This window comes from Herbiconiux daphne (assembly GCF_024979295.1).
Lineage (GTDB): Bacteria > Actinomycetota > Actinomycetes > Actinomycetales > Microbacteriaceae > Herbiconiux > Herbiconiux daphnes.
On the sequence record NZ_JANLCJ010000013.1, the window covers coordinates 1 to 57671 of the forward strand.

Below are 57671 nucleotides of genomic sequence, written 5' to 3' on the forward strand. Positions count from 1 at the left end.
GACTCTCTGCGCCGATGGTACTGCAAGGGGGACCTTGTGGGAGAGTAGGACACCGCCGGACTTACTTCAGAAAGGGCCACCTCCGGGTGGCCCTTTCGCTTTAACACCCCATATCTGAACAGCGACCGACCCAGCAGGAGGATCTACCGTGACCGAACCCGAAGACGACAAAGAACGTCCGCGGCGTGCGCACGCCTCCCGTCCTGCGCGGTCGGACTCCGGCAAGCGGCCCTTCGAGCCGCGCCGTGACAACAGTTCGCGCCCCGACCGCGGTGCGCGCCCGGAACGGGGCGGCCGGCCCGAGAGGGGCAGTCGGCCGGCATCCGGTGACCGTCCCTCACGCGGCGGCCCGAACGAACGCCGGCTGTGGACCAAAGACGGCAAGCCCGCGCGCAACGACAAGGCCGCGTCGGCCTATGAGCGCCCGCCCCTCACCGAGGAGGAGCTGCGGGCCCGTGAACTGCGTGCCGTGCGCACGCGCCACGACGACCCCCTCATTCCCGAGGAGGTCGTGCCGCGCGATCTCGACAAGGTCGCCCGCAACGAGCTGAAGACCCTGAACAAGGAGAACGCCGACGAGGTGGCCCGTCACCTCGTGATGGCGGCTCGGCTGATCGACGACGATCCCGAGCTGGCGCACCAGCACGCCATCTCGGCCTCGCGCCGGGCCGGCCGCATCGGCGTGGTGCGGGAGACACTCGCGATCACGGCCTACCGCACCGGAGACTTCGCCCTCGCACTGCGCGAGCTGCGCACCTTCCGCCGCATCTCGGGGTCGAACGAACAGCTCGCGCTCATGATCGACAGCGAGCGCGGCCTCGGCCGCCCCGATCGCGCCCTCGAGACCGGCCGTTCGGTGGAGCGCTCCACACTCTCCGTGCCGTCACAGGTCGAGGTGGCGATCGCGATGTCGGGTGCCCGACTCGACCTCGGCCAGCCGGATGCCGCGCTCACCGAACTCGAGATCCCGCAACTGAACCCCGACGTGGCCTTCTCCTACAGTCCCGACCTGTTCCACGCCTATGCGGAGGTGCTCACCGAGCTCGGGCTGCACGACGAGGCCGCCGAATGGCGTCGCCGTGCCGATCGCGCCGAGCTCGCCCTGAACGGTGACGACGACACCATCGAGGTGTTCGAGGAAGACGACGATGAGTCTGTTCCGTCCGAAGACGACTGAGACCGTGCTTCCGCTCGACGGCGTCGACGCCGTGCTCGCCGACCTCGACGGTGTGGTGTATCAGGGGCCGAACCCGATTCCGCACGCGGTCGAGGCACTGTCACGCGTGGCAGCCGAGGGTCTGCGCACCGGCTACATCACGAACAACGCCTCCCGCACCGATGCCCAGGTGGCGGAGCACCTCACCGGCTTCGGGCTCACGGTGGCTCCGGCGGATGTCGTGACGTCGCCGCAGGCCGCCATGCGCGTGATGGCGACGCTGGTCGACCCGGGCAGTCTGATTCTCGTGGTGGGCGGGGTCGGACTCGTGACCGAGGTCGAGCGAGCCGGCTTCGTGGTGACCCGGGCGGCCGCCGACAAGCCGGCCGCGGTGGTGCAGGGTTTCGCGCCCGAGGTGGGCTGGTTGCAGCTCGCCGAGGCGAGCTTCGCGCTGCACGACCCCGCCGTGCACTGGGTGGCGACGAACACGGACTGGACCATTCCGGTGGCCGGCGGCATCGCCCCGGGCAACGGCACGCTCGTCTCGGCGGTGCACACGGCCGTCGGCCGCCTGCCGGTGGTCGCGGGCAAGCCGGAGAAGCCGATCTTCGAGGTGGCGACGGAGCGGTTCGGGGCGCGGCATCCGGTGTTCATCGGCGACCGGCTCGACACCGACACCATGGGCGCCAAGCGTGCGGGCATCACGGCGATCCACGTGCTGACGGGCATCGATCGGGCGAAGCAGCTGCTCGCGGCTCCGAAAGGCTCGCGACCCGACTTCATCTTGCGCGACCTGCGACAGTTGTTCGAGCCCTACCCGGTCACGACGACGTCGAAGGACGGCTCGGAGACGAGCGTCGGCACATCCGTCGTTCGCATGAAGGGCCACGTGGTGCGGGTGGTGAAGGCCGGCGACTCGCCGACCGACCTCGTGCGTGCCGGCAGCGCGGCGATCTGGAACTCGGGGCTGTCGATCCACGCGCTCGACGTCGATCCGGCGCTGTACAGCTGATGCCGTCGGTGGCCCGGGGTACGCTGGACGGGTGAACACCGACGACGTCGACAACGATGCCGCTCTGGTTCCCCGGCTCCGCGTGATCGAAGAACAGCCCCTGGACCAGCGCGCGAACGCCTACGCCCAGGTGCACGACGAACTGAAGGCCCGCCTCGAGGGCGGAGACACGTCGCCGTCGGATGGGTAGTGCTCGTCTGGATGCGGTGGTCGCCGCCCGCGGACTCGCCCGTTCGCGCACGCACGCCGCTCGCCTGATCGCGAATGGCTATGTGCGGGTCGACGGCACCCCCGTGGTGAAGGCGTCGTTCGCGGTGGGCGACGAACAGTCGGTGACCGTCGACGGCGTCGATCGTTACGTCAGCCGAGGCGCGAACAAGCTCATCGCCGCCCTCGACGCGTTCGCCGACGTGAAGATCGACGGAGCCCTGGCACTCGACGCCGGCGCGTCGACCGGCGGGTTCACCCAGGTGCTGCTCGAACGCGGGGCCGAGCGGGTGATCGCGGCCGACGTGGGCCACGACCAGCTCGACCCGATCATCGCCCGCGACCCGCGCGTGATCAACGTCGAGGGGTTCAATCTGCGCAACGCGTCTCCCGAGACCCTCGCCGGGGTGTCGGGCGTGAACCAGCCGGTCGACCTCGTGGTGGCCGACCTGTCGTTCATCTCGCTCGGTCTCGTGCTCGCGCCGCTGCAGTCGGTGGCCCGGCCTGACGCCGACTTCGTGCTGCTAGTGAAGCCGCAGTTCGAGGTGGGGCGCACGGGTGTGAAAGAGGGCATCGTGCGGAACCCCGCGCTCCGTGCCGACGCCGTGAGCAACGTGCTCTGGGCGGGGTTCGACCGCGGGTTGTCCACAGCCGGGCTGATTCCCTCCCCGATCGCCGGCACATCGGGCAATCTGGAGTACCTGGTCTGGTTCAGCCGGGATGTCGGATCGCATCCGACAGAATGGTTGGAACGGGTCACCGAGATGACAGGAGCGTGATGCGTGGCTGCTGAGCGATACATGCTGGTCGTTCTGCACACGGGGCGTCGCGATTCGGTCGTGGCTGCCCAGAGTGTGTGCGAACAGCTGCGGGCCTCGGGCGTCGTTCCGGTGATCGCGCCGCTCGACGACAACGACAACCCCGAGGCGCTGGCCGATCTGGGGGAGTTCGTGCTGCTCGGCGACGGCGTGATGGTGATCGACCTCGAGCTCGTGATCGTGCTCGGCGGCGACGGCACCATCCTGCGGGCGGCTGAACTGACCCGTGGCAGCACGGTGCCGCTGCTCGGCGTCAATCTCGGGCACGTCGGCTTTCTGGCCGAGAGTGAGCGCGAAGACCTCACCGAGACGGTGAACCGCGCCCTCGCGCGCGACTACCTGGTCGAGGAGCGCATGACGCTCTCGGTGCGGGTTAAGATCGACTCCGAGGTGGTCTACGAGACCTGGGCGCTCAACGAGGCGACCGTCGAGAAGGCGAGCCGGGAGCGGATGCTCGAGGTGGTGGTCGAGGTCGACGGCCGGCCGCTGTCGAGCTTCGGCTGTGACGGCGTGGTGATGTCGACGCCGACCGGCTCGACCGCCTATTCGTTCTCGGCCGGCGGCCCCGTGGTGTGGCCGAGTCTCGACGCCCTGCTGATGGTGCCGCTGAGCCCCCACGCGCTGTTCGCCCGACCTCTCGTGGTGGGGCCGGACTCGGCGCTCGCGGTCGAGGTGCTCGACCGCACGCCCGGCGGCGCGGTGCTCTGGGCCGACGGGCGGCGCATGTTCGACCTGCCGAAGGGTGCCCGGGTGGTGGTGCGGCGCTCGCCCATTCCGGTGCGGCTCGCCCGGCTGCACATGGCGCCGTTCACCGACCGACTGGTGCGCAAGTTCAACCTGCCCGTGAACGGGTGGCGGGGGCCGATGGATCGTGATTGAAGAACTGTCGATCAAAGACCTCGGCGTGATCGGTGAGGCCGTGCTGCCGCTCGGCGCCGGATTCACCGCGGTCACGGGCGAGACCGGTGCCGGCAAGACGATGGTGGTGTCGGCACTCGGGCTGCTGTTCGGTGAACGCGCCGACACCGGGTCGGTGCGGTCGGGAGCCGCTCAGGCCTGGATCGAAGGCCGCATCCTGGTGGATCGCGACGGACCGGTGGCCGAGCGCGTGCGCGAAGTCGGCGGCGATCTCGACGACCAGGGCGCCGGCCGCGACGGTGAGATGATCCTGTCACGCTCGGTCTCGGCCGAGGGTCGCAGCCGGGCCGTCGTGGGTGGCCGGTCGGCGCCGATCAGCGTGCTCTCGGAGCTCGGCAGCGCACTGGTCGTGGTGCACGGCCAGTCCGACCAGTTGCGGCTGAAGAGCCAGAGCGCCCAACGGGGCGCGCTCGACAGCTTCGCAGGCGCCGAACTCGCCGGGCGGCTCGGCGCCTATCGCCACCTCTACGAGTCGTGGCAGGCCCACACCTCCGAGATCGAGGCGCTCGTCACCGAACGGGCGGCGCGCATCCGTGAGGCCGAGCAGTTGCGGGCCGCGATCGACGAGATCTCGGCGGTGGCCCCGGTGGAGGGCGAAGACGCCGAACTCGCCGACCTCGCCGGCCGCCTGACGAACCTCGAAGACCTGCGTCTGGCCACGGCCGAGGCGCGTGAGAACGTGTCGAGCGAATCAGGCGACGGGCCCGACACGGTGGGCCTGATCGACTCCGCGCGACGCAGTCTCGAGCGCGTGGCGCACTACGACGCCGCGCTGACCCCCATCGTCGAGGCGCTCGCCAACGCCAGCTTCATCGTCTCCGACATCTCGACCCAGCTCGCGAGTTACGGCGCCACGCTCGAGACCGACGAGGTGGGAGAGCTCGACCGCGTGCAGGAGCGCCGCGCCGAGCTCACCTCGCTGGCCCGCAAGTACGGGCCCGAGCTCTCCGACGTGATCGCGTTCGCCGCCGAGGCCGAGCCGCGCCTGCTCGAGCTCGACAGCGACTCCGACCGCATCGAGCAGCTGTCGGCGCTCGTCGACGACGAGTTCGCCGAGCTCAGCCGCATCGCCGACGAACTGAGCGCGCTGCGCCGTGCGGCGGGGGAGACGCTGTCGACCGCCGTCACCGACGAGCTCGGCGCGCTCGCGATGCCGAACGCGCGCTTCGTGGTGGAGGTGCAGCCCCGCGACGACCTCTCGCCGACCGGGCGCGACCAGGTGCAGTTCCTGCTGCGACCGCACGAGGGCAGCGAGCCGCGGCCGCTCAACAAGGGTGCGTCGGGCGGTGAGCTCTCACGCGTGATGCTCGCGATCGAGGTCGTGCTCGCGGCGGCCGACCCGGTGCCCACCTTCGTGTTCGACGAGGTCGATGCGGGTGTCGGCGGCGCGTCGGCGATCGAGATCGGCCGCCGCCTGGCGGTGCTCGCGCGCACCTCGCAGGTGATCGTGGTCACCCACCTCGCGCAGGTGGCGGCATTCGCGACCAACCATCTGCGGGTCGAGAAAGACCTCGACGGGCCGGTGACCGCGAGCAACGTGGTGCAGCTCGCCGGCGACGAGCGTCTGGCCGAAATGGCGCGACTGCTCTCGGGGCTTCCCGACAGCGAGTCGGGGCTGGCGCACGCCGCCGAGCTGCTCGAGACGGCCCACACGCTCGCGGTGTCGTGAGCGCGCGCAGGCTCCCGTGCGACACGACCCGCTCAGACCACTGTTAGGATGGAACTCCGTGGACGATGCTCATGACGCGGAACGTACAGATCACTCAACCGGCGACTCGAAGCTGACGAAGCACATTTTCGTCACCGGGGGTGTGGTCTCCTCTCTCGGCAAAGGCCTCACCGCTGCAAGCCTCGGCAATCTGCTGACCGCACGCGGACTCCGCGTCGTGATGCAGAAACTCGACCCCTATCTCAACGTCGATCCGGGAACGATGAACCCGTTCCAGCACGGCGAGGTCTTCGTGACCGACGACGGCGCCGAGACCGACCTCGACATCGGTCACTACGAGCGCTTTCTCGACATCAATCTGAACCAGGCCGCGAACGTGACCACGGGCCAGATCTACTCGACCGTGATCGCCAAGGAGCGTCGCGGCGAGTACCTCGGCGACACCGTGCAGGTCATTCCGCACATCACCGACGAGATCAAGCGCCGTATGCGCCTGCAGGCCCACGACGCCTCTCGCCCCGACGTGATCATCACCGAGATCGGCGGCACGGTAGGCGACATCGAGTCGCAGCCGTTCATCGAGTCGGCCCGCCAGGTGCGCCACGAGCTGGGGCGCAAGAACGTGTTCTTCGTGCACGTCTCGCTCGTGCCGTTCATGAACGCCTCGGGCGAGCAGAAGACCAAGCCCACCCAGCACTCGGTGGCCGCCCTGCGCTCGATCGGCATCCAGCCCGACGCCCTCGTGCTGCGCAGCGACCGGCCCGTCTCCGAGGGCAACAAGCGCAAGATCGCGCTGATGTGCGACGTCGACGAAGCCGCCGTCGTGAACGCGATCGACGTGCCCTCGATCTACGACATCCCCACCATGCTGCACGAGCAGGGGCTCGACGCCTACATCATCGACCACCTCGGTCTCGAGACCGACGCCGTCGACTGGTCGGGCTGGCAGCCGCTGCTCGACGCCGTGCACGAGCCCAAGCACGAGGTGACGATCGGCCTGGTCGGCAAGTACATCGACCTGCCCGACGCCTACCTGTCGGTGACCGAGGCGCTGCGCGCCGGCGGGTTCGCCCACCGCGCGAAGGTGAAGATCAAGTGGATCCCCTCCGACAACTGCGACACACCCGACGGCGCCGCGCGTGAGCTCTCCGACGTCGACGGCATCTGCATCCCCGGCGGGTTCGGGGTGCGCGGCATCGAGGGAAAGCTCGGCGCCCTGCGCTTCGCCCGCGAGAACGGCATCCCGGCGCTCGGCCTGTGCCTCGGCCTGCAGTGCATGGTGATCGAATACGCCCGCAACGTGGTGGGGCTGCCCGGTGCGTCGTCGAGCGAGTTCGACCCCGACACCGAGTTCCCCGTGATCGCGACGATGGCCGAGCAGGTCGACATCATCGCCGGCGGCGACCTCGGCGGAACGATGCGCCTCGGCCTCTACGAAGCCGAGCTCGCCCCCGGCTCGATCGTCGAAGAGGTCTACGGCGCGTCGTCGGCCTCCGAGCGTCACCGTCACCGCTACGAGGTGAACAACAAGTACCGCGACCAGATCTCCGACGCCGGTCTGTGGTTCTCGGGCCTGTCGCCCGACGGCCACCTGGTGGAGTACGTCGAGCTGCCGCGCGACGTGCACCCGTACTACGTGGCGACCCAGGCGCATCCGGAGCTGCGGTCGCGCCCCAGCCGGCCGCATCCGTTGTTCGCCGGCCTCGTCGGGGCGTCGCTCGAGCGCCAAGAGGCCTCGCGCCTGTTCGCGGTGCAAGACGCGGATGCCTGAGCCCGAGGCCGCGGCCGCAGGTGCCGCCGACGCCGAGGCGCCGCTCGCCGACGAGATCGCCCGCGTGCCCGTGACGTCGAGCGACGTCGTCTTCGACGGCTACATCTGGGACGTGCGCCGCGAGGCCTTCGAGTACGGCGGCGAGACGCTGCGCCGCGACTTCGTCGATCACCCGGGCGCGGTCGCGATCTTCGCACTCGACGACGACGACCGGATGCTGCTGATCAAGCAGTACCGGCATCCGGTGCGGCGACGCGAGTGGGAACCGCCCGCCGGTCTGCTCGACGTCGAGGAGGAGTCGCCGCTCGAGGCCGCCCGGCGCGAGCTCGCCGAGGAGGTCGACCTCGAGGCCGACGACTGGCACGTGCTCACCGACTACGTCACCACGCCCGGCGGCAACAACGAGGCCATCCGCATCTTCATCGCTCGCGGACTGCACGCGACCGCGAGCGCCTTCGACCGGGTGGGCGAGGAGGCCGACATGGAACTGCGCTGGGTGGCGCTCGACGACGCCCTCGACGCCGTGCTCGCGAGCCGGGTGCAGAACCCGTCGCTCGTCATCGGCACGTTCGCGGCGCACGTCTCGCGCCAGCGCGGCTGGTCGACACTGCGCCCGGCAAATGACGCGTGGCCGGCGCATCCGCGGTTCCGCGACTCGGCGACCCACTAGGCCGGCCGGAGCGGGTGGCATGGCGGAGCCCATGGCGAAGGCGGTCGATTCGTTCCTGCGCCACATCACGGTCGAGCGTGGCCTCTCGCGCAACACCGTCGCCGCCTATCGGCGCGACCTCGACCGCTACACCGCCTGGCTCGGAGAGGCCGGAGTGCACGACTTCGCCTCGGTGACCGAGGCCGACATCAGCGCCTTCGCCCAGGCGGCGCGCTCCGCCGACGGGCAGGCCGAGCTGAGCGCGTCGTCGGTGGCCCGCCTGCTCTCGTCGGTGCGGAGCCTGCACCGCTACCTCACCGACGAAGGACTGGTGGCGACGGATGCCTCGCGGGAGGTCAAACCGCCGAAGCTCGGCCTGCGGCTGCCCAAGGCCATCTCGATCGAGCAGATGGACCATCTGCTCACCGCCACCGCGGGCGACGATCCCGTGGCGCTGCGCGACCGCGCCCTGCTCGAACTGCTCTACGCCACGGGCGCCCGCATCTCGGAGGTGGTCGACCTCAACGTCGACGACGTGCAGGACGGCGACATCGTGCGCGTGACGGGCAAGGGCAGCAAGCAGAGGATCGTGCCCGTGGGCCGGTTCGCCCGCGAGGCGCTCGACGCCTACCTGGTGCGGGTGAGGCCGCTGTTCTCGGCGCGGGGGAGAGCCACGCCGGCGCTGTTCCTCGGCATCCGGGGCCAGCGACTCAGCCGGCAGGCGGCGTGGCTCGTCATCCAGTCGGCGGCGAAGCGCGCCGAGCTCGAGACCCACATCTCGCCCCACACCTTCCGGCACTCGTTCGCGACCCATCTGCTGCAGGGCGGCGCCGACGTGCGCGTGGTGCAGGACCTGCTCGGGCACTCCTCCGTCACCACGACGCAGCTCTACACGCACGTCACCGCCGACACCCTGATCGACATGTATCAGACGGCGCATCCGCGCGCCCGCTGATGCCCGAGGGTCTGGCCCGATAGAATCATTCAAGTCCGCCGGGATGGCGGGCAGGAACGAGGAGAGACTTCGGTGCCGACCAGGAACGCGAGAACGGCGAAGAAGACCCAGGCCGACGAACTGTCGGGTCTCGACCTGCCGAAGATCGGCCCCACGGGAAGACCGCTGACCGACTTCCCGGTTCCCGCGCCCCTCAAGTCGCACGGGCCCGCCCGCATCATCGCCCTCTGCAACCAGAAGGGCGGCGTCGGCAAGACCACGACGAGCGTCAACGTGGGGGCGGCGCTCGCCGAATACGGGCGCAAGGTGCTCGCCATCGACTTCGACCCCCAGGGCGCGCTCTCGGCCGGTCTCGGCGTGCTCACGCACGACGCCCCCACCATCTACGACCTGCTGCTCGGCACCGTCAAAGACCCCGCCGAGGCCATCCAGCGCACGAGCGTCGAGGGCCTCGACGTGATCCCGGCGAACATCGACCTCTCGGCCGCCGAGGTGCACCTCGTGAGCGAGGTCGCCCGCGAGTCGATCCTGGCCCGGGTGCTGCGCAAGGTGAGCGACCAGTACGACGTCATCCTCATCGACTGCCAGCCGTCGCTCGGCCTGCTCACCGTGAACGCCCTCACCGCCGCCCACGGCGTGCTGATCCCGCTCGAGTGCGAGTACTTCGCCCTGCGCGGCGTGGCCCTGCTGGTCGAGACGATCGACAAGATCCGCGACCGGCTGAACCCCGCCATCGTGCTCGACGGCATCCTGGCCACCATGTACGACCCGCGCACGCTGCACTCGCGCGAGGTGCTCGAGCGCGTCGTCGAGACCTTCGGCGACAAGGTGTTCGAGACCGTGATCGGCCGCACGGTGAAGTTCCCGGATGCGACGGTGTCGGGCAAGCCGATCACCCAGTTCGCGCCCGAGCACTCGTCGGCCAAGGCCTACAAGCAGCTGGCCAGAGAACTGGTCGCCCGTGGCGCGATCGCCTGAGCAGGCTCTCGCCACGGAGTCGGGCGCGCCCGCCGCGCCCGGATTCTCGCTGACCCTCAGCAACTTCGAGGGGCCGTTCGACCTGCTGCTCACCCTGATCTCGAAGCACGAGCTCGACATCACCGACATCTCGCTGAGCCGGGTGACCGACGAGTTCATCGGCTACCTCAAGAACCTCGACTCGGCCGAGGAGCTCGACCGGGCATCCGAATTCCTCGTGGTGGCGGCGACCCTGCTCGACCTCAAGATCGTGGGTCTGCTGCCCCAGGGCGAGCTCGTCGACGCCGAAGACGTGGCGCTGCTCGAGGCGCGCGACCTGCTGTTCGCGCGGCTGCTGCAGTACCGCGCCTTCAAGGAGGTGTCGGCCTGGCTGGCCGCCCGGTTCGACGAGGAGTCGACCCGGCGCCCTCGGGCCGTGCGGCTCGAAGAGAAGTTCCGGCGGCAGACGCCCGAGCTCGTGTGGACCCTCTCGGCCGACGACTTCGCCGCGCTCGCCGCGCTGGCGCTCACGCCCCGGGAGCTGCCCGTCGTGGGGCTCGAGCACCTGCACGCGCCGCTCGTGAGCATCCGTGAGCAGGCCGCGCACGTGGTGGCGGTGCTGCGCTCGGCGGCCGCGGCCGGCACCACCGTGACCTTTCGCGGGCTCATCGCCGGAATCGACGAGAAGGGCGTGGTGATCGCCCGGTTCCTCGCCGTGCTCGAGCTCTACCGCCACGCCTCGATCTCGTTCGAACAGCTCGAACCGCTCGGCGAGCTCACCCTCGCGTGGGCGGCCGACACCTGGAACGAAGACAACCTCGCCAATCTGGGAGCGGACTATGACAACTGACGTGCAGACCGACGACGAGCTGGAGCGCGACCAGGTCGAGCGCGGCGAGCGACCGGATGACGCCCCGCACGCTCCGGCGACGCTCGACGTCGACCGTGCCCTCGAGGCCATCTTCATGGTGGCCGACGAGCCGCAGAGCCTCGTGGCGCTGGCCACCGCGCTGTCGCGCCCCGTCGCCGTGGTGCGGCAGGGCATCGAGCGCCTCGTCGAGGACTACGACGGCATCGCGCCCGGTTCCGTGCGCCGCGGGTTCGAGCTGCGCGAGGTGGCGGGTGGCTGGCGCCTCTACGTGCGCGGCGAGTGGGACGGCCTGGTGCGCGACTTCGTGCTCACCCAGAACCCGTCGCGACTGTCGCAGGCGGCGCTCGAGACCCTCTCGGTGATCGCCTACAAGCAGCCGATCAGCCGCGGAGCGGTCGCGTCGATCCGGGCGGTCAACGTCGACTCCGTCGTGCGCACCCTGCTCAGCCGTGGGTTGATCACCGAGGTGTCGACCCAGGCCGAGACGGGCGCCATCCTCTACGGCACGACCGACATGCTGCTCACCCAACTCGGCATCAACTCCCTCGAAGAACTGCCGAAGATCTCGCCGCTGCTCGCCGACGGCAGCGAGGGCTTCGACGAGATCGGATCGACACGATGACCCCGTTCGAGATTCCGCCGTGGGACGACAGCGACAGCGACACCGGCAAGGCGGCCCTGCCCCAGGGTGTGCGGCTGCAGAAGGTCATGGCCGCCGCGGGCGTCGCGTCGCGTCGCGTGTCGGAGCAGCTCATCGAGGCCGGCCGGGTCGAGGTGAACGGCGAGATCGTCATCGAGCTCGGCCGACGCGTCGACCCCGAGACCGACCTCGTCGCGGTCGACGGTGTGGCCGTGCAACTCGACCCCGCGAAGCGCTACGTCATGCTCAACAAGCCCACCGGCATCTACAGCTCGCTCGCCGACGAGCGGGGCCGGCCCGACCTGCGGCGCTACACCGACACCTTCGAGGAGCGGCTGTTCAACGTCGGGCGACTCGATGCCGAGACGAGCGGGCTGCTCATTCTCACCAACGACGGCGACCTCGCGCACGTGCTCGCGCATCCGTCGTTCGGTGTGCTGAAGACCTACATTGCCAAGGTCGAGGGCCGCATGACGCCGCAGACCGTGGCGCGGCTCACCGCGGGGGTCGATCTCGAAGACGGCCCCATCGCGGCCGACAAGACCCGCCTGCTCGACGTCGAGCGGGAGCACTCGATCGTCGAGGTCACCCTGCATTCGGGGCGCAACCGCATCGTGCGGCGCATGCTCGAGGAGGTGGGGCATCCCGTGGTCGACCTCGTGCGGCGCTCGTTCGGGCCGCTCAACCTCGGCACCCTCAAGTCGGGCACGATGCGCGAGTTGACTAAGGTGGAACTCGGCCAGCTGCTGACCCTGTCGCGAGAGGCGACGGCGACCGCGAGCGACGAGAGTGCCGAGGACATCGAGGAGTAGACGTGGTCGAATCTCGATTGACCGGCCCCGTGCGGGTCGTCGGCGTCGGTCTGCTGGGCACGAGCATCGCCCTGGGGCTGCGCGCTCGCGGGGTCGACGTCATCCTGTCGGATGCGTCGCCCACGAACGTGAGCATCGCCATCGACTACGGCGCCGGGCGCTCGGCCACCGACGGCGACGACCCGCAACTCGTGGTGGTGTGCGTGCCGCCCGACGTGACCGCGTCGGTGATCGTGCGGGAGCTGTCGGCCTACCCCCGCTCCGTGGTGACGGATGTCGCGAGCGTGAAGAAGCCCATCCTCGACGCCGTGATCGCGGCCGGAGGCGACATCACCCGCTACGTCGGGTCGCATCCGCTCGCCGGCCGCGAGAAGGGCGGCCCGATGGCCGGCCGCGCCGACCTCTTTCTCGGGCGGCCGTGGGTGGTGGCCGGGCACGAGGCGATCTCGTATCAGACGGCCTCGGCGGTCGACGACCTCATCCTCGACCTCGGCGCCACGCTCGTCGAGATGACCGCCGACGAGCACGACTCGAGCGTGGCCCTGGTGTCGCACGCGCCGCAGGTGATCTCGACGCTGATGGCGCGACGACTCGTGTCGGCGCCCGAGGCGGCCGTCGCGCTCGCGGGCGGGGGGCTCCGCGACGTGACCCGCATCGCCGCGAGCGACCCCGCGCTCTGGGTGCAGATCCTCGGCGCCAACGCCACGCCGACCGCGGAGGTGCTGCGCGGGGTGCGCGACGACCTCGACGACGTGATCGCGGCCCTCGAGGCGGCCGCGGCGCCGGCTGCGGCAACCGCTGCGGCAACGGATGCCGCCGGCCCCAGCACCGCTCCCGCGACATCCTGGCGGCTCACGCTCGCGCACACCCTCGACGGCGGCAACGCCGGCGTGGCCCGCATTCCGGGCAAGCACGGTCAGGACAAGCGCTACGCCCAGCTCGTGGTGATGGTCGACGACGCCCCCGGCGAGCTCGCCCGCCTGCTCACCGAGATGGGGGAGGAGGGCGTCAACCTCGAAGACCTGAGGCTCGAGCACTCGCCGGGCGCCCAGATCGGGCTCGCCGAGATCGCGGTGCTGCCCGAAGCCGTGGAGAAACTGACGGTCGCCCTGGCGGCCCGTGGATGGAGGATCGCCGGATGACTGCGGCAGGAAGCACGACCGACACCGACGCCCGGATCACCGGCGGAGCCCCGGGCCCGGTGGTGGTCGCGATCGACGGTCCGGCCGGCAGCGGCAAGTCGAGTGTGAGCCGGGCGGTCGCGCAAGCGCTCGGTTACGCCTACCTCGACACCGGAGCGTCGTATCGGGCTCTGTCGTGGGACCTGTTGATGCGGGGCATCGACGCCTCGGTCGCGGCATCCGTCATCGCCGAGCTGGGCGCGTTCGAGTTCCGCATCGGCATCGATCCCGACGACTACTACGTGCGGGTGGGTTCGGCCGACGTGACCGAGGCCATTCGCGAGCCCCGGGTGACCAGTGTGGTCAGCCTGGTGGCGCGCATCCCCGAGGTGCGGGCGTGGCTCAACGACCGGTTCCGGGCGATCATGGCGTCGACCCCGTTCGACGGCATCGTGGTGGAGGGCCGTGACATCACGACGGTCGTGGCACCGGATGCCCCCGTGCGCATCCTGCTCACCGCCTCGGAAGAGGCTAGAATGGCGAGGCGTTCCAAGGAACTGACCAGCGAATCGGCGGCCGCCGTCGGCGAGGCCCTCCGGTCTCGTGACAAGGCGGACTCCCGTGTGGTCGACTTCATGAACGCCGCAGACGGTGTCACCACCGTCGACTCCACGGATCTCGACTTCGCGCAGACCGTCGCCGCGGTCGTGGAGGTCGTGCACTCACAGACAGCGAGGAACTCGCATGGCCGATAGCCAGACACCACCTTCCCCCGGCGACGCCGACGAGTTCGACGCCCCGGCCGACGACCTCGCCGAGCGGCTCGCGAACGTCGACGAGGAGTTCGCCGACCAGCGGGCCTCGACCCTGCGTGCCGGGCTCGACGACTACGAGCTCGACGACGGAGACCTCGACCTGCTCGAGCTCAGCGACGACTACCCCGACGGGGTCTTCTACCTGCCGGCACTGCCCGTGCTCGCCATCGTGGGTCGGCCGAACGTCGGCAAGTCGGCGCTCGTCAACCGCATCCTGGGCCGCCGCGAAGCGGTCGTCGAAGACGTGCCCGGCGTCACCCGCGACCGCGTGGCCTACAAGGCCGAATGGAACGGGCGCCGGTTCACCCTCGTCGACACCGGCGGCTGGGAGCCGGATGCCTCGGGCATCAACGCGGCCGTCGCCGCCCAGGCCGAGGTCGCGATCGACCTGGCCGACGTGGTGCTGTTCGTGGTGGACTCGAACGTCGGCGCCACGGCGACCGACGAGCACGTCGTGAAGCTGCTGCGCAAAGCCAACCGCCCGGTGTTCCTGGCCGCCAACAAGGTCGACGACACCCGGCAGGAGCCGCAGGCGTCGGCGCTGTGGTCGCTCGGGCTCGGCGAGCCCTACCCGGTCTCGGCGCTGCACGGCCGCGGCGTCGCCGACCTGCTCGACATCATCATGCAGAAGATGCCCGAGGTGTCGAACGTGGCCAAGCAGGAGGTGGGTGGCCCCCGCCGGGTCGCCATCCTCGGCCGGCCGAACGTGGGCAAGAGCTCGCTGCTCAACAAGGCGGCGGGCGAGGAACGGGTGGTCGTCAACGAGCTCGCCGGCACCACGCGTGACCCGGTCGACGAGCAGATCGAGCTGGGCGGCAAGGTGTGGACCTTCGTCGACACCGCCGGCATCCGCAAGCGCGTGCACCTCTCGCAGGGCGCCGACTTCTATGCGTCGCTGCGCACCTCGGCTGCGCTCGAGAAGGCCGAGGTGGCGGTGGTCGTGCTCGACGTGACCGAGCCGATCTCGACGCAAGACCTGCGCATCATCGACCTCGTGCTCGAGTCGGGCCGCGCACTCGTGCTCGCGTTCAACAAGTGGGACCTGCTCGACGACGACCGGCGGCGCTACCTCGAGCGCGAGATCGAGCAAGATCTCGCGCACGTGACCTGGGCGCCGCGGGTGAACATCTCGGCCCGCACCGGTCGGCACCTCGAGAAGCTCGTTCCGGCGCTGGAGCTCGCGCTCGAGTCGTGGGACACCCGCATTCCGACCGGCAAGTTCAACGCGTTCCTCGCCGAGCTCACGGCGGCGCATCCGCACCCCGTGCGCGGCGGGAAGCAGCCGCGCGTGCTGTTCGGAACCCAGGCCGCGTCACGCCCGCCGACTTTCGTGCTGTTCACGACCGGGTTCCTCGACCCCGGCTACCGACGTTACGTGCAGCGTCGCCTGCGCGAGATCTACGGATTCGAGGGGTCGCCGATCGTGGTGAACATGCGCGTGCGCGAGAAGCGCAAGCGCACCTAGCACTCCGCGCGCCCGCCTCGTGCTCGCGCCCTCCCGTTGAATTGCGCCGAAGTGCCCCTCGAGCTCGCTCGAGTGGGCACTTCGGCGCAATTCAACGAGGACAGGAGCGGGTCAGGGGAGCAGGGCGGCTCGGTGGATGAGGCCGGCGGCGCCGATGAGGGGGCCCTCGTCGGAGAGCGCGGAGGGCACGATCGCGACGCCCGGGATGGTGTCGAGGGGTGCGACATCCGTCACCGTCTCGCGGATGAGGTCGAACAGGTCGGGCGTGACGCGCGAGAAACCGCCGCCGATGGCCACCGCCTCGAGGTCGACGAGTGCGCAGACCGAGGCGATGCCCTCGCCGATCGCGCGGGCGCAACGGCGCACGGCCGCGATCGCGACCGGGTCGCCGTCGCGGTAGCTCGCGGCGAGCTGCTCGCCGGTCTGGCCGGCCCAGCCCTGCTGCTGTGCCCATTCGACGATGCGCGGGCCTGCCGCGATGCCCTCGAGGGTGACGGAGAGGTCTTTGCCCTCGGCCTCGTGGGTGTGCAACTGGATCTGGCCGACGTGACCGGCGTTGCCGGTGCGGCCGCCGACCAGCCGGCCCTCGACCAGGAGTCCGCCGCCGATGCCGGTCGAGACCACCATGCCCATGGCCGTGCGGTAGCCCTGCAACGATCCCGCCCAGTGCTCGGCGAGCAGGATGCACAGGCCGTCGAGGCGAAGCACCGTCTCGACCCCCGACCGCTCGCGCACGAGATCGGCCAGCGGGAAGTCGCGCCAGGCGGCGAGGTTGAGCGGCGAGACCGTGCCGCGCTCGATCGAGATCGGGCCCGCGCTGCCGACACCGGCGCCCACGAGGGGAGCACCGTCCGGCGCCGAGGCGAGGGTTTCGTCGATCACCCGGCGCACGGCATCCGCTATGCCCTCCGCGGTGTTCGACGCGCCCGTGGCCGCCCGGTGACGGGTGCCGGGAACGACCCGGGCCTCGTCGTCGACCAGCGCCGCCTCGACCTTCGTGCCGCCGACGTCGACGGCGAGTGCGAGAGGGCGGAACGACGATTCGGAGTGGTTCTTCGGCACCGTCCTATTTCACACCATCGGCGGTTGCACGGCGGAACACCAGGCGGGCGAGATGGCCATGATCTGCGCGGTGCGGGCGTCGGCATCCGTGTCGTCGCTGCCGGCCCACTCCTCGAACACGCCGACCGATCCGCCGGCGATGTAGGCGGCCGCGGTCGCCGGGTCGACGTCGGCCGCGCGCCCGTGCCGCTGGCAGATCGAGATGGCGAGCGAGGCGCGCCGCAGCAGCCGCTGGAAGAGTTCGCTGCGGAATCCGGCGTCGACCCGGGTGCCGAACATCATGCGGTAGGCGGGGCGGTTGTCGCGGATGTGCTCGAGGGCCCGGCGCATCGACGCGTTGTAGGCGTCGAGCACGGCCTCGATCGACGAGTCGTCGAACGTCGCCGGATCTTCGGCCACCGCGTTGAGGTCGTCGAGCATGCGCGCGAAGGCGTCGGCGGCGAAGGCGTAGATGTCGGCGTAGTGACCATAGAAGGTGGTGCGGTGGACACCCGCTGTGCGGCAGAGCTCGGAGATGCTGATCTCGGTCAGATCGTGGCTGCGGAGCAGGCCGAACAGGGCTGTGGTCAGGGCTTCGTGCGTTCTGGCCGCTCGGGGTTCGGCCAGGTTGACGGACGCGCCCTGACGTCGGGACGGTGCTGCGGGTAAGGCGGCTGACTGGGGCATGCTCAATTATGCAATGACGACGTTCTGAACCTCCCGAGTTTGGGATAGAAAGTCCCAAACCTTGATCAAAAACTAGGGCAGCGAATGTCGCGGGCCCTCGCGTCAGCGGGCACCCGTTCGAGGCGCTATTATGGACAAGTTGTCCGGAGCCGCTTCGGCGGGGCTCGGATGACATGCCACGGGCTGTGGCGCAGCTTGGTAGCGCACTTGACTGGGGGTCAAGGGGTCGCAGGTTCAAATCCTGTCAGCCCGACGGAAACGAGAAGAGGGTCGCCCATCCGGGCGGCCCTCTTCTCGTTTCGGACGGAGTGATGGGAACGCGGAATTGCCTAGAGTCTGCGAACACTCGGTCGCTCATGGCAATCGAATTGTGAATTTGTAACACGGTGGAAATGCAAGCATTGTGAATTTGTAACATCCGCTCGTCATGCTGAGGCCATGAGGCGCGAGACGGTGGAACGGGTGATCCGGCGGATCGGCATGCCGGTGCTCGCCGTGGCGATCGCCCTGGCTGTCGGGGCCGTTCTCGTGAGCGCCCTCGGGCAATCGCCGATCGACGCCGCCAGCACGGTGATCAGCGCCGGCTTCAGCTGCGATCCCGCGTACTGCAACCTCGGCGGCACGCTCGCCTTCGCATCCCCCATCATCTTCTGCGCGCTCGGCGCAGTCGTGTCGTTGCGGTCGGGGCTGTTCAGCATCGGCCAGGAGGGGCAGTACGCCCTCGGCGGCCTCGCGGCCGCCGTGGTGGGCGCGCTCACGCTGCCCGCTGGCGTGCATCCGCTGGTCTGCCTCGCCGCCGCGGCCGTCGTGGGTGCACTCTGGGGCGTCATACCGGCGCTGCTCAAGGCGTTCCTGGGCGTGAACGAGCTGATCATCACGATCGTGCTGAACGCCATCGCCGGCCTTCTGGTGGATTTCCTGGTGAACTACCCGCTCCGGGCCGAAGCCTCGACGGTGGGTTACACGCGCCCCATCGCTGACACCGCCAAACTGCCGCTCTTCGACACCTCCACCAAGGTCGGGCTCGCCTTCGTGCTCGCGGTGATCGCCTGCGGGCTGGTGTGGTTCTACCTCAGCCGCACCACCGCCGGCTACGAACAGCGGATGAGCGGGGAAGCGCGATTGTTCGCACGGTACTCCGGCATGTCGAGCACCCGCAGCCTGCTGCGCGCCGGGCTCATCGGCGGAGCTCTGGCCGGAATCGGCGGCGGCGTGCAAGTGCTCGGCACGAACTACCGGGTGATCGAGGGCTTCTCTGACGGCACCGGCTTCACCGGCCTCACCGCGGCGATCCTCGGTGGCACGACCGCGATCGGCGCCGGGATCGTGGGCGTCTTCTATGCCGGCGTCACCGTGGGCGCCGTGAACGGCCTCCAGATCGTGCTCGGCGTTCCCCGTGAGATCGGTTCAACCGTGTTGGCCCTCATGATCGTCTTCGTCGCCGCTCAGGCGCCGCTGCTCACGCGCTTCGAACGTGCGCTCGCGCGGCGCAGAGCGAACCGCCTCATCGACGAGGGTGACACCATCCTGCCGCCGGATGATCCGCGCGCAGCCGAACCGGTGACGGCGGACCGCCCATGAACGCCTTCGTCGACTTCCTCAACAGCGGCATCCGCCTCACGACACCGATCCTGTTCGCGGCGATCGCCTCGATGATCAGCGCCCGCGCCGGAGTGCTCAACCTGGCGATCGAGTCAAAGGTGCTCGCGGGCGCCTTTGTGGGAATCCTGGTGGCCGCCGGTGCCCAGAACACGACCGTGGGCGTGGTCGCGGCCGCCGGCGCCGGGGCGGTGATCGGCTTGCTGTTGGCCTTCGCCGACCGGCTCGGGGTCGACCTGGTCGTGCTCGCGATCGGGCTCAACATCCTGGTGCTGCAGCTGACCGTCTACCTGATGCGCTCCTACCTCGGTGGAGTGGGCACTTTCTCACCCGATCTCGACCCCATCCCGCCGATCGTCTTCCCCGGGTTGTCGGAGCTGCCCGTCGTGGGCCCGCTGCTGGCCCGCCTGAACTGGATCGTGTACCTCGGTTTCGTGCTCGTTGTGCTGGTCGCTCTCTTCTTCCGCACTCGGAGCGGCCGGCATCTGATCGCCGTCGGCGAGGCGCCGATCGCCGCGGCATCAGCCGGCCTCCCGGTGGCCCGAACCCGGCTCTGGGCGCTGGTCGCGGCCGGTGCCATCGCGGGCATCGGCGGCGCCTACCTCTCCGTGGGTGACCTTGGATTGTTCACCCGCAACATGAGCGGCGACCGCGGCTGGATCGGCATCACCGCTGCCCTGCTCGCGCTGAACCGCCCGGCCTTCATCCTGCCGGCGGCCGGTGTGTTCGGGTTCGCCAGCGCGGCCTCCATCCGCCTCCAGCAGATCGACGTGCCGGCCAACCTGACCCAGTTCATCCCACAGGGCGCGGCCTTCGTGGCGTTGGTGCTCGTGGGCATCCGATCCACATCCCGCGACGACCTCACCAGGCTGTGGCGCAACAGCAGTCGACTCAGACTCCGGAAGCGGCTGCGCAACCCGCCGCCGGACCCCGCCCGTGCGTCCAGCGCGCCATCCGGCGCGGGCTCCCAGACCCCGGACGAGCACGACCGTACCACCCACCACTGAAACCGCACGGCAACCCGCACTGAAGACCCGCACCGCAACCGCACCGCAACCCGCACCCCCACATCCCATCCTCACGATCCCACAAGGAGACTCATGTCCCGATCACGAAAAGTCCTGGTCGCCGCCGCCGCTGCGGCCTGTCTGGCCCTCGTCGCCGGCTGCTCGAGCACCGGTTCGGCGAGCAGCACGAGCGCGACCGACGCCGACGCCTTCACCTACGCCCTCATCACCCCGGGCGCCGCCGGAGACGGCGGCTTCATCGACTCCGCGATCGCCGGCACCGAACTCGCCGAGAGCGAACTGGGCGTCACCGGCCGAGTGGTCGAGGCCGAGTCCGTGTCGCAGCAGGAGGGCGTCATCCGCTCGACCGTCGCGACGCATCCTGGCATCATCGTGGCGCCCGGTCTCGACCCCGACTCGCTGCTCGCGGTGGCGAACGAGAACCCCGACCAGCTGTTCGGGGTGCCGAGCGACATCTTCGTCGACGAACTGCCCGAGAACGTGCAGGCCTTCGCCATCAACGTGCACGAGTCCAGCTACCTGGGCGGCTACGTGGCCGGGAGCCTGAGCGAGACCAAGAAGGTCGGCGCCGTGCTCGGCATCGACAATCCCGGTCTCAACCAGTTCTTCTACGGCTACAAGCAGGGCGTTCTCGCGGCGTGCCCGGACTGCACGGTGACGCCGAGCTACCTGAACGGTGAGTTCTCCGACCCGTCGGTGGGTCAGGAGGCGGCGCTCGCGCTCTACCAGGACGGCAACGACATCGTCTTCGCCGTGGCCGGGTTGAGCGGGCAGGGCGTGTTCACCGCGGCCACGCAGGAGGGGAAGTACGCGATCGGCGTCGACTCCGACCAGGACAGCGACGCACCCGGCACCGTGATCGTCTCAGTGATGAAGCGGGTCGACCAGACCACCTACAACCTGATCGAGGCCGCCAAGAACGGCGAGTTCGAGTCGGGCTTCGTGTCGGCCGGACTCGCCGACGGGGTGTCCGGGCTGTCCTGGGACGACGGCTCGACCGTGTTCGCCGACGAGGGACCCGAGGCGCTCGCGTCGAAGGTGCCGGCCCTCAAGACCGAGGTCGACGACCTCAAGCAGCAGATCATCGACGGCTCGATCGAGGTCTGCGACGCGCTCAACGATCCCAGCAGCGACGCCTGCGCGGCCGTGGGACTGGAAGGCTAGCAGCCGATGTCCATCGTCTCGAGCGAGGCGCCGCGCCTCGAGCTTCGCGGACTGAGGAAGTATTTCCCGGCCTCCGGTGTGCTCGCGGTCGCCGACGTCTCGCTCGAGGTGGCGGTGGGTGAGGTCGTGGCCCTGATCGGTGAGAACGGCACCGGCAAGACCACGTTGATGAACCTGCTGTTCGGTGTGCACCACGCGGATGCCGGAGAGATCCTGATCGACGGACGCCCGGTGGTCATCCGTGACCAGCAGGACGCCATCGCGAACGGCCTCGGCATGGTGCATCAGCACTTCGAGCTGGTGCCGAGCTTCACCGTCGCCCAGAACGTGCTGCTCGGCCGGGAGCCACGCAAGCGCGGACTCTTCGACAACGCCGAGGCCGAACGGCGGGTCGCTCGCCTGGCGGAGGAGACGGGGCTCGCAATCGATCCCAGTCGCCGCGTTGCCGACCTGCCGATCGGCACACAGCAGCGGGTGGAGATCCTGAAGGCGCTCGCCGCCGACGCTCGACTGCTCATCCTCGACGAGCCGACCGCCGTGCTCACGCCCTCGGAGGCCGACGAACTGGTGGCGATGGTGCGTGCCCTCGCCGCCACGGGCCGGTCGGTCGTGTTCATCTCGCACAAGTTGCCCGAGGTGCAGGCCGTCGCCGACCGCATCGTCGTGATGCGCAAAGGCCGCGTGGTCGGTGACCTGCGGCGCGGGAACGCCAGTGACGCCGAGCTGGCCCTCCTGATGGTGGGCCGGGAGGTGCTGCTGGTCGCCGACCGCAACGAGGGCGCCGCAGGCCGACCGCTGCTCGAGGTGTCCGGCGCGGTGGCGCCTCCGACGGACGAGGGGGGAAGCGGCCTCCGCGATGTGGGCTTCACCCTTCGCTCGCACGAGGTGCTCGGCATCGCCGGAGTGAGCGGGAACGGTCAGGACGAGCTGATCGAGGCGATCGCCGGCCTACGACCCCTGGATGCCGGCCAGGTCTCGCTCGAGGGCGTCGGTCTGACCGGCTCCTCACCCGCTCGGGTGAGGAGCGCCGGTATCGCCCACATTGCCGCCGACCGGATGCACGTGGGGCTCAACCTCGACGCGTCGCTCGAGGAGAACGCCGCCTCCACTGCCTACCGCAGCCGGCGCTTCAGCCGCTGGGGTGTCGTGCGCAAAGGTCTACGTCGCCGCTTCGCAGAGCGCCTGATCGCGGACTACGAGGTGCGCGGCGCGTCTCCCACGCGCACCGTCGGGTCGCTGTCGGGTGGCAACTTGCAGAAGATCGTGATCGGGCGCGAGCTCTCCGGTTCTCCGAAGGTCGTGCTCGCCAATCAGCCCACGCGCGGGCTCGACGTGGGCTCGATCGAGTTCGTGCACCGTGCGCTGTCGGCGGCGCGCCGCGACGGCTGCGGGGTGCTCCTGGTGTCGGCCGAACTCGACGAGATCCTCGCCCTCTCCGATCGGATCGCCGTGATGTACAACGGAGAGCTGATCGGGCCCTACGACCGGTTCGAGGTGGACCGCGAACGACTCGGCCAGATCATGGCCCGCGGAAAGGAACTGTGATGACCGAATGGATCGTGGCCGACCACGTCGTCGTCAACGACGGGTCGGGCACCGTGCTCGAGCCCGGAGCTGTCGAGGTCGAGAACGGGCTGATCGTCTCGGTGGCCCAGGTGACCGGCACGCGCCCGGCCGGCGCATCCGTCACCGACCTCGGGTCCGTCGTGCTCCTGCCGGGCCTCGTCAACGCGCACGCGCACACCCCGATGTCATTGATGCGCGGGGTCGCCGAGGGTCACTCTCTGCTCTCGATGGAGGGCTTCCTCGCGGTGCTGCGAAGCCGTGAACAGTACCTCACGCCGGAGCTCGTGCCTGCTTCGGTCGCCGTATCGTGCGCCGACATGATCCGGCACGGCATCACCTCGTTCGCCGACCAGTACTTCTTCGCTGACGAGATCGCGCCCACCGTCATCGAGTCCGGCCTGCGCTCGCGCATCGGCTGGGGCATCGTGGAACTCGGCGACGACTCCGTGAGGGCCAGGGAGCTGGCGGCGGCGGCGAGTTTCGCCGAGAGCATGGCGGGCAACGACCGGGTGCGCGGCTGGGTCGGGCCGCACGCCTATTTCGTCGACAACCAGCCCGAGGCGATGAAGGCGGAGCTCGCCCTCGCCACCCGTCTCGGCGCCGGACTGCACGTTCATTTCTCCACCTCGAGCGAGGAGGACGACTACTGCCTCGAGCACTTCGGGCGCCCGGCTCTCGAGGTGATGAGCGAGATGGGGATGCTCGACGTTCCAAGCATCCTGGCCCATTGCAACACCGTGCCCGTCGAGCAGCTACCTCTGCTCGCGGGAACCCGGGCGGCTATGACGGTGATCCCGTCGGTCGCCATGATGAGCGGCGCCCCGGCCGCACCCGTGCGGGCCGCTCTCGACGCCGGAGTCACCGTGGCGCTCGGCACCGACAACGTCTGCAACAACACCAATTCCGACCTCTTCGAGGAGATGCGGACGCTCGGCAAGCTCGCGGCCTTCGACTCGCACGTGCCCGACCAGGTGACCGCGGCTGAGATCCTCGCCATCGCCACCACCGGAGGCCAGCGCGCGATCGACGGCGGTGAGCTCGACGGGATGCTGGTCGCCGGGGCGGTGGCAGATCTCATCGCCGTGCCCGTGCGCGACATCTCCCGGGGCCCGGTCGGCGCGCAGTCGCTCGAGAGCGCCCTGGTCTACTGCACATCCGGCGCATCCGTGACCCACTCGATGGTTGACGGGAACTGGCTGATGCGCGATTCGACGGTGCTGACACTCGATGTCGGCGGGTCGCTGGCCCGCCAGCAGGCCGACTACGACACCCTGATCGCGAGGATGCACGCCGGCACCGCAATCGCCGGCGCGGGAAAGGACCAGTGATGGACGCCAAGGAGAGGCGCACGCTCATCGAGGAGCGCGTCATCCGCAGCGGCGAGGTGTCGTTCGGCGAGCTCGCGGAGGTTTTCGGGGTGAGCGAGATGACGATCCGACGGGACATCGAGGTGCTCCAGACCGATGGCGTGCTACGCCGGGTCTCGGGCGGAGCGATCTCGCTCGGCGGCACGGCCTTCGAGCCGAGCTATGACCTGCGCGCCGGTCAGGCCGTGGACAGCAAGGCGCACATCGCCGAAGAGGTGGTGAGCCTGCTCCGGCGCGGTGAAACCGTGGTGCTCGACAGCGGCAGCACGGTGGCTTCGGTCGCGCGGGCCATCCGGGGGCGCGGACTCGGCCTGACGGTGATCACGCCGAGCATCACCGTGGCGACCACCCTCGCCGATGAGCCGGACACGCAGGTGATCCTCACCGGTGGCACCGTGCGGCCGGGTGAACTGAGCCTGATCGGAGCGGATGCTGAGCGAACCTTCGCCCGCTACAACTGCGACACCTTCGTGATCGGCGTGGCCGGCGTCGACGCCGAGCGCGGACTCACCGAGTACCACCCGCAGGAGGCCAGCGTGAAGCAGGCAGCGATGGATGCCTCGACTCGCGTGATCGTCGGCGTCGACGCCGCGAAGCTCGGCCGCGTGCACCTCGTGAACATCGCCCCGCTGGCGTCGGTCACGGCGATCGTGACCGACGGCCCCGAAGACCACCCGACGATCGTCGCCGCGCGAGCCGGCGGGGTCGAGGTCGTCGTCGTTCCCCCTCCGGCCGTTCAGACGGCCGGTTCGTTCCAGGTACCAGGAGAAATCGCATGACACGCTTCGCAACCATCTTCCCCGGCGTCGACAAGCCGCTGATCGCGATGGCCCACCTTCCGGCCCTGCCCGGCACGCCGCTCTACGACGCGGCGGCCGGCGTGCAGGGCATGGTCGACCAGGTGCACTCCGACGTCGCGCTGCTCGTCGAAGCCGGGTTCGACGCCGTGATGTTCTGCAACGAGAACGACCGCCCCTACGAGCTGCGCGGCGGGCCGGAGTCGGCCGCGGTGATGGCCCGGGTGGTCACCGAGTGCCGGCCCGACGGCATCCCGTTCGGCGTCGACTTCCTCTGGGACCCACGGATCGCCCTGGCGGTGGCGGTCGCCACCGGGGCGAGCTTCCTGCGCGAAGTCACCGGGGGAGTGTGGGAGTCCGACATGGGGCTGTGGAACACGGATTCGGCCGCCCTGCTGCGGGAGCGACGACGCCTCGAGTCCGACGTCGCCATACTCGTGAACATCGCCCCCGAGTTCGCCTCGCCGATCGGAACCCGCTCCTTTCCGCAGATCGCGCACTCCACCGTGGTCTCGAGCCTCGCCGATGCCATCCTGGTCTCCGGTCCGATGGCCGGTGCAGGCCCGTCGGTCGACGTGCTGCGCTCGGTGCGGGAGGCCGTCGACCCCGCCGTGCCCGTCATCCTCAACACCGGCGCCCGTGCCGAGACGATCGCGGGCATGCTCGAGCTGGCCGACGGCTGCATCGTGGGCTCCTCGCTGAAGGTGGACGGCTACACCTGGAACCCGGTCGACCCCGACCGTGCCCGTCGTTTCGTCGACGCGGCGAAGGGCTGACGTGACCGGGGTCACCATCGGGCTCGACCTCGGCACCACGAGCGTGAAAGGTGTTCTCCTGCACCCGGACGAGGGGATCCTCGCCTCAGCAGGACGGACGAACCGGCTGTCGTCGCCGCATGCCGGCTGGGCGGAGGCCTCGCCCAGCCAGTGGCGCGAGAACGCCCTGTCGATCATCGCCGAGCTGGCCGCCGTGGCGGCCCGGTCGGCTCACACGGTGACAGCCGTCGGGACGTCGGGAATGGTCCCCGCGGTGGTCGCCATCGGGGGCAACGGCGAGCCGACGCGGCCGGCGATCCTGCAGAACGACTCGCGGGCGCACCACGAAGTGGCGGAGATGGCGCGACTGCTGGAGACGAAGCATCCGCTCGAGCGCACCGGATCGCCGGTGACGCAGCAGTCGGTCGGCCCGACAGCCCTGTGGCTCGAGCGACACGAGCCCGAGGTGTGGCACCGCACGAGCCTGATCGTGGGTTCGTACGACTGGCTGCTGATGGCACTGGGGGCCGAGGCGCACGTGGAGCGCAACTGGGCGATCGAGTCGGGACTGTTCGATCTCGCCGCGGCGGAGTTCGAGCCCGCGATCACGGCCGGTCATCTCCAGGGCCGGCTGGCACCGGCAGTCTCCTCCGGCACCGTCGTCGGCACGATGAGTTCCGCGCTCGCCGCGGCGTGCGGACTGACCGGCGAGGTGTCGCTCGTTGTCGGCGGGGCGGACCACGTGCTCTCCGCCGTCGGCGCCGGTCTCGCGACCGGGGGCGATTGGCTGGTGAAGCTGGGCGGCGCGGGAGACATCCTCGCGGTGTCCGGAACACCCGTGGTCGACGAGCGCTTCTATCTCGACGCTCATCCGGTGCCTGGGCTCTGGCTGCCCAACGGCTGCATGGCCACCAGCGGCAGTCTGGTGCGGTGGATGCAGGATGTGCTGCAGGAAGACGACCTCGCGGCGCTCGACGCGCGGGCCGCGTCGCGCCCTGCGGCCGAGGTGCTCTGCCTGCCGTACTTCCTCGGCGAGAAGTCGCCGCTGAACGACCCGGAACTGCGCGGTGTCTTCGCGGGCCTCCACCTCGGCACCGACCGGTACGACCTCTACCGCGCGGTTCTCGAAGGGGTGGCCTTCGGCTTCCGCCACAACGCCGAGGCACTTCGTTCGGCGGGGGTGCCGCTGGATGCCGCGACGGTATCCGACGGTGGGGCGAATTCGATGCTGTGGAAGCGCATCCATGCGAGCGTGCTCGCGACGCCCCTCCGCACGCTGCGGCACCATCCCGGAGCATCCCTCGGAGCGGCAGTGGCCGCGGCGATCGGCGTCGGAGATCTGCCTGGCTGGCAGGCGATGGCGCGGTTCGTGCTGCCCGGCGTCACCGTCGACCCGGAGCCCCAGCTCGTCGACCGCTACGACGAGGCCTACGCTCTCTGGCGCCAGCTCGGCGATTCGACTGGCGCTGTCATGCACGCGCTGTCCCGGCGCCGCTGACAACGCGCTCACCGGCACCGAGTTCGGCGGCACCGACATCGGGCCCGCGCGGCGGGGTTAGTGTTGTGAAGGTGATGCGTCCAACCATCGCAACGGTCGGAGAGCTGCGTGCCTCGGGGCACCAGCAGAAGACGCTGCGCACAGAGATCCGCGACAACCTGCTCGACGCCCTCCGTGAGGGGCGCGACCCCTGGCCGGGGCTGCACGGCTTCGAGACCACCGTCATCCCGCAACTCGAACGCGCGCTCATCGCCGGGCACGACATCGTGCTGCTCGGGGAGCGCGGGCAGGGCAAGACCCGCCTGCTGCGCACGATGAGCGGCCTGCTCGACGAGTGGTCGCCGGTGCTCGGCGGCTCCGAGCTCGGTGAGCACCCCTACGAGCCGATCACCTCGGTGAGCAAGCGGCGCGCGGCCGAACTCGGCGACTACCTGCCGGTGGAGTGGCGGCATCGCGACGAGCGTTACTTCGAGAAGCTCGCCACGCCCGACACGAGCGTGGCCGACCTCATCGGCGACGTCGACCCGATGAAGGTGGCCGAGGGGCGCAGCCTGGGTGACCCGGAGACGATCCACTTCGGGCTGATCCCGCGCAGCCATCGGGGCATCGTGGCCATCAACGAGTTGCCCGACCTCGCCGAGCGCATCCAGGTGGCCATGCTCAACGTGATGGAGGAGCGCGACATCCAGATCCGCGGCTACGTGCTGCGACTGCCACTCGACGTGCTCGTGATGGCGAGCGCCAACCCCGAGGACTACACCAACCGCGGCCGCATCATCACACCGCTGAAAGACCGCTTCGGCGCCGAGATCCGCACCCACTACCCGACCGAGCTGGTCGACGAGGTGGCCGTCATCCGGCAGGAGGCCGAACTCGTCTCCCACGTTCCCGACTACCTGATCGAGATTCTCGCCCGCTTCACCCGGGCGCTGCGCGAATCGAGCGCGGTCGACCAGCGCAGCGGCGTGAGCGCCCGGTTCGCCATCGCCGGCGCCGAGACCATCGCCGCAGCGGCCCTGCACCGGGCGACGCGGCAGGGAGAGCCGGATGCCGTGGCCCGGCCGATCGACCTGGAGACCGCTGTCGACGTGCTCGGCGGCAAGATCGAGTTCGAGTCGGGCGAGGAAGGGCGCGAGGACGAGATTCTCGAGCACCTGCTGCGCACCGCCACCGCCGAGACGGTGCGCGCGCACTTCCGGGGCATCGACTTCGGCGTGCTCGTCGACGCGCTCGAGAGCGGCGTCATGGTGACGACCGGCGAACAGGTCGCCGCACGCGACTTCCTCGCCGGCCTGCCCTCGCTCGGCGAGTCGGAGCTCTACGACGAGGTGACCGAGCGGCTCGGCGCGACCAACGACGGTGAGCGGGCCGGGGCCATCGAGCTCGCTCTCGAGGGGCTCTACCTCTCGCGCAAGATCAGCAAGGAGATCGGCGGAGGCGAGGCCATCTATGGCTAGGGCCAACCGCCGGCTCACGCGCGGGTCGCGCTACGGGCGGTATGTCGACGGGCCCGACCCGCTGGCACCGCCGGTCGACCTCGCCGAAGCGCTCGACGCGATCGGCGAAGACGTGATGGCGGGCTACACGCCCGAACGCGCGATGCGGGAGTTCCTGCGCCGCGGCGGCCGCGACCAGGCCGGGCTCGACGACCTGGCCCGCCGGGTGGCCGAGCGGCGGCGCGAACTCGCCCAGAAGCACAACCTCGACGGCACCCTGCAGGAGATCAAGGAACTGCTCGACCGGGCCGTGCTCGCCGAACGCAAACAGCTCGCCCGCGACGCGATGATGGACGAAGGCGACCGCGCGCTCGCCGAACTGCAGCTCGGCAATCTGCCCGCCTCGACCGCCGCCGCGGTGAGCGAGCTCAACGGCTACGACTGGAAGAGCGCCGACGCGCGCGCCGACTTCGAGAAGATCAAAGACCTGCTCGGCCGCGAGATGCTCGACCAGCGGTTCGCGGGCCTCAAGAACGCCCTCGAGAACGCCACCGATGACGACCGTCAGGCGATCAACGAGATGCTCGGCGACCTCAACCAGCTGCTCGACGACCACCGCCAGGGCCTGGACACCCAGGAGCAGTTCGACGAGTTCATGGCCAAGCACGGCGACTACTTTCCCGAGCAGCCGGCCGACATCGACGAACTGCTCGACACCCTGGCCCAGCGGGCCGCCGCGGCGCAGCGCATGCGCAACTCGATGACGCCCGAGCAGCGGGCCGAACTCGACGCGCTCGCCCAGCAGGCCTTCGGGTCGCCCGAGCTGATGCAGTCGCTCGCCCAGCTCGACGGCAACCTGCGGTCGTTGCGGCCCGGCGAGGACTGGAGCGGCTCGGAGAACATGAACGGCGACGAGGGCCTCGGCCTCGGCGACGGCACCGGCGTGTTCCAGGACATCGCCGACCTCGATGAGCTCGCCGAGCAACTGTCGCAGTCGTACAGCGGTTCGCACCTCGACGACCTCGACCTCGACAAGCTCACACGCCAGCTCGGTGGCGAGGCCGCCGTCGACGCCCGCACCCTGCAGCAGCTCGAGAAGGCGCTGCGCGACTCCGGCACCATCAAGCGCGGCTCCGACGGCCAGCTCAAGATGACCCCCAAGGCCATGCGCCAGCTCGGCAAGGCGTTGCTGCGGGATGTCGCCCAGCGACTGTCGGGCCGTCAGGGCGCCCGAGACCTGCGTCAGGCCGGCGCCGCGGGCGACCGTTCCGGGGCCACCCGCGAGTGGGCGTTCGGCGACACCGAGCCATGGGACGTCACCCGCACCATCACCAACGCACTGACCCGCACGGCGGGCGAGCGTGCCCAGGCGCAGACAGCGGTGGGCAGCGGCGAGCCCGGGGGAGCGCTCGGCGGCGGCATCCGGATCGAGATCGGCGACGTGGAGGTGCAGGAGACCGAGGCCCGCACCCAGGCCTGCGTGGCTCTTCTCGTCGACACCTCGTTCTCGATGGCGATGGATGGCCGCTGGGTGCCGATGAAACGCACGGCCCTCGCCCTGCACACCCTCATCACGAGCCGGTTCCGCGGCGACGACCTGCAGTTGATCGGCTTCGGGCGGCACGCCGAGGTGATGGACATCGAGCATCTCGTGGGCCTGGATGCCATGTGGGACAAGGGCACGAACCTGCACCACGCGCTGCTCTTGGCGAACCGGCACTTCCGCAAGCATCCGAATGCCCAGCCCGTGCTGCTGATCGTGACCGACGGCGAACCGACCTCTCACCTCGAGCCCAACGGCGAGATCTACTTCACCTACCCGCCCGACCCGGTTACCATCGCGTACGCGGTGCGCGAGCTCGACAACTCCATGCGCCTCGGCGCCCACACGACCTTCTTCCGGCTGGGCGAAGACCCGGGGCTCGCCCGGTTCATCGACTCGATGGCGCGGCGGGTGGGCGGCACGGTCGTGGCACCCGAGGCCGACGACCTCGGCGCGGCGGTGGTGGGGTCGTATCTCGGGTCGCGGCAGAGCGGCGGAAGCGGCGGCACCGGTGGGGCGAACGGGTTCGACGGGATGTTCGGCCGCGGCTGGGGCTCCTGGACCGGCTGAGCGCGCCGGCGCTTCAGGCCAGGAATTCAGTTCGGCCCAGAACAGTTCGGCCCAGAACAGTCCGGCTCAGAACAGCGGCCACGGCACCGCCGGCATCTCGCCGCGCGGGGCCGGGAACACCCGCTGGGCGCGCAGCCGGTCGAGGCGGGTCACGAAGGTGGCGATCTCGGCCCCGGTGAGGTAGCCGGCGAGGGTGGCGCCGAGATCGGCGTCGAGCCGGGCGCGCACCCGATCGAGGCCGTCGACCTCGTCGTCGGTGAGTTCTTCGCCCAGCCACCCCCAGAGCACCGTGCGCAGCTTGTGCTCGACATGGAAGGTGAGCCCGTGGTCGACGCCGTGCCGGTGGCCGTCGGGCATGGCCAGCACGTGGCCGCCCTTGCGGTCAGCGTTGTTCACCACCACGTCGAACACCGCCATGCGGCGCAGCGCCGGCGTGTCTTCGTGGATGAGCGCCACCTCGCGACCCTCGTCGTCGTAGCCGTCGAAGACGTGCCGCCAGCCCTCGTCGGGTAGCTCGGTGGCCACGACCAGGTCGACGGTGTCGTGCTCGAGGTCGGAATCCTGCCAGAGCTGCACCATGCCGGGGCCGAGGGGCCCGTCGCGGAGCCAGGTGCGGGGCACGACGTTCCAGCCGAAGGCCTCCGACACGAGGTAGGCCGCCACCTCACGGTGGGCGAGGTCGCCGTCGGGGAAGTCCCACAGCGGTTTCTCGCCGGCGATGGGCTTGTAGACCACGGCCGTCTCGCCGATGTGGGCGAGGAAGGTGGCGTTCGAGGCCGCGGCGATGCGCCCGGTGAGTTCGAGCTCGGCGTGCTGCAGCTCACCGTCGCCGTCGCCGTGCCCGCTGGTCGTCACAGATCGTCGGGTGACGCGCAGATGTGGCCGTCGGCATCCATCGGGTTGCCGCAGAGAGGGCACAGGGGCCGGCCCGCGCCCACGATCTCGCGGGTGCGCTTGGCGAAGGCGCGCGCGGCGCCCACCGGCAGCCGCACGAGCAGCATCTCGGCCGGTTCGACCTCGAGCTCGTCGAGCTCTGCGAGGTCGTCGACGTCGTCGGCATCGACGATGACGAGCGGGTAGGCCTCGATCACCACCTGAGCGGTGGTCGGATCCCAGCCCAGGCCGATCGCGCCCGTGCGGAACTCCTCATCGACCGGCTGCTCGAGCGGCTCGTTGTCGACGAGCTCGACGGGGGTGACGGCGGGCACGCTGAACTGGTTGCCCTCGTTGACCATCAGTTCGTCGAGGATCTCGTCGATCTTCTCGGCGAGCAGGGCCGACTGCTCCTTCTCGAGGGCGGCGCTGACGATCTGGCTGCCCGAGCGCACCTGCAGGTAGAACGTGCGCTCGCCGGGCAGGCCGATCGTGCCGACCACGACCCGGTCGGGCCAGTCGAACGCGTGAACGATAGTGGGCATGGTCACATTTTAGGAGGGCGAACCGGATGTCGCCTGCGGACCGGCCCCTCCACCCACCGGGGCATCGCCCGCGCGCGCGGCCGACGCGAGCCAGGCGAGGTCGCCGGAGTCGGTGTTGGTGGCCACGACATCGGGCCGGGCCGCGCCGTAGCGCACGATCGACACGGATGCCGGCCCCACGCTGATGCGCTGGAACAGGTCGAGGTGCATGCCGAGGGCGTCGGCGAGGATCGACTTGATGACGTCGCCGTGACTGACCGCCACCCACGCGGCACCCGGCCCGTGCTCGGCCTCGAACCGCGCGTCGTGCCGCCGGATGGACGACACCGCGCGTGCCTGCATCGCCGCGAGCGACTCGCCGCCCGGGAACTCGGCGGCCGACGGCTGCTGCTGCACCACCGACCACAGCTGTTCCTTCGACAGCTCGGCGAGCGAGCGGCCCTGCCACTGCCCGTAGTCGCACTCGGTCAGCCCGCGGTCGATCGGCGTCGCGGGAGAACCGGCCTGCCGGTCGAGGATGGCGCGGGCGGTCTGCCGGCAGCGCTCGAGCGGGCTCGAGACCACGGCCACGAGGGGCACGACGGCCAGGCGCTGAGCGGTGCGGGCCGCCTGCTCGCGACCGACGGCGTCGAGCCGCACGCCGGCGGCACGGCCCGCGAGGATGCCGGCGGTGTTGGCGGCGGTGCGTCCGTGCCGCACGAGGATGACAGTGGCCATGCTGCAAGCCTAGACAGCGAGCGACGACCCGGAGTTCGGGCCCGGTCGAGCGGGAGCGGCGGCATCCGTGTCAGGATCGGATATGACCGACCGCCTGATGCTGCTCGACACGGCCTCGCTGTACTTCCGCGCCTTCTACGGGGTGCCCGATTCGATCCGCCGCCCCGACGGCACGCCCGTGAACGCGGTGCGCGGCCTGCTCGACATGATCGCGCGGCTCGTGACCGACTACGAGGCGACGTCGCTCGTGGCCTGCTGGGACGACGACTGGCGGCCGCAATGGCGGGTCGACCTCATTCCGAGCTACAAGGCGCACCGGGTGGCCGAGGTCGTGCCGGGCGGCAGCGACATCGAGGTGGTGCCCGACCCGCTCGAGGCGCAGATCCCGATGATCCGGCACACGCTCGGGCTCGCCGGTATCGCGATCGTGGGCGCACCCGAGCACGAGGCCGACGACGTGATCGGCACCTACGCCACGGGCGCGAAGCTGCCGGTCGACGTGGTGACGGGTGATCGCGACCTGTTCCAGCTCGTCGACGACGCCCACCACGTGCGGGTGATCTACACGGCGCGGGGCATGAAGAACCTCGAGGTGCTGACCGACGCGGTGGTGGTGGGTAAATACCGCGTGGTGCCCGAGCAGTACGCCGACTACGCCACCCTGCGCGGCGACACCTCCGACGGGCTGCCCGGCGTGGCGGGAATCGGTGAGAAGACGGCGGCCTCGCTGCTCGGTGAGCACGGCACCCTCGACGGGCTGCTCGCCGCGGCCGACGACCCCGACGGCGGGGTGTCGCCCTCGGTCGCGGCGAAGCTGGCCGCGGCCGCCGACTACCTGGCGGTGGCCCCCACGGTGGTGAAGGTCGTGCGCGACCTCGACCTGCCGTCGCTGGAGGAGGCCGGAGCGCGGCTGCACCCGGTGGTGGGCGACGAGCGGGCCGAGCTCGAACGGCTCGCCACCGAGTGGAACCTCGGCGGCGCGGTGGGGCGGCTGCTCGCCGCGCTCGACAAGCTCGCCTAGGTCTGCCGGGTGCTCCCGGTCTTCGCCGTGCTGCCGGTCTTCGCTGCGCTCTTCGCCCCGTTCTTCTCGTTCTTCTTCTCCGCCCGAACCGATCGGCGGCCCGCCTTCTCGGCCGCGTATTCGCTCTTCAGGATGCCGCGGGTCTCATTCGTGGGCCCCAGGACGGGCCGCAACCACTCGGCGTCGGGGTTGGCGTCGACGAGCAGCATCTTGCCCAGCAGCGTCAGCGGCACCGCGAGGATGGCGCCGATCGGGCCGATGATGACGGCCCAGAGCAGCACCGAGAAGAAGGTGACGGTCTGGCTGAGCGACACCGCCTGCCCGACGACCCGCGGCTGGATGATGGACTGCACCACCGCATTGATGACCCCGTAGACGATCACGATGGCGATGACGGTGGGCCAGCCGCCGATGAGGAAGCCGAAGATGATCGGCGGGATGATGGCGAAGAAGTAGCCGATGTTGGGCACGAAGCTCAGCAGAAAGGCGAGCAGCCCCCAGAGCAGTGCCGCCGGCACCTGCAGGATGAGCAGCGCGATGGTGTTGAGGGCGCCCTGCGCGATGCCGAGCACGGTCGTGACCACCATGTAGCGCCGCACGTTCGAGGTGTAGGAGGTGATGGCCGTGACCAGCTGCGGGCGGCGCTCGCGCAGCTGGCCGAGGATGGTGTGGGCGTAGACGGCGTCGGCGGCCATCAAGATCATCATGGTGAGCACGATCACCAGGGCGCCCGTGATGCCCGCCACGCTGCCGATCGCGGCCGAGACCGCGGCGACCACGCGGCCGGGGTCGATTCCGGCGACGATCGCCTGGATCTGCGCCTGATCGATGCCGAGCGACGTGAGGCCGGCGGCGATGGTCTGCCCGACCTGCTGGAACTGGTCGGCGTAGCCCGGCAGCATCGCCGCGAACTGGGCGAACGCGATCAGGATCGTGTAGGTGAACGCCGCGAGCAGCCCGAACACCACGAGGATCACGGCGCCCGTCGCGAGGCCGCGCGGAACGCCGACCTTCTCGAGCGCGGTGCGCACGGGGCTCGCGCAGATGGTGAGGATCAGTGTCAGCAGCACCGGGGCCAGGATGCCGCGCAGCCCGCTGATGCCGATGCCGACGACGACCGCCGCCGCCAGGCCGACCAGGATGGTGACGCCCCGAGGGTAGTGCGGGCGTGATTCGCTGCTGTCGGTCATGGGCACTCCCACTCGGTCACGTGTGCCCACCGTAGGAGCCCGGGCGGGCGGTGTCGTCATCCCTTTGGGGTGATGCAGTGCGGCGAGGGCCGTCGCTACCGTGGACCATGACCGATGTGCTCTTCGCGAACCTCGTCTGGATCGTCGTCATCGCGGCCGATCTGGCCATCCGCATCGCGGCGCTGATCGTGGTGCCCAAGCGGCGCAAGCCGACCGCTGCGATGGCGTGGCTGCTCGCCATCTTCCTCATTCCGTTCATCGGCGTGCTGCTGTTTCTCGTGATCGGCCGCACGAAGCTCCCGCGCAAGCGCCTCGAGCTGCAGAAGGCGGTCGACGCCATGATCGAAGAGGGCGCCGAGGGCCTCGACCTCGCGCCGCGGCGCGCGTCGTGGCCCACGTGGTTCGACCGGCTGGTGACCCAGAACCAGCGGCTCACCGGCATCCCGCCCGCCGACGGCAACCGGGCGACGCTGCACCCCGACTACGAGGGCGCCATCGCCGCGATGACCGCCGAGATCGAGGGGGCGACCCGGTTCGTGCACGTGGAGTACTTCATCGTGTCGTTCGACGCCACGACGGCCGGGTTCTTCGCGGCCCTCGAGCGGGCGGTGCAGCGCGGTGTCACCGTTCGGCTGCTCGCCGACCACCTCTCGTCGGTGCGGGCCGCGCACAGCAAGCAGACCTTCGCCGAGCTCGACCGCATCGGGGTGACCTGGGCGTTCATGCTGCCGCTTCGGCCGCTGAAGGGGCAGCTTCGGCGCCCCGATCTGCGCAACCACCGCAAACTCGTCGTCGTCGACGGCCGCGTGGCGTTCATGGGGTCGCAGAACCTCATCGACCGCACCTACAACTCGAAGAAGAACCTCGCCCGCGGCCTCAAGTGGCAGGAGCTCGTGACCCGGCTCACGGGCCCGGTGGTGACGAGCGTCAACGCGGTGTTCCTCGGCGACTGGTTCAGCGAGACGGGGGAGCGCATCCTCGACGAGAACGTTCCGGCCGGTCTGGTCGCCCGCGACGACGGGCCCGACGCGCTCGAGTGCCAGCTCGTGCCGAGTGGGCCGAGCTACGAGTTCGAGAACAACCTGCGGCTGTTCCTCGCCCTCATCTACGCGGCCGAGCGACGGGTCATCATCACGAGCCCCTACTTCGTGCCCGACGAGGCGATGATGTACGCCATCACGGCGGCGTGCCAGCGCGGGCTCGAGGTGCAGCTGTTCGTGTCGGAGATCGGCGATCAGGGCCCCGTGTTCCACGCCCAGCGGTCGTACTACGGCGAGCTGCTCGAGGCGGGCGTGCGCATCTTCCAGTACCCGGCGCCGTTCATCCTGCACGCGAAGCACCTCTCGATCGACGACGACGTGGCGGTGATCGGGTCGAGCAACATGGACATCCGGTCGTTCGCCCTCGACCTCGAGATCTCGCTGCTGGTGCGCGGCGCGTCGTTCGTGGCCGGGATGCGGCAGGTCGAGCAGCACTACCGCGACGTCGGGCGCGAACTCACCCTCGCCGAGTGGCAGCGGGAGCCGCTGCGGCGAACCGTGTTCGACGGTCTCGCCCGGCTGACCTCCGCACTGGAGTGACGAAGCGGATGCCGCGGCACACCCGCCGGGCAGATCACCCGAACGGGATGACGACACGACGCGCGACCACGACGAGACTCGGGGCGCGGCACTCGGGCGACGCGGCTCGGGCCGGCGACCGGAGGATGTGATGGCGACGAAGACGGCGGCCGAGAGCGGAGCGCCGGAGCCGGGCGGCCGGGCGGCGCAGACGGGTGCACGAGCGCGCGACGACGGCGTGCCCCTCTCGCGCGGCAACGCCGAGCGCCGGGAGGCGGGTCGCGCGGCCCGCACGCTCTCGCGCCGGCGCGCGCACGCCGAGTGGGATGCCGTCGGCGACCGAGCCGACGTCGTGGACATCCTCGAACGCCAGGCCGAGTCGCGGGTGCCGTCGCTCGTGCCGGTGCGCCACGGCCGCATGCTCGCCTCACCGTTCGCGTTCTACCGTGGCGGAGCGGCGGTCATGGCGGCCGACCTGGCCGCGTCGCCCGACTCCGGTGTCATGACGCAGCTCTGCGGCGACGCCCACCTCGCGAACTTCGGTCTCTTCAAGACGCCCGAGCGGGCGCTGATCTTCGACCTCAACGACTTCGACGAGACCGCTCGCGGCCCGTTCGAATGGGACGTCAAGCGGCTCGCGGCGAGCTTCGAGATCGCCACCCGCTACCGCGGTTTCGGCGACGACGACCGGCGCGCCGCCGTTCTCGCCGCCGTGCGCGCCTATCGCCGCACGATGCGCCGGCTGGCGAAGGGCCGGGTGCTCGACAGCTGGTACGGGCGGCTCGACGAGGGCGACGTGCGCACCCTGCTGCAGAAGGCGAGCGGAGGGAGAGGCAACCGCCGCCCGGCCCGCGAGGCCGAGTCGACGTTCGCGTCGGCTCACGAGCACGACAGCGTGCGCGCCTTCTCGAAACTCGTGCACGAGGTCGACGGGCGGCTGCGGTTCATCTCGGCCCCACCGCTGATCGTGCCGATCGAGGAACTGCCGCCCGAGGAAGGCGGTTTCGGCCCCGACGGCGCCGACGACCGGGTCGCCATTCCCGAGCTGTTGCGGCGCTACCATAGCACGCTGGCGAGCGCGTCGCATCCGCTGCGCGAGTTCACCTACCATCACCTCGCCCGCAAGGTCGTGGGGGTCGGCAGCGTGGGCACGCGCGCCTGGGTGGTGCTGCTGCAGGGCACCGGCTCGGGCGACCCGCTGCTGCTGCAGGCCAAGCAGGCCGAGCGCTCGGTGCTCGAGAGCGGGCCGGAGCCGCCGCTCTACGAGAACAACGGCGAACGGGTGGTGCGCGGTCAGCGGTTGATGCAGGCGGCGAGCGACATCTTCCTCGGCTGGCAGCGCGTGGTGCGCGACGACGGCTCGGAGCGCGACTACTACATCAGGCAGCTGAGCGACGGCAAGGCATCGGTCGACATGGAACGCGCCCGGCCCGCCGGCGCCCTGATCTATGCCCGCCTCTGCGGCGAGACCCTCGCCCGGGCGCACGCCCGCGCCGGCGACCGGCTCGAGATCAGCGCCTACCTGGGCGCGCGAGACGTGTTCGACGAGGCGGTCGCCGACTTCGCCGCCCGCTACGCCGACCAGAACGACGCCGATTTCGAGGCGGTGCGGCAGGCGGCGGCGTCGGGGCGCATCACGGCGAGCGGATGACGCGATGCCCACTGCCTCGGATGGTCGACAAGAGCCCGCCAGCGTGACCCCCGGCCGCCTGCGGCGCCTGTTCGTGACCCCCGAACTCGTGTCGGGAATCGTGCTGGTGAGCGTCGTGGTCGCGGTGGCCGACGAACGCGACGGGGTGTTCGACGTGTTCGCGATCACGCTGCTGAGTGTGCTCGTGTTCTGGTTCACCGAGTTCTTCGCGCACACCGTGGCCGAGCAGCGCGGAGCCGAACGCGGCGACCCGGTGGAGCTGCGCCGCTCGCTGCGCACCGCCTTCGGCAAGTCGCGCGGCTTCTTGTTCGCCGGTGTGCTGCCGACGTTCTTCCTGCTGGTGGGACTCGTCGTGGGCCGCGAGGGAACGGTCGCCTACTGGGTGGCGCTCTGGGTCGGCGTCGCGACCCTGGGGGTCGTGGGCTGGATCGCCTTCGGCGGCCGCGGACTGCCGTGGTACGGCCGGGCGGTGGGGGCTCTCGCCACCGCCCTGCTCGGCGTGCTCGCGGTGCTGTTGAAGATCGTCGTGCACTGAGTGCGCGCGGCTCACCCGGCGTCGACCACCTCGGCATTCCGGGGCAGCCGGCCGGCGCCGCCGTCGAGGGCCCGGAACACGATCGGCAACCCTCGCGCCGCCGCCCAGTCGATGGTGTCGACGGCCTGCACGTGCACGTGCGGCTCGGTGCTGTTGCCCGAGTTGCCGCACCGCCCGAGCGTCTGCCCGATGGCGACGACATCACCCGGCCGCACCACGACGCTGCCGGCTCGAAGGTGGGCGAGCAGCACGAACGGGCCGGCGGGCGTCACCCGGAGCACGACGTGGTTGCCGGCCACCGCCTCGATGCCCGAGCGGATGCGCCGAGTCTGCGTCAACGCATACGGCACCTGGGACAGCAGCGAACGACGGGCCTCGTGGTCGGGTTCGCCGTCGTGGGCCACGGCGACCGTGCCGGCCACCGGCGCCAGAATCGGCGCGCCGAACCCGGTGAAACGCTCGGGCCGTTCGGTGGCCAACGCCGTGCGCCAGGTGGAGGGTGCCGACCGGTCGCGGTCGTCGACGGCCACGAAATCGATGGCGTAGCGGGTGCCATACAGGGCGGTGCCGTGACTCGGCACCCGGTCGGCGGGGCTGTTCTGCACGAGCCAGCGCCCGCGGAACGGGAACGCGAGCAGCAGCGGCCGAGCCCCGCCGGTCATCTCAGTCGCGGTAGCTGCGCGGGGGCCGGTCTTCGCGCTTGGCCGAGTTGCCGCCCCGATCGGGTCGCAGCTCGATCAGCTTTCCGCTGATGCGGGTGTTCTCGAGGCGGCGCAGCGTGTCGTCGGAGAGGTTCGACGGCAACTCGACCAGCGAGAAGTCGGGCCGGATCTGGATGGCGCCGAAGTCGCCCCGGCCGAGGCCGCCCTCGTTGGCGATCGCGCCGACGATCTGGCGCGGCTCCACCTTCTGGCGCTTGCCGACCGCGATGCGGTAGGTGGTCTTCGGGCCTCCGTCGCCGCGGGGCGCGCGGTCGGGGCGGTCGCCCCGGGCACCGCGGTCGTAGCCGCCCGAGCGCTCGCCGCGGTCGCCGTCGTCGCGTCGCCCGCGGTCGGGCCGATCGCCGCGCGACCGGTCTGCGCGATCGCCGCGGTCGTCGCGGTCGAACCGCTGAGCACGCTCGGCCTCGGGAGAGAGCAGCAGGGGAGTGTCACCCTGCGCCACGACAGCCAGCGCCGCCGCGACATCCGCCTCGGGCACGTCGTGGTGCTCGACGTAATGACCGACGATGTCGCGGAACTGCTGGATCTGCTCGGGATCGGCCAGCGCTGCGGTGATCGAGTCGTCGAAGCGTGCCAGACGCGTGGAGTTGACGTCGTCGACGCTCGGCAGCTTCATCTCGGTGAGGGGCTGACGGGTGGCCTTCTCGATCGAGGTGAGCATGCGGCGCTCGCGCGGCGTCACGAAGCTGATCGCGTCACCCTTGCGGCCCGCGCGACCGGTGCGCCCGATGCGGTGCACGTAGCTCTCGGTGTCGATCGGCAGGTCGAAGTTGACGACGTGGCTGATGCGCTCGACGTCGAGCCCGCGGGCGGCGACATCCGTGGCCACCAAGATGTCGAGCTTGCCCGACTTCAGCTGGTTCACCGTGCGCTCACGTTGCGCCTGCACCACGTCGCCGTTGATGGCCGCCGCGGAGTAGCCGCGGGCGCGCAGCTTCTCGGCGAGGGTCTCGGTCTCGTTCTTGGTGCGGGTGAACACGATCATCGCCTCGAAGTTCTCGACCTCGAGGATGCGGGTGAGCGCGTCGACCTTCTGGGGATAGGACACCACGAGGTAGCGCTGGGTGGTGTTGACCGAGGTGGTGGTCTTGTTCTTGACCGTGATCTCTTCGGGATCGTGCAGGTATTTCTGCGAGATGCGCCGGATCTGCGCCGGCATGGTGGCCGAGAACAGCGCCACCTGCTTGTCGTCGGGCGTGTCGGCGAGGATCGTCTCGACGTCTTCGGCGAAGCCCATCTTGAGCATCTCGTCGGCCTCGTCGAGCACGAGGTACTTGAGTTCTGAGAGGTCGAGGGTGCCCTTGTCGAGGTGGTCCATGATGCGCCCGGGCGTGCCGACGACGATGTGCACCCCGCGCCGAAGCGCCGAGAGCTGCACACCGTAGCCCTGGCCGCCGTAGACGGGCAGCACGTGAACACCCTTCAGGTGCGCGGCATAGCTCTCGAACGCCTCGCAGACCTGCAGCGCCAGTTCGCGGGTGGGGGCGAGCACGAGCGCTTGCGGGGTCTTCTGCGACAGGTCGAGCCGGGAGAGGATGGGCAGCGCGAAGGCCGCGGTCTTGCCGGTGCCGGTCTGGGCCAGGCCCACGACGTCACGGCCGGCGAGCAGGGTGGGGATGGTAGCGGCCTGGATGGCCGACGGTGTCTCGTAGCCGACGTCTTTCAGCGCCTTCAGCACTGCGGAGTCGAGTCCGAGGTCGGAGAAGGTCTGTTCGACCAGGGGAGTCTCGATCTCGCCCGAGTCGGCGGTCGCTGTAGAAGCCATGCCCCAACGGTAGTCCTTCGGCCTGGGAGGGCGCGTCAGCCCAGGTCGAGCACGATGCCCGTGTGCCCGTGCAGCACGCTCGCCGAGCCGGCGGCGATCGCGTCTCGGGCACGGCGGGCGGTGACCGAGGTCGGGTCGATCTCGCCCGAGCTGCCGAGGCCGGTGCCGCGGAACATCGCTCCGGGCCAGATGACGGATGTCACGTTGGCGGTGGGCTCGGGTAGCTCCGCGCCCAGCACGAGGAACTGCTGGGCCAGGTATTGGCCGGTGATCAGGGCAAACACGTCGACCACGCCGGCCCCGGCGCCGATCACCAGGTCGGGCTCGCTCGCGGCGGCCTGATCGATGCGCTCTTCGACCTCGTCGTCGGTCATGGCGCGCAGCTGCTGGAAGACGACGTCGTGACCCTCGGCCCAGGCGCGCACCGCGGTGCTGAGCGTGGTGGTGGCCGAGTCGTCGCCGGCCGAGATCAGCACGACACGGTAGCCGGCGGGTGGCGTGACGGCGTTCCAGGAGCCGGGCTCGGGCGAGATCGTGGCTTCGGGCGTGGGCGAGACGGCACCGAGGAAGCCGTCGTCGAGCGCCGCGATGGGCGCGGAGGCGGCGGCACCCGCGCCCGCCGCACCTGCCGGGTTCGTCACGCCGGTGATCGCCGCGCAGCCCGCCGCGAACACCCCGGCGGCGACGACCGCGGCCGCCGCGGCGAGCAGCACCGCGACACCGCGTGACCGGGGCGACCCGGTCCGTCGGGGCGACCGGGGCGACCCGGGGGTTCTCGTGGGCGCGGTCGACGAACGGATGGCGCGGGGAGACATGACCTCGAGGGTCGCAGGGCCGCGGATCGCGCCGGTGTCGAATCGCCGCCGGCGAGGTGAACGAGAGCCGAACGATCCGGTGCCCTGGTGCGGGGCAGGCACGACAGGCACCGGCGCCGAGTTCGCGCGGGGTTCGCCTGCCCGCTGCCGGTCGTTCACCCGGGTGGGGGAGGTTTCGGGGCGTCGACCGAAGGATCACCATGTTCAACCACCGAAATCACGCCCGCGTCGCTGTCGTCGCTCTCGCACTCGCCGCCGGCGCGGCGGCGGCCTTGCTGCCCACGGCCGCCGCCTCGGCGCACGGATTCTCGTCGACCGTCTACGTCGACGTGACCGCCCCGGCCGACGGGCAGGTGCGCACCGACCTCGACCTCGAATACGACCTGCTCGTGGTGTCGGCCGCCGAGAACGAGAACGACCCCGACCTGTTCACCCAGGGCACCGATCTGTTCGAGACCGGCAGCGAAGCCGTCGCCCTTACCGACCACGCCGACTCGGTGCTGGCCTACATCACCGAGCGACTCACGGTGACAGCGGCCGGCGAGCCGTGCGCCCCCTCGCCGGCCGGCGGCTTCGACGTGCACGACCGCGACGGGGTGCCGTACGCCCGAGTCGCTCTCGACTACGCCTGCCCGGCGATCGCGGGCGACGGGCACGAGGTGCGCAGCGCGCTCTTCCCCGACGCCGAGGGCTATGTCGCCGACACCAAGACGATCGTCACCTACGACCTCGACGACCGGTCGGGCAGCGCGGCGCTCGACGCGGAGCATCCGTCGTTCTCGACCGAGCAGGGCGCGGCCGAGCGCTTCGGCGAGTTCTTCCTGCTGGGCGCCGAGCACCTGCTGACGGGGCTCGACCACATCCTGTTCCTGCTCGCGCTGATCGTGGGTTCGCGGCGACTACGCGACGTGGTGCTCGCCGCCACCACGTTCACCGTGGCCCACTCGGTGACCTTTCTGCTCGCCGCGCTCGGGGTGGTGTCGGTGCCCTCGGCCGTGGTCGAGCCCGTGATCGCCCTGTCGATCGCGGTGGTGGCCGCCTGGTATCTGTGGGGCACCTGGCGTCGCCGCCCGTATGTGTTCACGACCTTCCCGGCGGTGAGGAGCGGCCCGCTCGGCATGGACCGCGCCGACTGGACCCGGCTCGCCGTGGTGTTCTGCTTCGGCCTCGTGCACGGACTCGGTTTCGCCGGAGCCCTCGGCATCGACGAACCGTGGTCGTGGACGCTGCTCTGGTCGTTGCTCGTGTTCAACGTCGGCATCGAGGCGGTGCAACTCGGCATCATCGCCCTCGTCTTCCCCGCCCTGGTGGTGCTGCGACGCAAAGCACCCCGCGCCGGGCTCTGGGTGGGTCTCGCGATCGCCGCCGTCGTCACGGTGGTGGGCCTGATCTGGTTCGTGCAACGCCTGCTCGGCATCGGCTGACGTCGGCTCTTCCCTCGCGGGCCACCGCTCGCCCGCCGGCTATTCACAACTAGTTCACCCGAGGCAACAAACGTGGCCGTGCGCATCCGCGCTTCACCATGAATCTGGAAGGCATCGAGCATTCACATGTCGATCAACCCTGAAATGCAGGCCCGCAAGCCTGTGCACCGCCGCACCCCCGTGCGACTCACGGCAGCGGCCATCAGCCTCGCCGTGATCTTCGGCGGCGGCGTCCTCTCCGCCACCGCGGCCTCGGCCGCCGATGCTCCGCCCTCGGACATCGTGCTCGGAATCGGCGCCGAGGACTCGCAGCGCACCCTCACCTGGTACTCCGGCGCCGACACGGCGCAGGTGGCGCAGGTGGCCCTGGCCTCGAACGTCGTCAACGGCGCGTTCCCGGGCTCGGCCACGAGCGTCGCCGCCACCGGCGGGCAGACCACGAGCGGTGAGTTCAACCGCGTGTCGACCCTCACCGGGCTCGCCGAGAACACCGCCTACGTCTACCGCGTCGGCTCCGAGGGCAACTGGTCGCCCACCTACTCGTTCCGCACGCAGGACTTCGAGGGCGACTTCGACTTCTTGTTCTTCGGCGACCCGCAGATCGGCTCGTCGGGCAACGTGCCCGGAGACGCCGCCGGCTGGACCGACACCGTCAACGTCGCCACCGCCACCTACCCCGACGCCGAGATGCTCTTCTCGGCCGGCGACCAGGTGGAGTCGGCCAGCAACGAAGACCAGTACGCCGCGTTCCTTCAGCCCGACCAGCTGCGCCAGATTCCGTTCGTCGCGACCAACGGAAACCACGACGTCGGCTCGAAGGCCTACGAGCAGCACTTCGCCACGCCCAACACCGACCGCGCGGCGGGCCCGGGCAACGGCACCTCCTCGGGCGGTGACTACTGGTTCATCCACAAGGGTGTGCTGTTCATGGACATCAACTCCAACAGCCGCGACTTCACCTCGCACATCGCCTGGATGCAGAACGTGGTCGCCGAGCACGGCGACGAGGCGACCTGGAAGGTGCTCGCCTTCCACCACTCCATCTACTCGGCCGGCCCGCACGCCACCGACACGGATGTCGCCGACCGCCGCACCAACCTGCCCACCGTCATCTCCGACCTCGGCGTCGACCTCGTGCTGCAGGGCCACGACCACAGCTACGCGCGCAGCTACCTGATGCACAACGGCGAGAAGGCGGATGCCGCCGAGCAGGCCGGCGCCGACTCGGTCGTCGCCGGTCCCGGTGGTGTGCTCTACGTCACCGCGAACTCGTCGTCGGGCTCGAAGTACTACGAGCTGCAGCAGTCGGGCTTCCCGTGGCTGTCGGTGTCGAACCAGGAGCACGTGCGCAACTACACGGCCGTCGAGGTCACGGGCGGCGACATCACCGTCAAGACCCTCCGCAGCCAGGCCAACGGCGACGCGCTGCCCGTGAACAGCGTCGTCGACCAGGTCACCCTGAGCCGCGCCGACGACCCGAACACCGACTCGGAGCAGCTGCAGGTCACCGTGCCGACGACCGCGCCGGGCGAGTTCGTGTGGAGCATCGACGGCACCAACGGTCTCGTCGACCTCGGCACCGCCGTGCAGAGCGGCGACCACTACGCCGCGATCGGCTCGATCAACCCGATCCGCGTCACCGACACCCGCACCGCCGGGCCGGAGTGGGCCATCTCAGCCCAGGTCGGCGACTTCACCTCGGGCGACACGTCGTTCTCGGGCAAGTACCTCGGCTGGAAGCCCGCGGTCATCGAAGCGGGCGGCGACGCCGTCGCCGGCGCCGAGGTGGCGTCGGGCTTCGAGGGCGGCGACGGCCTCTCGGTCGCGTCGACGCTGGGAAACGCGGCCGCCGGCCACGCCAAGGGCTCGGCGAAGCTCGGTGCAGGGCTCGACCTGAACATCCCGGTCGACGTCACCGACGGCACCTACCAGGCGACGCTCACGCTCACCGCGCTCAGCTGATGACGCTGAGCTGATGACACTGAGCTAACCAACCGCACCACCGATCGGGGTGGGCGCCGCCGGGCGCTCACCCCGATCACCCTGTTCCACCTGTTCCACCTGTTCCGCCCCGACCCACCCGTTCCACCCCCGACCCCCGCGCGGCTCCACGCCGAGACGCCGTCGCCGAGCTGCACCGAACACCGAGGATCCCCAGATGAACCTGCGAGCCCACCGCCCCGCGCCCGCCACCCCCGTGGCTGCCACACCCGCGCCTGCCACCCCCGCCTTCCGCTCCGCGCTCGTCGCGGCGCTCGTCGTTCTCGGCCTCGCCGTCGCCCCGGTCGCCTCGGCATCCGCCGCCGACGCCGACGTCACCTGGGGGGTCAGAACCTCGTCGAACGACCAGGGCGCCGACCGCCAGAACTACGACTACGCGGTCGATCCCGGCGGGCAGGTCACCGACGGCCTCATCATCTCCAACCACGACGACGCCCCGCTCGACCTCGACGTCTACGCCGCCGACGGGTTCACCACCACGAGCGGGCAGCTCGACGTCGTCACGCGCGACACCGCATCGACCGAGGTGGGGGCCTGGGTCACGCTCGGCAAGGGCCACGTGCAGGTGCCGGCGGGCGAGTCGGTCGAGGTGCCGTTCACCCTCACCGTGCCCGAGAACGCCACGCCCGGTGACTACGCCGGAGGCGTGCTGACCTCGCTGGCGCAGCCCGGCCAGGAGGAGGGCATCACCGTCGACCGCCGCCTCGGCATCCGCATCCACCTGCGCGTCGGCGGTGAGCTCGCGCCGGCGCTCGCGGTCGAGAACATGCGCGTCGACTACACCGGCACGCTCAACCCGTTCGGCACGGGCGACGCCACCGTGAGCTACACCCTGCACAACACCGGCAACGTGCGGCTGGCCGCCGGTCAGGCCGTCACGCTCACGGGCCCCTTCGGCCTGCTGCCCGTCACGGCCTCGGGCGTCGACGCCGCCCCGGAACTGCTGCCCGGCGAGACCTGGAACGTCACCGTGCCCGTCGCCGGCGTCTTCCCCGCCTTCGTGCTCTCGGCCACCGCCGTCATCACTCCCGAGCGCAGCGGCCAGGATGCCGGCATCGACCTCACCACCGTCGAGGCTGGTGCGAGCACGGCGGCCGTGCCCTGGGCGCTCCTCGTGCTCGTGCTGCTGGTGGCCGCGGCCGTGGTGGGCGCCGTGCTGATCACGCGTCGTCGGCGCCGCCGGCAGAAGAGGGTCGAAGACGCCCGTGTCGCCGAAGCGGTCGAGCAGGCCCTCCGGGAGCGCGAGAGCACGTCGTCGTCGGCGGTCTGATTTTCTCCGGGGGCCGTGCGGGCGCTACCGTGAGCGTGTGACCCACGAGTTCGAAGCACTCCCCGGAAACACCGACGACAGCCGACAGCGCGTGAGCGACGAGGTCGATCGAGACCTGCGCGCCGACGTGCGACTGCTCGGCTCCCTGCTCGGCCGTGTGCTGGTCGAGGCGGGTGGCCACGAACTGCTCGACGACGTGGAGCGCTTGCGCAGCCTCGTCATCCACGCCTACGAGCGCGACAGCGACGCCTCGATCGAAGACGCCGAGGCGCTGGTCGAGTCGTTCACCCCGGAGCGCGCCGAGCAGATCGCCCGGGCGTTCACCGTCTACTTCCACCTCAGCAACCTCGCCGAGGAGCACCACCGGGTGCGCGTGCTGCGCGCCCGTTCGGCCAGGGGCCAGGATGCCGCCGGCACCGACGCCCCCGCGGCCGACTCGCTGCCCGCCGCGATCGAGCGGCTGGTGGGCGAGGTCGGGCCCGACGAGACCGCGGAGCGACTGCAGCGGCTGCGCTTCCACCCCGTGCTCACCGCGCACCCCACCGAGGCCCGGCGGCGCGCCGTGGCGTCGGCGATCAGGCGCATCAGCGAGCTGCTGGCCGAGCGCGACGACGCGGCATCCGGCTCTCTCACCGCCATCGAGAACGAGCGGCTGCTGCTCGAGCAGATCGACGTGCTGTGGCGCACCTCGCCGCTGCGCACCACCCGACCGACACCGCTCGACGAGGTGCGCACGGCGATGGCGATCTTCGACCAGACGCTCTTCCAGGTCGTGCCACGCGTCTACCGCCTGCTCGACGACTGGCTGCTGGGAACGGATGCCGGCGTGGAGCCCGCGCGAGCGCCCGCGTTCATGCGCCTCGGCAGCTGGATCGGCGCCGACCGCGACGGCAACCCGTTCGTCACCGCGAGCGTCACCAAGGCCGCGGCCGCCATCGCGTCGGAGCACGTGCTGCTCGGCCTCGAGCACGCCGCCACCCGCATCGGCCGCACGCTCACCCTTGACGAGGCCGACACCCCGCCCGACGCGGCGCTGCGGCAGCTGGCCGACGAGCAGCGACAGCTGGCCGAGCACATCACCTCGCAGATCGGCACCCGTGCTCCCAACGAGCCGCACCGGCGGGTGCTGCTCGTTATCGCGCTGCGCATCGCGGCCACCCGCACCGGCGACGAGACGCTCGGCTACGGCCGGCCCGACGAACTGCTCGCCGACCTGCGGGTGGTGCAGAAGTCGTTGCGTGCGGGCGGGGCGAACCGCAGCGCGAACGGCGAACTGCAGAACCTGATCTGGCAGGTGGACACCTTCGGCTTCCACCTCGCCGAGCTCGAGGTGCGGCAGCACTCCAAGGTGCACCGGCAGGCCATCGAAGAGGTGCGCGCGGGCGGCGAGCTGGGGGAGATGACGCAGGAGGTGCTCGAGGTCTACCGCACGATCTCCTACCTGCAGGGCCGCTACGGGGTCGACGCCGCGCGCCGCTACATCGTGTCGTTCACCCAGTCGTCGGCCGACATCGCCACCGTCTACGCCCTCGCCGAAGCCGCCCTCGGTTCGGCCGAGGCGGCGCCCGTGCTCGACGCCATCCCTCTGTTCGAGACCTTCGACGACCTGCAGGCGTCGACCACGATCCTCGCCGAGATGATCGAGTTGCCCGCCGTGAAGGCCCGCCTCGCGGCCACCGGCCGGCGCCTGGAGGTGATGCTCGGCTACTCCGACTCGTCGAAAGACGTCGGCCCGGTCTCGGCGACGCTCGCGCTCTATGCCGCGCAGTCGCGCATCGCGGAGTGGGCGGAAGAGAACGACATCGAGCTCACCCTGTTCCACGGCCGTGGCGGAGCCCTCGGCCGCGGTGGTGGCCCGGCCAACGAGGCCGTGCTCGCCCAGCCGCCCGGATCGGTCGACGACCGGTTCAAGCTCACCGAGCAGGGCGAGGTGATCTTCGCGCAATACGGCGACAAGACCATCGCCGCGCGGCACATCGAGCAGATGGCGGCGGCGACCCTGCTGGCGTCGAGCCCGTCGAACGAGAACGCGAACCGCCGTTCGGCCATCGACTTCGCTGAGGTGGCCGCCACCATGGACGAAGCCTCGCGCGATCGCTTCTTCGAGCTCGTGAAGGCCGACGGGTTCGCCCAGTGGTTCGCCCAGGTCACCCCGATGGAGGAGGTCGGCCTGCTCGCGCTCGGGTCGCGGCCCGCTCGCCGCGGGCTCTCGGTCGAGTCGCTCGAAGACCTGCGCGCCATTCCCTGGGTGTTCGCCTGGACCCAGGCCCGCATCAACCTCACCGGCTGGTTCGGGCTCGGCACCGCGCTCGCCGCCGTGGGCGACCTTGCGCAGTTGCAGGATGCCTACGCCCGCTGGCCGCTGTTCACGTCGATGATCGACAACGTCGAGATGTCGCTCGCCAAGACCGACCTGCGCATCGCGGAGCGCTACCTGGCGCTCGGCGACCGCGACGACCTCGCCGCGCTCGTGCTCGACGAGATGGAGCTCACCCGCGAGTGGGTGCGTCGCACGAGCGGGCACCGCGAGATCCTCGACGACCGCCCGGTGCTCCGGCGCGCGGTGCGGTTGCGGAGCCCGTATGTCGACGCCCTCTCGTTGCTGCAGCTGCGGGCCCTGCGCGCGGTGCGTGCATCGGGCAGCACCGACCCCGACGACGCGCCGCACCGCCTGATGCTGCTCGCCGTGAACGGCGTCGCGGCGGGCCTGCAGAACACGGGCTGATCGGGCTGGGCGATCGGCGCAGTGGGCGTGATGCGTTCACTGCGGCGCCAGCGCGGGTCGCACGTCGGCCGCGCTCTCGTCGTGCAATCGATCTCGCCGTGCCCGGTCGCGCCGCTCCTCGAACTGGCGGCAGGCGAGGCATCCACAGTCCAAGAACAGGTGCGGGCCGGCGCACGCTGCAGCGCGGGGGAGGGCCTCGAGTGACGGGTAGTCGCGGAACGAGTACCGCGGCACCGTCGAAAAGTAGCCATCGTCGGTGAACACGACCTGCCCGAGGAGCTCTCGCCCGGCGAACTCGGGACGTGCGCTCAAGCATTCGTCGATGGCGTCGAGCCAACCATCGGGCTCCCAGCGCCTGCTGTGGTCGTGGTAGGCGAGAACGACGTAACGCACCGGTCGGATCGACTGCGACAAGCAGGCGTCGATCTGTTTCAGATAGTCGACGGCATCGTGCTGGACGAACCTCGCGGCGATATCGAGGAAGAGAAGTCTGAGGTCTGAGTCGAGACCGAGTACCCAGAGCGAATGTCTGCTGGTGTCGTCTCGGTGCACGACAGGTTCGATGAGTTGCAGGACGTCATAGCCGGCTTCGATGATCATGCGGCGACGGTACCGGCCTCCGCACGCTCTGAGAGCACGAGAGTCGAACCTGTGGATAACCCGTTCGGAGGCGGCATCCGGGGAGCGCTGGTAATCTGGGGCACTCGGCGCGGGTGGTCCGGGCCGGATGCGGATCAGGACCGCTCAGATGAACTCTCCCTTCGTGCGATCGACCTCCAGCGCCTCGCGCACCCGGCCCCGCCGGGTGAACGGCGTGGTGGTGGTGTGCGCCGGTGCGGCCGTGTTCGCGTTGACCGCGCTGACGGCGCTGGCCCCGCCGCCGCCCACCGGAGCGTTCGCGGCCCAGCAGCTCGCGGCGGAAGGCCAGGCGCAGACCCTCGCCGTGCCGGCGGGAGTCGCCGGCGCGGCGGTGTCGCGCGACGCCTACTCGGCGACCGACGGCCTGCAGACGCTCTCGGCCGGCAGCACGAACCGCGACTGGGCGACGCTCGTGCTCTTCCTGGCCGGCTTTCCCACCACGGAGTCGAACATCACGGTGATGCTGCGCTGGATGCGCCAGGAGAACGGCCCCGACGACTGGTGGCTGCGCAACAACCCGCTCAACAACGGCTGGGGGTCGGGCGGCGGCAGCGGCCTCGGCAGCTACGACAACCTCGTCACGGCCGCCGAGAACGTGGGCAACGCCCTGCACGGCAACTCGGGGTATGCCGCGATCGTGGCCGGCTTCGCCTCATCGGCGCCGACCGAGCAGATCGAGCAGGCCATCTGGGCGTCGCCGTGGGCGAGCAGCCACTACGCGAACGGCAGCCACTGGTCGTACACGCCCGTTCCGGAATACGCGTCACCGCCCGGCACCTGGGGCTAGGCGCTGAGACCGGTCACCGGGGCAGTCGCTGCGACTGGTCGCTGAGGCTAATCGCCGATGCGGCTCAGGATGCGGCCGCCCTTGCGCACCGCGCGCACGAACAGATTGCGCTGCGGCTCCGGGGGCACCTCGGGGGCACCGCCGGCCGGGGCATCCGTTCGCACCAGCACCACCATGGCCTGGTCGAACAGCTCGCCCTGCGGCACCCAGCTCTCGAGGGTGAAACCCGCCTGGCCCCAGACCGACTCGACCCACGGCCGCGGCGCCACGGCCCAGGCGTAGAAGCTGCGTGAGCGCGGGCCGTCGTCGTCGGCCCCTCCGCCGGCGTAGACGAATTCGCCGCGCCGGGCCGCCTCGACGCTGACGACGGCGTCGGGCACCACGAGCGCCAGGCGCTGGGCGAACAGATCGGCCTCGCCGGCGGCGACCGCCGCCTGGGCGCCCGCGACCACCGCGAGGAACTCGTCTTCGAGCACGGTGATGAACACGCGGGAACCCGGATGCGTGACCCGCGCGAACTCCGCGGCCCACTGCCGGTGCGCGTCTTCGGAGAGGTGCGAGAACACGCTGAAGGCGGTGATGGCGTCGAAGGTGCCCTCACGGAAGATCGACGGCGGCCACGGCGCGTTGGTGACGGCGTTCACGCCCGGCAGGGTGCCCTGCAGCAGCACGCTCATCTCGGAGTCGACGTCGCTCGACCAGATCTGGTCGGCCCGGAACCGCCGGAGCAGCATGCGCGTGATGCGGCCCCAGCCCGATCCGAAGTCGAGCACGGTCTGCAGGGCGGCGTCACCGGCGGGCCACTGCTCGAACGCCTTGTCGACGAAACGCTCGGCCTCGGAGTAGGCCGCCAGGTAGCTCGAGCCGACGAACTTCTGCTGGATGCGCGCCGGCGGATTGAGGGGCGCGTGATCGAGCGGATCGGCGATCTGGGGGAGTGCTTCGAGGGTCGGCGCGTCAGCGAGCTGACGCACGAACGGGCTTCCGGTCTCCTCAGTCGCCATGCAGTCCTCCAGTTAGATCGGTGGCGCGCCCATCTTGGCACACTTCCCCTGCGGTGGCCGATGAGTAGTCTCGTCGTAGACGACTCCGCCACTTCTGTAGGAAAGGCCGCCTTCATGACGACCCCGTTCTCGTTCGATTCCCTTCTCACCGTGGTCGTGATCGCGATCGTCGTGGTCATTCTGCTGATCGTGCTGTTCACGCTGCTGCGCGGCATCAAGGTGGCCAAGCCCGACGAGGCCATCATCGTCACCTCCCGGCAGAAACCGGTGAAGGCGGGCCACGCACCACTCGGCCAGACGGCGCTCGAAGAGACCGAGAACGCCGGCCAGCGCGTGGTGTTCGGCTCGCGGGTGTTCGTCAAGCCGATCGTCGAGGCGCACTTCAAGCTCTCGCTGCGCAGCCGCCAGCTGAACGTGCAGGCCACGGCGCAGACGAAGGATGCCATCACCATCAAGGTCAACGCGGTCGCGGTGGTGAAGGTGGGCGGCTCGGAGTCGATGGTGCGCGCGGCCGCCCAGCGCTTCTTGAACCAGCAGGACCAGATCGAGACCTCGACCGAGGAGGTGCTGAGCGGATCGGTGCGCTCGATCGTGGGCCAGCTCACGGTGACCGAGATCATCACCAACCGGCAGGCGCTGCAGGGCCAGGTGCTCGACGCCGTGCGCGAGTCGCTCGACGTGCAGGGTCTGCAGATCGACACGTTGCAGATCAAGGAGATCGACGACGACAACGGCTACATCCGCGACCTCGGGCGTGCCGAGGCCGCGCGCGTGAAGCAGGTCGCCGAGGTGGCCGAGTCGGTCGCCCGCCGCACCTCGGAGGAGGCCCGCATCGAGGCCGACCAGGCCGTGGCCGAGCAGCAGCGCAAGCTCGACCTGCGCAACGCCGAGATCCAGAAGGAGACCGACAAGGCGCGCGCCGAGGCGGCCGCCTCCCGGCCGCTGGCCGAGGCGATCTCGCAGCAGGAGGTCATCGCCCAGCAGGAGATCACCGCCGGCAAGCGCGTGGGCCTGCGCAAACAGGAGCTCGACGCCGAGATCCGTGCCGTGGCTGACGCCGAGGCCTACTCGCTCGAGAAGAAGGCCCAGGCGGATGCCGCGGCCGCGGTGGCCGCCGCGAACGCCGAACGTGATCGCCGCAAGGCCGTGGCCGAGGCGGTCGAGGCCGAGGGCATCGCCGAGCGCAACCGCCGCCGCTCCGCGGCCGAGGCGCTCGAGGCCGAGGGTGTCGCCGAGAAGAACCGCCGCATCGCCGGTGCCGAGGCGCTCAAGGCTGAGGGCGAGGCAGAGGCGAACTCGATCCGCGTGAAGGGTGCCGCCGAAGCGGAGGCCACCAGGGCACAGGCTGACGCCCTCGAGGAGCGCGCCGACGACCTGCTGCGGCAGCAGGTGATCGGCCAGCTGCCCGCCATCGTGCGCGCGGCATCCGAGCCCCTGTCGGCCATCTCGAACATGACCATCATCTCGAGCGACGGCCAGGGCACCGAGCAGGTGAGCGGCAACGTGGCGAGCCAGCTGGCGTCGTCGATGCAGATCGTGAAAGACCTGGTCGGCATCGACATCGCCGAGATCGTGACGGGCCGGGCCACCGGTGCCGCCGCGGGTCAGGCCTTCGCCGAGCAGAGCGGCGGCCGTGCGGCCGGCGCGACGGGCACGAGCGGTTCCGCTGGGTCGGCGCGCCGCAGCACGGCGGTGCGGGCGAGCACACCCCCGGCCGAGTCATGAGCCAGGTCGAGCCGCGCCGGCGGCCGGGTCTCGTGACCTTCGCGGTGGTGCTGATGTACATCGGCGGGGTCGCGCAGGTGGCCCTCGGCATCCTGACCATCTTCTTGCGCTACGCGCCCGGTGCCGAGGCCGACGGGCTCGTGCTGCCGGTGACGCTGTTCGGATCGGGAATGATCTTCTTCGGCCTCTTCGTGGTGGCCCTCGCGTCGGGGGTGGCGCGGGGGAGCCGTGCGGCCCGCGTCGGCGCGACCGTCGTGATGCTGCTCGGGCTCGTGCTCGCCATCGTCGACCTGGTGGTGGCGGCCGACGGCGACTGGTCGGGGGTCGCGGTGCAGACCGTGGCGTCGGCCGCCGTGATCCTGCCGCTCTGGACCGGGCGGGGCCGGCTCTACTTCGCCGCGCGCTGAGGCGTGCGGGGCGTGATCGGGCGAAGGCCCGCCCGCTCGGCGTCGCGACGCGCGATGCGGCGGTGGGCGAACCGCACGATCTCGATCAGGGCGATCGACACCAGTGAGGTGCCGAGCACCAGCAGCGCCGTCGGCAGGGTGGGGTCGACCAGCTGCAGGAAGTCGCGCACGATCGGCACCGTGTAGACGAGCACGAGCCCGACCATCATCGCGCCGATGACGAGCCCCTTGAACCGGGTGACCGGGCGTGACAGCACCACCAGGATCCAGAGTCCGATGATGGTGAGGATGAGGGTCGAGCCGGTGCGGATCTCGGCCTCGGGGATCTCGAGGTTCGCGGCCAGCCGGGCGTAGGAGGCGATGCCGAGCGTGACGGCGACTCCCGCCGGCACGGCGAAGGTGAGCGACCGCCGCAGGAACCCCGGCACGTAGCGCTGCGCGTTCGGGAGCAGGGCGAGGAAGAACGCCGGGATGCCGATGGTGAGCCCGTCGGTGACCGACAGCTGCCGGGGCAGGAACGGGAACGGCAGCAGCAGGATGCCGAACGTGATCGCGAGGAACGTGGCATACGCGGTCTTGGTGAGGAACAGCATCGACACCCGCTCGATGTTCGCGATCACCTGCCGCCCCTCGGCCACCACGCTCGGCAGGTGCGAGAACTTGCCGTCGAGCAGCACCAGCCGCGCCACCGCCTTCGTGGCGGCGGCTCCGGAGTTCATGGCCACGCCGATGTCGGCCTCCTTGATGGCCAGCGCGTCGTTCACGCCGTCCCCGGTCATGGCGACGGTGTGGCCGGCCGCCTTGAGCGCGACGACGATGCGCTTCTTCTGGTCGGGCGTCACCCGGCCGAACACGATGTTCTCGTCGAGCACTCCCAGCAGGTCGTCGTCGACGTCGGGCAGGTCGCGCGCATCGAACCCGTGCGGGGCATCCAGCCCCACCTCGCGCGCGATCGCGGCGACCGTCTGCGGGTTGTCGCCCGAGATGATGCGCACGCCCACGCCCTGGGCCGCGAAGTAGGAGAGGGTCTCGGCGGCATCCGGCCGGATGTTCTCGCGGAAGGTCAGCAGCACCACCGGAACGGCGTCGACGGGCACCGTCTCGTCGGCCGTCGGGCTGCCGTGGGCGAGCACGAGGGTGCGGCGCCCGGTGGCCGCGAGCTCGGCCGCCTGGGCGGCGAGGCGGGCGAGCGCCGGGTCGGCGGAGGCGCCGGCCGGGAACACCATCTCGGGCCCGCCGAGAATCCACATGCCGTCGCCGAACATCACCGCGCTCCACTTGCGTGCCGACGAGAACGGCACCCGGTCGACCGGCTGCTCGGTGCGCGCGCCGCTGAACCGGTCGGCGAGGCTGCGCGCGGTGGCGTTCGCGTCGTTCTGCACGCCGTACCAGGCCAGCACGCCCTCCCAGCCGTCGGCCGGGGTGAGCGGATGCGCCGCGTCGAACACGATGTCGCCCTGGGTCAGCGTGCCGGTCTTGTCGAGGCAGATCAGATCGACGCGGGCCAGCCCTTCGACCGCGGGCAGCTCCTGCACGAGCACCTGCTGGCGGGCGAGCTTGACGGCACCGACGGCGAAGGTGATGCTCGTCATCAGCACGAGCCCGAGCGGCACCATCGCGACGACCGAGGCGATCGTTGCGACGGCCGCGTCACGCCAGGCGCCGCTCTGCCACGCCTCGACCCAGCCGCCCTGGGCGATCATCTGGGCGTTCAGCACGAGCAGCGCGATCGGGCCGATGATCCAGGCCACCCATTTCAGCACGCGGTTGATCGACGAGCGGAGCTCGGATGCCACGAGCGAGAAGCGCTTGGCCTCGGCGGCGAGCGAGTTGGCGAACGAGTCGGCGCCCACCCGGTCGACGGTCGCCGTTCCCTCGCCGCCCACCACGACGGAACCGGAGAGCACGCGGTCGCCCGGGGCCTTCTCGACGGCGTCGGACTCACCGGTGAGCATCGACTCGTCGAGCTGCAGGCCGCGCGAGTCCGCCACGAGGGCGTCGGCCGCCACCTGGTCGCCCGCTCGCAGCACGAGCGTGTCGTCGACCACCACGCCGGCCACGTCGATCTCGGTCTCGGAGCCGTCACGCCGCACCCGCGCGTGCGGGGCGTTCATCAGCGCGAGCCGGTCGAGCGCGCGCTTCGCGCGGTATTCCTGAACGCTGCCGATGACGGCGTTCGCGACTGCGCTGAAGCCGAACAGGGCGTCTTGCCAGCGGCCGATCGCCAGCAGCACCAGGAAGCAGGCGAGGATGATGGCGTTGAAGAGCGTGAGCACGTTGGCCCGCACGATGCTCCAGACGCTGCGACTGGTGTCTTGCACGAAGGCGTTCGTGCGCCCCTCTGCGACCCGCTCGGCGACTTCGGCCGAACTCAACCCCGACGTCGACACGTGGCTGCCCCCTCTGCTCGGGCTCACTGTAGCAAGTGGGTGGCTCTGTCGCCCGGGGCCTGCTCGCGGTAGCTTGAGCGTATGGCGAGCGAGGCAGTGGTCATCCCGGTCGACGGTGTCAACGGAACCCGCGAGGTGCGGCTGTCGAGCCCCTCGCGCGTGATCTGGCCCGAGCTCGGCATCACGAAGCTCGACCTGGCGAACTACATCATCGCCGTGGGTGACGCGTTCGTGGCCGCGAACGGCGACCGCCCGCTGTCGCTGCAGCGCTTTCCCGGTGGCATCGACGGTGAGCAGTTCTTCTCCAAGAACCCGCCGAAGGGTGCGCCCGACTACGTGCGGGCCGTGTCGGTCGTCTACCCGAGCGCCCGCACGCATCCGCAGCTCGTCATCGACGAACCCGCGGCCGCCGTGTGGGCGGTGCAGATGAACACCGTCGTCTTCCACCCCTGGCCGTCACGTGCCGAGGCCTCCGACTTTCCCGACCAGTTGCGCATCGACCTCGACCCGCAGCCGGGCACCGATTTCGACGACGCCATCCCGGCCGCGCTCGAGCTGCGCACGGTGCTCGACGAGGCCGGCCTGACGGCCTTCATCAAGACCTCGGGCAACCGCGGCCTGCACGTGTTCGCGCCGATCGCGCCGGAGCAGGAGTTCCTCGACGTGCGCCACGCGGTGATCGCGATCGCGCGCGAACTGGAGCGACGGATGCCCGGCGAGGTCACCACGAACTGGTGGAAGGAGGAGCGCGGCGAGCGCATCTTCGTCGACTTCAACCAGGCCAACCGCGACCGCACCATCGCGGGCGCCTACAGCCCGCGCGCCCTCGCGCACGCGGCCGTCTCGTGCCCGATCACCTGGGACGAGCTCGAGACCACCGACCCGAAGCGCTTCACGGTGCTCACCGTGCCCGAACGGCTCGCGACCATAGGTGACCCGTGGGCCGACTTCAACGCCTCTCCCGGCACGATCGACACCGCCCTGGAGTGGTGGCAGCGCGACCTCGAGTCGGGCCTCGG

The 57671-nt window shown here is 70.4% G+C and carries 50 protein-coding genes and 1 tRNA gene (1 of these 51 running past the window's edge); 39 read left to right on the forward strand and 12 right to left on the reverse strand.

Annotated features, from left to right (window positions below; all coding sequences use genetic code 11):
• Nucleotides 1-148: 148 nt before the first annotated feature.
• The 16 genes from N1032_RS20920 (at nucleotide 149) to der (ending at nucleotide 15836) form a co-directional block, all read left to right on the forward strand.
• On the forward strand, nucleotides 149-1177 hold the full coding sequence (locus N1032_RS20920; RefSeq protein WP_259542038.1) for a tetratricopeptide repeat protein: 1029 nt from the start codon (nucleotides 149-151) through the stop codon (nucleotides 1175-1177).
• Entirely contained in the window at nucleotides 1149-2168 is a 1020-nt protein-coding gene (locus N1032_RS20925; RefSeq protein WP_259542040.1) for an HAD-IIA family hydrolase, read from the forward strand. The genes N1032_RS20920 and N1032_RS20925 overlap by 29 nt, the downstream gene beginning before the upstream one ends.
• 31 nt (nucleotides 2169-2199) lie before the next feature.
• Nucleotides 2200-2358: a hypothetical protein gene (locus tag N1032_RS20930; protein ID WP_259542042.1), complete on the forward strand. Its 159-nt coding sequence runs from the start codon at nucleotides 2200-2202 to the stop codon at nucleotides 2356-2358.
• Complete coding sequence (locus N1032_RS20935) at nucleotides 2351-3154, forward strand: TlyA family RNA methyltransferase (RefSeq protein ID WP_259542044.1); 804 nt, start codon at nucleotides 2351-2353, stop codon at nucleotides 3152-3154. Before N1032_RS20930 ends, N1032_RS20935 begins: the two co-directional genes overlap by 8 nt.
• 3 nt (nucleotides 3155-3157) lie before the next feature.
• The gene (locus N1032_RS20940) at nucleotides 3158-4072 is read left to right on the forward strand and encodes an NAD kinase (protein ID WP_310795979.1); all 915 of its coding nucleotides are present in this window, start codon (nucleotides 3158-3160) and stop codon (nucleotides 4070-4072) included.
• A complete protein-coding gene (recN, locus tag N1032_RS20945) occupies nucleotides 4065-5780 on the forward strand; it encodes a DNA repair protein RecN (protein ID WP_259542046.1) in 1716 nt (571 codons plus the stop codon). Before N1032_RS20940 ends, recN begins: the two co-directional genes overlap by 8 nt.
• Before the next feature lie 58 nt (nucleotides 5781-5838).
• Nucleotides 5839-7551 carry a CTP synthase gene (locus N1032_RS20950; protein WP_310795980.1) on the forward strand — a complete coding sequence of 571 codons (1713 nt, stop codon included), beginning with the start codon at nucleotides 5839-5841 and terminating at the stop codon, nucleotides 7549-7551.
• Complete coding sequence (locus tag N1032_RS20955) at nucleotides 7544-8221, forward strand: NUDIX domain-containing protein (RefSeq protein WP_259542047.1); 678 nt, start codon at nucleotides 7544-7546, stop codon at nucleotides 8219-8221. Before N1032_RS20950 ends, N1032_RS20955 begins: the two co-directional genes overlap by 8 nt.
• 19 nt (nucleotides 8222-8240) lie before the next feature.
• Nucleotides 8241-9155, forward strand: coding sequence for a site-specific tyrosine recombinase XerD (gene xerD / locus N1032_RS20960; RefSeq protein ID WP_259542048.1), 915 nt, complete (start codon nucleotides 8241-8243; stop codon nucleotides 9153-9155).
• A 120-nt stretch (nucleotides 9156-9275) separates the two neighbouring features.
• Nucleotides 9276-10133 (forward strand): ParA family protein, encoded by an 858-nt coding sequence (locus N1032_RS20965; RefSeq protein WP_259542138.1) that lies wholly within the window; start codon nucleotides 9276-9278, stop codon nucleotides 10131-10133.
• Nucleotides 10117-10962 carry a segregation and condensation protein A gene (locus N1032_RS20970; RefSeq protein WP_259542049.1) on the forward strand — a complete coding sequence of 282 codons (846 nt, stop codon included), beginning with the start codon at nucleotides 10117-10119 and terminating at the stop codon, nucleotides 10960-10962. The genes N1032_RS20965 and N1032_RS20970 overlap by 17 nt, the downstream gene beginning before the upstream one ends.
• Nucleotides 10952-11605, forward strand: coding sequence for an SMC-Scp complex subunit ScpB (gene scpB, locus N1032_RS20975; protein WP_259542050.1), 654 nt, complete (start codon nucleotides 10952-10954; stop codon nucleotides 11603-11605). The genes N1032_RS20970 and scpB overlap by 11 nt, the downstream gene beginning before the upstream one ends.
• Entirely contained in the window at nucleotides 11602-12435 is an 834-nt protein-coding gene (locus N1032_RS20980; protein ID WP_259542051.1) for a pseudouridine synthase, read from the forward strand. Before scpB ends, N1032_RS20980 begins: the two co-directional genes overlap by 4 nt.
• A 2-nt stretch (nucleotides 12436-12437) precedes the next feature.
• Nucleotides 12438-13577, forward strand: coding sequence for a prephenate dehydrogenase (locus tag N1032_RS20985; protein WP_259542052.1), 1140 nt, complete (start codon nucleotides 12438-12440; stop codon nucleotides 13575-13577).
• Nucleotides 13574-14311 (forward strand): (d)CMP kinase, encoded by a 738-nt coding sequence (gene cmk / locus N1032_RS20990; RefSeq protein WP_259542057.1) that lies wholly within the window; start codon nucleotides 13574-13576, stop codon nucleotides 14309-14311. The genes N1032_RS20985 and cmk overlap by 4 nt, the downstream gene beginning before the upstream one ends.
• Nucleotides 14301-15836, forward strand: coding sequence for a ribosome biogenesis GTPase Der (gene der / locus N1032_RS20995; protein WP_259542058.1), 1536 nt, complete (start codon nucleotides 14301-14303; stop codon nucleotides 15834-15836). Before cmk ends, der begins: the two co-directional genes overlap by 11 nt.
• A 111-nt stretch (nucleotides 15837-15947) precedes the next feature.
• Here the strand turns inward: der and N1032_RS21000 are convergent, their stop codons facing one another.
• A complete protein-coding gene (locus N1032_RS21000) occupies nucleotides 15948-16898 on the reverse strand; it encodes an ROK family protein (protein WP_259542059.1) in 951 nt (316 codons plus the stop codon).
• A 9-nt stretch (nucleotides 16899-16907) separates the two neighbouring features.
• The gene (locus N1032_RS21005; protein WP_259542060.1) at nucleotides 16908-17564 is read right to left on the reverse strand and encodes a TetR/AcrR family transcriptional regulator; all 657 of its coding nucleotides are present in this window, start codon (nucleotides 17562-17564) and stop codon (nucleotides 16908-16910) included.
• 179 nt (nucleotides 17565-17743) lie between these two features.
• On the opposite strand from N1032_RS21005, the gene N1032_RS21010 reads away from it, so the two are divergent.
• The 11 genes from N1032_RS21010 to N1032_RS21060 all read left to right on the forward strand — a co-directional run bounded on the left by N1032_RS21010 (nucleotide 17744) and on the right by N1032_RS21060 (nucleotide 30887).
• Nucleotides 17744-17817: transfer RNA gene (locus tag N1032_RS21010), tRNA-Pro, on the forward strand.
• Nucleotides 17818-18002: 185 nt separating this feature from the next.
• Nucleotides 18003-19145, forward strand: a complete 1143-nt coding sequence (locus N1032_RS21015) for an ABC transporter permease (RefSeq protein WP_259542061.1) — start codon at nucleotides 18003-18005, stop codon at nucleotides 19143-19145.
• On the forward strand, nucleotides 19142-20170 hold the full coding sequence (locus N1032_RS21020) for an ABC transporter permease (protein WP_259542065.1): 1029 nt from the start codon (nucleotides 19142-19144) through the stop codon (nucleotides 20168-20170). The genes N1032_RS21015 and N1032_RS21020 overlap by 4 nt, the downstream gene beginning before the upstream one ends.
• Nucleotides 20171-20263: 93 nt before the next feature.
• The gene (locus N1032_RS21025) at nucleotides 20264-21355 is read left to right on the forward strand and encodes a BMP family ABC transporter substrate-binding protein (protein ID WP_259542066.1); all 1092 of its coding nucleotides are present in this window, start codon (nucleotides 20264-20266) and stop codon (nucleotides 21353-21355) included.
• A 6-nt stretch (nucleotides 21356-21361) separates the two neighbouring features.
• On the forward strand, nucleotides 21362-22900 hold the full coding sequence (locus N1032_RS21030; RefSeq protein ID WP_259542067.1) for an ABC transporter ATP-binding protein: 1539 nt from the start codon (nucleotides 21362-21364) through the stop codon (nucleotides 22898-22900).
• Nucleotides 22900-24249, forward strand: coding sequence for an amidohydrolase family protein (locus N1032_RS21035; RefSeq protein ID WP_259542068.1), 1350 nt, complete (start codon nucleotides 22900-22902; stop codon nucleotides 24247-24249). Before N1032_RS21030 ends, N1032_RS21035 begins: the two co-directional genes overlap by 1 nt.
• Nucleotides 24249-25067, forward strand: coding sequence for a DeoR/GlpR family DNA-binding transcription regulator (locus N1032_RS21040; RefSeq protein WP_259542069.1), 819 nt, complete (start codon nucleotides 24249-24251; stop codon nucleotides 25065-25067). The genes N1032_RS21035 and N1032_RS21040 overlap by 1 nt, the downstream gene beginning before the upstream one ends.
• The gene (locus N1032_RS21045) at nucleotides 25064-25861 is read left to right on the forward strand and encodes a BtpA/SgcQ family protein (protein ID WP_259542071.1); all 798 of its coding nucleotides are present in this window, start codon (nucleotides 25064-25066) and stop codon (nucleotides 25859-25861) included. Before N1032_RS21040 ends, N1032_RS21045 begins: the two co-directional genes overlap by 4 nt.
• A 1-nt stretch (nucleotide 25862) precedes the next feature.
• Complete coding sequence (locus N1032_RS21050; RefSeq protein WP_259542073.1) at nucleotides 25863-27338, forward strand: FGGY family carbohydrate kinase; 1476 nt, start codon at nucleotides 25863-25865, stop codon at nucleotides 27336-27338.
• Between the two features lie 74 nt (nucleotides 27339-27412).
• Nucleotides 27413-28795: a MoxR family ATPase gene (locus N1032_RS21055; RefSeq protein ID WP_259542140.1), complete on the forward strand. Its 1383-nt coding sequence runs from the start codon at nucleotides 27413-27415 to the stop codon at nucleotides 28793-28795.
• Entirely contained in the window at nucleotides 28788-30887 is a 2100-nt protein-coding gene (locus N1032_RS21060; RefSeq protein ID WP_259542075.1) for a vWA domain-containing protein, read from the forward strand. Before N1032_RS21055 ends, N1032_RS21060 begins: the two co-directional genes overlap by 8 nt.
• A gap of 66 nt (nucleotides 30888-30953) precedes the next feature.
• Here N1032_RS21060 and N1032_RS21065 read toward each other — a convergent pair whose 3' ends face one another.
• From N1032_RS21065 to N1032_RS21075, 3 genes are read right to left on the reverse strand one after another with little or no spacing between them, the layout of a single operon-like run.
• Entirely contained in the window at nucleotides 30954-31742 is a 789-nt protein-coding gene (locus N1032_RS21065) for an SCO1664 family protein (protein ID WP_259542077.1), read from the reverse strand.
• Entirely contained in the window at nucleotides 31739-32305 is a 567-nt protein-coding gene (locus N1032_RS21070) for a DUF3090 domain-containing protein (RefSeq protein WP_259542078.1), read from the reverse strand. The genes N1032_RS21065 and N1032_RS21070 overlap by 4 nt, the downstream gene beginning before the upstream one ends.
• Before the next feature lie 9 nt (nucleotides 32306-32314).
• Entirely contained in the window at nucleotides 32315-33022 is a 708-nt protein-coding gene (locus tag N1032_RS21075) for an MSMEG_4193 family putative phosphomutase (RefSeq protein ID WP_259542080.1), read from the reverse strand.
• Between the two features lie 82 nt (nucleotides 33023-33104).
• On the opposite strand from N1032_RS21075, the gene N1032_RS21080 reads away from it, so the two are divergent.
• On the forward strand, nucleotides 33105-34043 hold the full coding sequence (locus N1032_RS21080) for a 5'-3' exonuclease (RefSeq protein ID WP_259542082.1): 939 nt from the start codon (nucleotides 33105-33107) through the stop codon (nucleotides 34041-34043).
• Here N1032_RS21080 and N1032_RS21085 read toward each other — a convergent pair.
• The gene (locus N1032_RS21085) at nucleotides 34040-35233 is read right to left on the reverse strand and encodes an AI-2E family transporter (protein ID WP_259542083.1); all 1194 of its coding nucleotides are present in this window, start codon (nucleotides 35231-35233) and stop codon (nucleotides 34040-34042) included. The two genes, N1032_RS21080 and N1032_RS21085, sit on opposite strands and share 4 nt — an antisense overlap.
• A 107-nt stretch (nucleotides 35234-35340) precedes the next feature.
• On the opposite strand from N1032_RS21085, the gene cls reads away from it, so the two are divergent.
• From cls to N1032_RS21100, 3 genes are all read left to right on the forward strand, one after another.
• The gene (gene cls, locus N1032_RS21090; RefSeq protein ID WP_259542084.1) at nucleotides 35341-36813 is read left to right on the forward strand and encodes a cardiolipin synthase; all 1473 of its coding nucleotides are present in this window, start codon (nucleotides 35341-35343) and stop codon (nucleotides 36811-36813) included.
• Between the two features lie 130 nt (nucleotides 36814-36943).
• A complete protein-coding gene (locus N1032_RS21095; RefSeq protein WP_259542085.1) occupies nucleotides 36944-38443 on the forward strand; it encodes a DUF2252 domain-containing protein in 1500 nt (499 codons plus the stop codon).
• A gap of 4 nt (nucleotides 38444-38447) precedes the next feature.
• A complete protein-coding gene (locus tag N1032_RS21100; protein WP_259542089.1) occupies nucleotides 38448-38978 on the forward strand; it encodes a hypothetical protein in 531 nt (176 codons plus the stop codon).
• A gap of 11 nt (nucleotides 38979-38989) precedes the next feature.
• On the opposite strand, the gene N1032_RS21105 is transcribed toward N1032_RS21100, so the two are convergent.
• From N1032_RS21105 to N1032_RS21115, 3 genes are read right to left on the reverse strand one after another with little or no spacing between them, the layout of a single operon-like run.
• Nucleotides 38990-39640 carry a M23 family metallopeptidase gene (locus N1032_RS21105; RefSeq protein ID WP_259542090.1) on the reverse strand — a complete coding sequence of 217 codons (651 nt, stop codon included), beginning with the start codon at nucleotides 39638-39640 and terminating at the stop codon, nucleotides 38990-38992.
• Between the two features lies 1 nt (nucleotide 39641).
• Nucleotides 39642-41465, reverse strand: a complete 1824-nt coding sequence (locus N1032_RS21110; protein ID WP_259542092.1) for a DEAD/DEAH box helicase — start codon at nucleotides 41463-41465, stop codon at nucleotides 39642-39644.
• A 35-nt stretch (nucleotides 41466-41500) separates the two neighbouring features.
• Nucleotides 41501-42382, reverse strand: a complete 882-nt coding sequence (locus N1032_RS21115) for a type 1 periplasmic-binding domain-containing protein (protein WP_259542094.1) — start codon at nucleotides 42380-42382, stop codon at nucleotides 41501-41503.
• A gap of 98 nt (nucleotides 42383-42480) precedes the next feature.
• On the opposite strand from N1032_RS21115, the gene N1032_RS21120 reads away from it, so the two are divergent.
• The 4 genes from N1032_RS21120 to N1032_RS21135 all read left to right on the forward strand — a co-directional run bounded on the left by N1032_RS21120 (nucleotide 42481) and on the right by N1032_RS21135 (nucleotide 49700).
• Nucleotides 42481-43704 carry a HupE/UreJ family protein gene (locus N1032_RS21120; protein WP_259542096.1) on the forward strand — a complete coding sequence of 408 codons (1224 nt, stop codon included), beginning with the start codon at nucleotides 42481-42483 and terminating at the stop codon, nucleotides 43702-43704.
• A 126-nt stretch (nucleotides 43705-43830) separates the two neighbouring features.
• Entirely contained in the window at nucleotides 43831-45666 is a 1836-nt protein-coding gene (locus N1032_RS21125; protein WP_259542097.1) for a fibronectin type III domain-containing protein, read from the forward strand.
• A 196-nt stretch (nucleotides 45667-45862) separates the two neighbouring features.
• A complete protein-coding gene (locus N1032_RS28345; RefSeq protein ID WP_310795981.1) occupies nucleotides 45863-46975 on the forward strand; it encodes a WxL protein peptidoglycan domain-containing protein in 1113 nt (370 codons plus the stop codon).
• 37 nt (nucleotides 46976-47012) lie between these two features.
• The gene (locus N1032_RS21135; protein WP_407933065.1) at nucleotides 47013-49700 is read left to right on the forward strand and encodes a phosphoenolpyruvate carboxylase; all 2688 of its coding nucleotides are present in this window, start codon (nucleotides 47013-47015) and stop codon (nucleotides 49698-49700) included.
• A 36-nt stretch (nucleotides 49701-49736) separates the two neighbouring features.
• On the opposite strand, the gene N1032_RS21140 is transcribed toward N1032_RS21135, so the two are convergent.
• Nucleotides 49737-50300, reverse strand: a complete 564-nt coding sequence (locus N1032_RS21140) for a hypothetical protein (RefSeq protein ID WP_259542098.1) — start codon at nucleotides 50298-50300, stop codon at nucleotides 49737-49739.
• A 148-nt stretch (nucleotides 50301-50448) separates the two neighbouring features.
• Here N1032_RS21140 and N1032_RS21145 point away from each other — a divergent pair, with 148 nt between their 5' ends.
• The gene (locus tag N1032_RS21145; protein ID WP_259542099.1) at nucleotides 50449-51126 is read left to right on the forward strand and encodes a hypothetical protein; all 678 of its coding nucleotides are present in this window, start codon (nucleotides 50449-50451) and stop codon (nucleotides 51124-51126) included.
• Nucleotides 51127-51173: 47 nt separating this feature from the next.
• Here N1032_RS21145 and N1032_RS21150 read toward each other — a convergent pair whose 3' ends face one another.
• Entirely contained in the window at nucleotides 51174-52130 is a 957-nt protein-coding gene (locus tag N1032_RS21150) for a class I SAM-dependent methyltransferase (protein ID WP_259542100.1), read from the reverse strand.
• 114 nt (nucleotides 52131-52244) lie between these two features.
• On the opposite strand from N1032_RS21150, the gene N1032_RS21155 reads away from it, so the two are divergent.
• Nucleotides 52245-53855, forward strand: coding sequence for an SPFH domain-containing protein (locus N1032_RS21155; RefSeq protein ID WP_259542101.1), 1611 nt, complete (start codon nucleotides 52245-52247; stop codon nucleotides 53853-53855).
• Complete coding sequence (locus N1032_RS21160; protein WP_259542102.1) at nucleotides 53852-54262, forward strand: hypothetical protein; 411 nt, start codon at nucleotides 53852-53854, stop codon at nucleotides 54260-54262. The genes N1032_RS21155 and N1032_RS21160 overlap by 4 nt, the downstream gene beginning before the upstream one ends.
• Here the strand turns inward: N1032_RS21160 and N1032_RS21165 are convergent.
• Nucleotides 54244-56679, reverse strand: coding sequence for an HAD-IC family P-type ATPase (locus N1032_RS21165; RefSeq protein ID WP_259542103.1), 2436 nt, complete (start codon nucleotides 56677-56679; stop codon nucleotides 54244-54246). The two genes, N1032_RS21160 and N1032_RS21165, sit on opposite strands and share 19 nt — an antisense overlap.
• Before the next feature lie 54 nt (nucleotides 56680-56733).
• Between N1032_RS21165 and ligD the strand changes: the two genes are divergently transcribed.
• A protein-coding gene (ligD, locus tag N1032_RS21170; protein ID WP_259542104.1) for a non-homologous end-joining DNA ligase crosses the window boundary here: on the forward strand, nucleotides 56734-57671 show its 5' portion. It continues 85 nt past the right edge of the window; 938 of the gene's 1023 nt are visible here — the first part of the coding sequence; its start codon is at nucleotides 56734-56736; the stop codon falls past the right edge of the window.

Coding starts and splice junctions, on each gene's coding strand:
- N1032_RS21005 (WP_259542060.1), bottom strand. CDS start 17,564: ATGCCCCAGTCAGCCGCCTTACCCGCAGCACCGTCCCGACGTCAGGGC.
- N1032_RS21105 (WP_259542090.1), bottom strand. CDS start 39,640: ATGACCGGCGGGGCTCGGCCGCTGCTGCTCGCGTTCCCGTTCCGCGGG.
- N1032_RS21020 (WP_259542065.1), top strand. CDS start 19,142: ATGAACGCCTTCGTCGACTTCCTCAACAGCGGCATCCGCCTCACGACA.
- N1032_RS28345 (WP_310795981.1), top strand. CDS start 45,863: ATGAACCTGCGAGCCCACCGCCCCGCGCCCGCCACCCCCGTGGCTGCC.
- N1032_RS20955 (WP_259542047.1), top strand. CDS start 7,544: ATGCCTGAGCCCGAGGCCGCGGCCGCAGGTGCCGCCGACGCCGAGGCG.
- N1032_RS21125 (WP_259542097.1), top strand. CDS start 43,831: ATGTCGATCAACCCTGAAATGCAGGCCCGCAAGCCTGTGCACCGCCGC.
- N1032_RS21160 (WP_259542102.1), top strand. CDS start 53,852: ATGAGCCAGGTCGAGCCGCGCCGGCGGCCGGGTCTCGTGACCTTCGCG.
- N1032_RS21040 (WP_259542069.1), top strand. CDS start 24,249: ATGGACGCCAAGGAGAGGCGCACGCTCATCGAGGAGCGCGTCATCCGC.
- N1032_RS21145 (WP_259542099.1), top strand. CDS start 50,449: ATGAACTCTCCCTTCGTGCGATCGACCTCCAGCGCCTCGCGCACCCGG.
- N1032_RS21150 (WP_259542100.1), bottom strand. CDS start 52,130: ATGGCGACTGAGGAGACCGGAAGCCCGTTCGTGCGTCAGCTCGCTGAC.
- cmk (WP_259542057.1), top strand. CDS start 13,574: ATGACTGCGGCAGGAAGCACGACCGACACCGACGCCCGGATCACCGGC.
- xerD (WP_259542048.1), top strand. CDS start 8,241: ATGGCGGAGCCCATGGCGAAGGCGGTCGATTCGTTCCTGCGCCACATC.
- N1032_RS20935 (WP_259542044.1), top strand. CDS start 2,351: ATGGGTAGTGCTCGTCTGGATGCGGTGGTCGCCGCCCGCGGACTCGCC.
- N1032_RS21045 (WP_259542071.1), top strand. CDS start 25,064: ATGACACGCTTCGCAACCATCTTCCCCGGCGTCGACAAGCCGCTGATC.
- N1032_RS21030 (WP_259542067.1), top strand. CDS start 21,362: ATGTCCATCGTCTCGAGCGAGGCGCCGCGCCTCGAGCTTCGCGGACTG.
- N1032_RS21095 (WP_259542085.1), top strand. CDS start 36,944: ATGGCGACGAAGACGGCGGCCGAGAGCGGAGCGCCGGAGCCGGGCGGC.
- N1032_RS20925 (WP_259542040.1), top strand. CDS start 1,149: ATGAGTCTGTTCCGTCCGAAGACGACTGAGACCGTGCTTCCGCTCGAC.
- cls (WP_259542084.1), top strand. CDS start 35,341: ATGACCGATGTGCTCTTCGCGAACCTCGTCTGGATCGTCGTCATCGCG.
- N1032_RS21140 (WP_259542098.1), bottom strand. CDS start 50,300: ATGATCATCGAAGCCGGCTATGACGTCCTGCAACTCATCGAACCTGTC.
- N1032_RS21025 (WP_259542066.1), top strand. CDS start 20,264: ATGTCCCGATCACGAAAAGTCCTGGTCGCCGCCGCCGCTGCGGCCTGT.
- N1032_RS21015 (WP_259542061.1), top strand. CDS start 18,003: ATGAGGCGCGAGACGGTGGAACGGGTGATCCGGCGGATCGGCATGCCG.
- N1032_RS21080 (WP_259542082.1), top strand. CDS start 33,105: ATGACCGACCGCCTGATGCTGCTCGACACGGCCTCGCTGTACTTCCGC.
- der (WP_259542058.1), top strand. CDS start 14,301: ATGGCCGATAGCCAGACACCACCTTCCCCCGGCGACGCCGACGAGTTC.
- N1032_RS21155 (WP_259542101.1), top strand. CDS start 52,245: ATGACGACCCCGTTCTCGTTCGATTCCCTTCTCACCGTGGTCGTGATC.
- N1032_RS21035 (WP_259542068.1), top strand. CDS start 22,900: ATGACCGAATGGATCGTGGCCGACCACGTCGTCGTCAACGACGGGTCG.
- N1032_RS21110 (WP_259542092.1), bottom strand. CDS start 41,465: ATGGCTTCTACAGCGACCGCCGACTCGGGCGAGATCGAGACTCCCCTG.
- scpB (WP_259542050.1), top strand. CDS start 10,952: ATGACAACTGACGTGCAGACCGACGACGAGCTGGAGCGCGACCAGGTC.
- N1032_RS21060 (WP_259542075.1), top strand. CDS start 28,788: ATGGCTAGGGCCAACCGCCGGCTCACGCGCGGGTCGCGCTACGGGCGG.
- N1032_RS20980 (WP_259542051.1), top strand. CDS start 11,602: ATGACCCCGTTCGAGATTCCGCCGTGGGACGACAGCGACAGCGACACC.
- N1032_RS21055 (WP_259542140.1), top strand. CDS start 27,413: ATGCGTCCAACCATCGCAACGGTCGGAGAGCTGCGTGCCTCGGGGCAC.
- N1032_RS21100 (WP_259542089.1), top strand. CDS start 38,448: ATGCCCACTGCCTCGGATGGTCGACAAGAGCCCGCCAGCGTGACCCCC.
- N1032_RS21075 (WP_259542080.1), bottom strand. CDS start 33,022: ATGGCCACTGTCATCCTCGTGCGGCACGGACGCACCGCCGCCAACACC.
- N1032_RS21070 (WP_259542078.1), bottom strand. CDS start 32,305: ATGCCCACTATCGTTCACGCGTTCGACTGGCCCGACCGGGTCGTGGTC.
- N1032_RS21085 (WP_259542083.1), bottom strand. CDS start 35,233: ATGACCGACAGCAGCGAATCACGCCCGCACTACCCTCGGGGCGTCACC.
- N1032_RS21120 (WP_259542096.1), top strand. CDS start 42,481: ATGTTCAACCACCGAAATCACGCCCGCGTCGCTGTCGTCGCTCTCGCA.